Annotated in this window: 58 protein-coding genes (1 of these 58 cut by a window edge); 34 read left to right on the forward strand and 24 right to left on the reverse strand. The window is 73.4% G+C overall.

Going from position 1 to position 55,936, the window contains the following annotated elements:
• The first annotated feature begins 45 nt into the window (after window positions 1-45).
• Genes BUE29_RS16905 through BUE29_RS16920 form a run of 4 tightly spaced genes read left to right on the forward strand, consistent with a single transcriptional unit; the run spans window position 46 to window position 3,494 of the window.
• Window positions 46-1,503: a menaquinone biosynthesis decarboxylase gene (locus BUE29_RS16905; protein ID WP_073391627.1), complete on the forward strand. Its 1,458-nt coding sequence runs from the start codon at window positions 46-48 to the stop codon at window positions 1,501-1,503.
• A 47-nt stretch (window positions 1,504-1,550) separates the two neighbouring features.
• A complete protein-coding gene (gene mqnP, locus BUE29_RS16910; RefSeq protein ID WP_084181409.1) occupies window positions 1,551-2,390 on the forward strand; it encodes a menaquinone biosynthesis prenyltransferase MqnP in 840 nt (279 codons plus the stop codon).
• Window positions 2,387-3,028 carry a UbiX family flavin prenyltransferase gene (locus BUE29_RS16915; RefSeq protein ID WP_073391628.1) on the forward strand — a complete coding sequence of 214 codons (642 nt, stop codon included), beginning with the start codon at window positions 2,387-2,389 and terminating at the stop codon, window positions 3,026-3,028. Before mqnP ends, BUE29_RS16915 begins: the two co-directional genes overlap by 4 nt.
• 10 nt (window positions 3,029-3,038) lie before the next feature.
• Entirely contained in the window at window positions 3,039-3,494 is a 456-nt protein-coding gene (locus BUE29_RS16920) for an Lrp/AsnC family transcriptional regulator (RefSeq protein ID WP_073391629.1), read from the forward strand.
• 10 nt (window positions 3,495-3,504) lie between these two features.
• Here the strand turns inward: BUE29_RS16920 and BUE29_RS16925 are convergent, their stop codons facing one another.
• The gene (locus BUE29_RS16925) at window positions 3,505-4,083 is read right to left on the reverse strand and encodes a TetR/AcrR family transcriptional regulator (RefSeq protein WP_073391630.1); all 579 of its coding nucleotides are present in this window, start codon (window positions 4,081-4,083) and stop codon (window positions 3,505-3,507) included.
• Between the two features lie 86 nt (window positions 4,084-4,169).
• Here BUE29_RS16925 and BUE29_RS16930 point away from each other — a divergent pair, with 86 nt between their 5' ends.
• Together BUE29_RS16930 and BUE29_RS16935 are read left to right on the forward strand one after the other, a co-directional pair.
• Window positions 4,170-4,463 carry a hypothetical protein gene (locus BUE29_RS16930; protein WP_073391631.1) on the forward strand — a complete coding sequence of 98 codons (294 nt, stop codon included), beginning with the start codon at window positions 4,170-4,172 and terminating at the stop codon, window positions 4,461-4,463.
• A gap of 97 nt (window positions 4,464-4,560) precedes the next feature.
• A complete protein-coding gene (locus tag BUE29_RS16935) occupies window positions 4,561-7,002 on the forward strand; it encodes an HAD-IC family P-type ATPase (RefSeq protein ID WP_143168223.1) in 2,442 nt (813 codons plus the stop codon).
• A gap of 186 nt (window positions 7,003-7,188) precedes the next feature.
• Here the strand turns inward: BUE29_RS16935 and BUE29_RS16940 are convergent, their stop codons facing one another.
• Window positions 7,189-8,178, reverse strand: a complete 990-nt coding sequence (locus BUE29_RS16940) for a hypothetical protein (RefSeq protein ID WP_073391632.1) — start codon at window positions 8,176-8,178, stop codon at window positions 7,189-7,191.
• A gap of 266 nt (window positions 8,179-8,444) precedes the next feature.
• Here BUE29_RS16940 and mqnE point away from each other — a divergent pair, with 266 nt between their 5' ends.
• On the forward strand, window positions 8,445-9,584 hold the full coding sequence (gene mqnE / locus BUE29_RS16945) for an aminofutalosine synthase MqnE (RefSeq protein ID WP_407657344.1): 1,140 nt from the start codon (window positions 8,445-8,447) through the stop codon (window positions 9,582-9,584).
• The gene (locus BUE29_RS16950) at window positions 9,581-9,919 is read left to right on the forward strand and encodes a DUF4229 domain-containing protein (RefSeq protein WP_073391634.1); all 339 of its coding nucleotides are present in this window, start codon (window positions 9,581-9,583) and stop codon (window positions 9,917-9,919) included. Before mqnE ends, BUE29_RS16950 begins: the two co-directional genes overlap by 4 nt.
• Before the next feature lie 10 nt (window positions 9,920-9,929).
• Here BUE29_RS16950 and BUE29_RS16955 read toward each other — a convergent pair whose 3' ends face one another.
• The 3 genes from BUE29_RS16955 to BUE29_RS16965 form a co-directional block, all read right to left on the reverse strand.
• On the reverse strand, window positions 9,930-11,207 hold the full coding sequence (locus tag BUE29_RS16955; RefSeq protein WP_073391635.1) for a reverse transcriptase family protein: 1,278 nt from the start codon (window positions 11,205-11,207) through the stop codon (window positions 9,930-9,932).
• Window positions 11,208-11,402: 195 nt separating this feature from the next.
• On the reverse strand, window positions 11,403-12,146 hold the full coding sequence (locus BUE29_RS16960) for an inositol monophosphatase family protein (protein WP_084181329.1): 744 nt from the start codon (window positions 12,144-12,146) through the stop codon (window positions 11,403-11,405).
• Window positions 12,147-12,157: 11 nt separating this feature from the next.
• Window positions 12,158-12,607 carry an SRPBCC family protein gene (locus BUE29_RS16965; RefSeq protein WP_073391636.1) on the reverse strand — a complete coding sequence of 150 codons (450 nt, stop codon included), beginning with the start codon at window positions 12,605-12,607 and terminating at the stop codon, window positions 12,158-12,160.
• Between the two features lie 55 nt (window positions 12,608-12,662).
• On the opposite strand from BUE29_RS16965, the gene BUE29_RS16970 reads away from it, so the two are divergent.
• The gene (locus BUE29_RS16970; protein ID WP_073391637.1) at window positions 12,663-13,493 is read left to right on the forward strand and encodes a menaquinone biosynthetic enzyme MqnA/MqnD family protein; all 831 of its coding nucleotides are present in this window, start codon (window positions 12,663-12,665) and stop codon (window positions 13,491-13,493) included.
• Between the two features lie 6 nt (window positions 13,494-13,499).
• On the opposite strand, the gene BUE29_RS16975 is transcribed toward BUE29_RS16970, so the two are convergent.
• From BUE29_RS16975 to BUE29_RS16985, 3 genes are all read right to left on the reverse strand, one after another.
• A complete protein-coding gene (locus BUE29_RS16975; RefSeq protein ID WP_073391638.1) occupies window positions 13,500-13,934 on the reverse strand; it encodes a type II toxin-antitoxin system VapC family toxin in 435 nt (144 codons plus the stop codon).
• Window positions 13,931-14,185 carry a hypothetical protein gene (locus BUE29_RS16980; RefSeq protein ID WP_073391639.1) on the reverse strand — a complete coding sequence of 85 codons (255 nt, stop codon included), beginning with the start codon at window positions 14,183-14,185 and terminating at the stop codon, window positions 13,931-13,933. Before BUE29_RS16980 ends, BUE29_RS16975 begins: the two co-directional genes overlap by 4 nt.
• A 62-nt stretch (window positions 14,186-14,247) precedes the next feature.
• On the reverse strand, window positions 14,248-14,883 hold the full coding sequence (locus BUE29_RS16985; protein WP_073391640.1) for a hypothetical protein: 636 nt from the start codon (window positions 14,881-14,883) through the stop codon (window positions 14,248-14,250).
• A gap of 41 nt (window positions 14,884-14,924) precedes the next feature.
• On the opposite strand from BUE29_RS16985, the gene mqnC reads away from it, so the two are divergent.
• Together mqnC and BUE29_RS16995 are read left to right on the forward strand one after the other, a co-directional pair.
• Window positions 14,925-16,097, forward strand: a complete 1,173-nt coding sequence (gene mqnC / locus BUE29_RS16990; RefSeq protein WP_073391641.1) for a cyclic dehypoxanthinyl futalosine synthase — start codon at window positions 14,925-14,927, stop codon at window positions 16,095-16,097.
• Window positions 16,098-16,185: 88 nt separating this feature from the next.
• A complete protein-coding gene (locus BUE29_RS16995; protein WP_073391642.1) occupies window positions 16,186-17,157 on the forward strand; it encodes a DMT family transporter in 972 nt (323 codons plus the stop codon).
• 4 nt (window positions 17,158-17,161) lie between these two features.
• Here the strand turns inward: BUE29_RS16995 and BUE29_RS17000 are convergent, their stop codons facing one another.
• The gene (locus BUE29_RS17000; RefSeq protein WP_073391930.1) at window positions 17,162-18,592 is read right to left on the reverse strand and encodes an alkaline phosphatase family protein; all 1,431 of its coding nucleotides are present in this window, start codon (window positions 18,590-18,592) and stop codon (window positions 17,162-17,164) included.
• A 153-nt stretch (window positions 18,593-18,745) separates the two neighbouring features.
• Here BUE29_RS17000 and BUE29_RS17005 point away from each other — a divergent pair, with 153 nt between their 5' ends.
• From BUE29_RS17005 to BUE29_RS17020, 4 genes are all read left to right on the forward strand, one after another.
• Window positions 18,746-19,462: a demethylmenaquinone methyltransferase gene (locus BUE29_RS17005; protein WP_073391643.1), complete on the forward strand. Its 717-nt coding sequence runs from the start codon at window positions 18,746-18,748 to the stop codon at window positions 19,460-19,462.
• 126 nt (window positions 19,463-19,588) lie between these two features.
• On the forward strand, window positions 19,589-19,849 hold the full coding sequence (locus BUE29_RS17010) for a hypothetical protein (RefSeq protein WP_073391644.1): 261 nt from the start codon (window positions 19,589-19,591) through the stop codon (window positions 19,847-19,849).
• Complete coding sequence (locus BUE29_RS17015; RefSeq protein ID WP_073391645.1) at window positions 19,846-21,099, forward strand: cupin domain-containing protein; 1,254 nt, start codon at window positions 19,846-19,848, stop codon at window positions 21,097-21,099. The genes BUE29_RS17010 and BUE29_RS17015 overlap by 4 nt, the downstream gene beginning before the upstream one ends.
• 13 nt (window positions 21,100-21,112) lie before the next feature.
• Window positions 21,113-22,069: a sucrase ferredoxin gene (locus BUE29_RS17020; protein WP_073391646.1), complete on the forward strand. Its 957-nt coding sequence runs from the start codon at window positions 21,113-21,115 to the stop codon at window positions 22,067-22,069.
• 11 nt (window positions 22,070-22,080) lie between these two features.
• Here the strand turns inward: BUE29_RS17020 and BUE29_RS17025 are convergent, their stop codons facing one another.
• Entirely contained in the window at window positions 22,081-22,641 is a 561-nt protein-coding gene (locus BUE29_RS17025) for an inorganic diphosphatase (RefSeq protein WP_073391647.1), read from the reverse strand.
• A gap of 111 nt (window positions 22,642-22,752) precedes the next feature.
• Here BUE29_RS17025 and dacB point away from each other — a divergent pair, with 111 nt between their 5' ends.
• From dacB to BUE29_RS17080, 11 genes are all read left to right on the forward strand, one after another.
• Window positions 22,753-24,132 (forward strand): D-alanyl-D-alanine carboxypeptidase/D-alanyl-D-alanine endopeptidase, encoded by a 1,380-nt coding sequence (dacB, locus tag BUE29_RS17030; RefSeq protein ID WP_159440890.1) that lies wholly within the window; start codon window positions 22,753-22,755, stop codon window positions 24,130-24,132.
• An 87-nt stretch (window positions 24,133-24,219) separates the two neighbouring features.
• Window positions 24,220-25,281: a zinc-dependent metalloprotease gene (locus tag BUE29_RS17035; RefSeq protein ID WP_073391649.1), complete on the forward strand. Its 1,062-nt coding sequence runs from the start codon at window positions 24,220-24,222 to the stop codon at window positions 25,279-25,281.
• A gap of 184 nt (window positions 25,282-25,465) precedes the next feature.
• On the forward strand, window positions 25,466-26,425 hold the full coding sequence (gene tilS, locus BUE29_RS17040) for a tRNA lysidine(34) synthetase TilS (protein ID WP_073391650.1): 960 nt from the start codon (window positions 25,466-25,468) through the stop codon (window positions 26,423-26,425).
• Between the two features lie 9 nt (window positions 26,426-26,434).
• Window positions 26,435-26,983 carry a hypoxanthine phosphoribosyltransferase gene (gene hpt / locus BUE29_RS17045; protein ID WP_073391651.1) on the forward strand — a complete coding sequence of 183 codons (549 nt, stop codon included), beginning with the start codon at window positions 26,435-26,437 and terminating at the stop codon, window positions 26,981-26,983.
• A 119-nt stretch (window positions 26,984-27,102) separates the two neighbouring features.
• The gene (gene ftsH / locus BUE29_RS17050; RefSeq protein WP_084181331.1) at window positions 27,103-29,196 is read left to right on the forward strand and encodes an ATP-dependent zinc metalloprotease FtsH; all 2,094 of its coding nucleotides are present in this window, start codon (window positions 27,103-27,105) and stop codon (window positions 29,194-29,196) included.
• Window positions 29,193-29,780 carry a GTP cyclohydrolase I FolE gene (folE, locus tag BUE29_RS17055; protein ID WP_073391652.1) on the forward strand — a complete coding sequence of 196 codons (588 nt, stop codon included), beginning with the start codon at window positions 29,193-29,195 and terminating at the stop codon, window positions 29,778-29,780. Before ftsH ends, folE begins: the two co-directional genes overlap by 4 nt.
• 57 nt (window positions 29,781-29,837) lie before the next feature.
• Entirely contained in the window at window positions 29,838-30,638 is an 801-nt protein-coding gene (folP, locus tag BUE29_RS17060; protein ID WP_073391931.1) for a dihydropteroate synthase, read from the forward strand.
• Entirely contained in the window at window positions 30,638-31,006 is a 369-nt protein-coding gene (gene folB, locus BUE29_RS17065) for a dihydroneopterin aldolase (RefSeq protein WP_073391653.1), read from the forward strand. Before folP ends, folB begins: the two co-directional genes overlap by 1 nt.
• The gene (folK, locus tag BUE29_RS17070; RefSeq protein WP_073391654.1) at window positions 31,003-31,506 is read left to right on the forward strand and encodes a 2-amino-4-hydroxy-6-hydroxymethyldihydropteridine diphosphokinase; all 504 of its coding nucleotides are present in this window, start codon (window positions 31,003-31,005) and stop codon (window positions 31,504-31,506) included. The genes folB and folK overlap by 4 nt, the downstream gene beginning before the upstream one ends.
• Window positions 31,503-31,961, forward strand: a complete 459-nt coding sequence (locus BUE29_RS17075) for a DUF3180 family protein (protein ID WP_073391655.1) — start codon at window positions 31,503-31,505, stop codon at window positions 31,959-31,961. The genes folK and BUE29_RS17075 overlap by 4 nt, the downstream gene beginning before the upstream one ends.
• Before the next feature lie 54 nt (window positions 31,962-32,015).
• The gene (locus tag BUE29_RS17080) at window positions 32,016-33,836 is read left to right on the forward strand and encodes a DUF6779 domain-containing protein (RefSeq protein ID WP_143168225.1); all 1,821 of its coding nucleotides are present in this window, start codon (window positions 32,016-32,018) and stop codon (window positions 33,834-33,836) included.
• Between the two features lie 18 nt (window positions 33,837-33,854).
• Here the strand turns inward: BUE29_RS17080 and BUE29_RS17085 are convergent, their stop codons facing one another.
• The 10 genes from BUE29_RS17085 to BUE29_RS22580 all read right to left on the reverse strand — a co-directional run bounded on the left by BUE29_RS17085 (window position 33,855) and on the right by BUE29_RS22580 (window position 44,728).
• Entirely contained in the window at window positions 33,855-34,457 is a 603-nt protein-coding gene (locus tag BUE29_RS17085) for a TetR/AcrR family transcriptional regulator (RefSeq protein ID WP_234971505.1), read from the reverse strand.
• A complete protein-coding gene (locus BUE29_RS17090) occupies window positions 34,454-35,218 on the reverse strand; it encodes an enoyl-CoA hydratase family protein (RefSeq protein WP_073391658.1) in 765 nt (254 codons plus the stop codon). The genes BUE29_RS17085 and BUE29_RS17090 overlap by 4 nt, the downstream gene beginning before the upstream one ends.
• Window positions 35,219-35,298: 80 nt before the next feature.
• Window positions 35,299-36,459, reverse strand: a complete 1,161-nt coding sequence (locus tag BUE29_RS17095; RefSeq protein WP_073391659.1) for an acyl-CoA dehydrogenase family protein — start codon at window positions 36,457-36,459, stop codon at window positions 35,299-35,301.
• 14 nt (window positions 36,460-36,473) lie between these two features.
• On the reverse strand, window positions 36,474-38,441 hold the full coding sequence (locus tag BUE29_RS17100; RefSeq protein WP_143168226.1) for an acetyl/propionyl/methylcrotonyl-CoA carboxylase subunit alpha: 1,968 nt from the start codon (window positions 38,439-38,441) through the stop codon (window positions 36,474-36,476).
• On the reverse strand, window positions 38,438-40,036 hold the full coding sequence (locus BUE29_RS23235) for an acyl-CoA carboxylase subunit beta (RefSeq protein ID WP_073391660.1): 1,599 nt from the start codon (window positions 40,034-40,036) through the stop codon (window positions 38,438-38,440). Before BUE29_RS23235 ends, BUE29_RS17100 begins: the two co-directional genes overlap by 4 nt.
• The gene (locus BUE29_RS17110) at window positions 40,033-41,181 is read right to left on the reverse strand and encodes an acyl-CoA dehydrogenase family protein (protein WP_073391661.1); all 1,149 of its coding nucleotides are present in this window, start codon (window positions 41,179-41,181) and stop codon (window positions 40,033-40,035) included. Before BUE29_RS17110 ends, BUE29_RS23235 begins: the two co-directional genes overlap by 4 nt.
• On the reverse strand, window positions 41,174-42,799 hold the full coding sequence (locus BUE29_RS17115) for an acyclic terpene utilization AtuA family protein (protein WP_407657346.1): 1,626 nt from the start codon (window positions 42,797-42,799) through the stop codon (window positions 41,174-41,176). Before BUE29_RS17115 ends, BUE29_RS17110 begins: the two co-directional genes overlap by 8 nt.
• A 65-nt stretch (window positions 42,800-42,864) precedes the next feature.
• Window positions 42,865-43,650: a TIGR03084 family metal-binding protein gene (locus tag BUE29_RS17120; protein WP_073391663.1), complete on the reverse strand. Its 786-nt coding sequence runs from the start codon at window positions 43,648-43,650 to the stop codon at window positions 42,865-42,867.
• A gap of 144 nt (window positions 43,651-43,794) precedes the next feature.
• Window positions 43,795-44,124 carry a mechanosensitive ion channel domain-containing protein gene (locus tag BUE29_RS22575; protein ID WP_159440891.1) on the reverse strand — a complete coding sequence of 110 codons (330 nt, stop codon included), beginning with the start codon at window positions 44,122-44,124 and terminating at the stop codon, window positions 43,795-43,797.
• Between the two features lie 277 nt (window positions 44,125-44,401).
• Window positions 44,402-44,728 (reverse strand): hypothetical protein, encoded by a 327-nt coding sequence (locus BUE29_RS22580; RefSeq protein WP_073391665.1) that lies wholly within the window; start codon window positions 44,726-44,728, stop codon window positions 44,402-44,404.
• Between the two features lie 58 nt (window positions 44,729-44,786).
• Here BUE29_RS22580 and BUE29_RS17135 point away from each other — a divergent pair, with 58 nt between their 5' ends.
• From BUE29_RS17135 to BUE29_RS17155, 6 genes are read left to right on the forward strand one after another with little or no spacing between them, the layout of a single operon-like run.
• Window positions 44,787-45,659, forward strand: a complete 873-nt coding sequence (locus tag BUE29_RS17135; RefSeq protein WP_073391666.1) for a Rossmann-like and DUF2520 domain-containing protein — start codon at window positions 44,787-44,789, stop codon at window positions 45,657-45,659.
• Complete coding sequence (gene panC, locus BUE29_RS17140) at window positions 45,656-46,492, forward strand: pantoate--beta-alanine ligase (RefSeq protein WP_073391667.1); 837 nt, start codon at window positions 45,656-45,658, stop codon at window positions 46,490-46,492. Before BUE29_RS17135 ends, panC begins: the two co-directional genes overlap by 4 nt.
• Window positions 46,489-48,141 carry an L-aspartate oxidase gene (locus BUE29_RS21605; RefSeq protein WP_200800285.1) on the forward strand — a complete coding sequence of 551 codons (1,653 nt, stop codon included), beginning with the start codon at window positions 46,489-46,491 and terminating at the stop codon, window positions 48,139-48,141. The genes panC and BUE29_RS21605 overlap by 4 nt, the downstream gene beginning before the upstream one ends.
• Window positions 48,138-48,989 (forward strand): carboxylating nicotinate-nucleotide diphosphorylase, encoded by an 852-nt coding sequence (gene nadC / locus BUE29_RS21610; protein ID WP_234971506.1) that lies wholly within the window; start codon window positions 48,138-48,140, stop codon window positions 48,987-48,989. Before BUE29_RS21605 ends, nadC begins: the two co-directional genes overlap by 4 nt.
• Before the next feature lie 2 nt (window positions 48,990-48,991).
• On the forward strand, window positions 48,992-49,756 hold the full coding sequence (locus BUE29_RS17150) for a type III pantothenate kinase (protein ID WP_073391668.1): 765 nt from the start codon (window positions 48,992-48,994) through the stop codon (window positions 49,754-49,756).
• Window position 49,757: 1 nt separating this feature from the next.
• A complete protein-coding gene (locus BUE29_RS17155; RefSeq protein WP_073391669.1) occupies window positions 49,758-50,678 on the forward strand; it encodes an LLM class F420-dependent oxidoreductase in 921 nt (306 codons plus the stop codon).
• A gap of 16 nt (window positions 50,679-50,694) precedes the next feature.
• Here the strand turns inward: BUE29_RS17155 and BUE29_RS17160 are convergent, their stop codons facing one another.
• From BUE29_RS17160 to BUE29_RS17175, 4 genes are read right to left on the reverse strand one after another with little or no spacing between them, the layout of a single operon-like run.
• The gene (locus BUE29_RS17160) at window positions 50,695-51,300 is read right to left on the reverse strand and encodes a response regulator transcription factor (RefSeq protein WP_073391670.1); all 606 of its coding nucleotides are present in this window, start codon (window positions 51,298-51,300) and stop codon (window positions 50,695-50,697) included.
• The gene (locus BUE29_RS17165; protein ID WP_073391671.1) at window positions 51,297-52,439 is read right to left on the reverse strand and encodes a sensor histidine kinase; all 1,143 of its coding nucleotides are present in this window, start codon (window positions 52,437-52,439) and stop codon (window positions 51,297-51,299) included. Before BUE29_RS17165 ends, BUE29_RS17160 begins: the two co-directional genes overlap by 4 nt.
• Window positions 52,440-52,464: 25 nt before the next feature.
• On the reverse strand, window positions 52,465-53,199 hold the full coding sequence (locus BUE29_RS17170) for an ABC transporter permease (RefSeq protein ID WP_073391672.1): 735 nt from the start codon (window positions 53,197-53,199) through the stop codon (window positions 52,465-52,467).
• The gene (locus BUE29_RS17175; RefSeq protein WP_073391673.1) at window positions 53,196-54,140 is read right to left on the reverse strand and encodes an ABC transporter ATP-binding protein; all 945 of its coding nucleotides are present in this window, start codon (window positions 54,138-54,140) and stop codon (window positions 53,196-53,198) included. The genes BUE29_RS17170 and BUE29_RS17175 overlap by 4 nt, the downstream gene beginning before the upstream one ends.
• Before the next feature lie 147 nt (window positions 54,141-54,287).
• Between BUE29_RS17175 and lysS the strand changes: the two genes are divergently transcribed.
• Window positions 54,288-55,796 carry a lysine--tRNA ligase gene (gene lysS / locus BUE29_RS17180; RefSeq protein WP_073391674.1) on the forward strand — a complete coding sequence of 503 codons (1,509 nt, stop codon included), beginning with the start codon at window positions 54,288-54,290 and terminating at the stop codon, window positions 55,794-55,796.
• Between the two features lie 98 nt (window positions 55,797-55,894).
• Window positions 55,895-55,936, forward strand: partial view of a histone-like nucleoid-structuring protein Lsr2 gene (locus BUE29_RS17185; RefSeq protein ID WP_073391933.1) — the 5' end (the start) only. 297 nt of this gene lie beyond the right edge of the window; the window shows 42 of its 339 coding nt (coding positions 1-42); it begins with the start codon at window positions 55,895-55,897; its stop codon lies beyond the right edge, outside the window.

The following is a 55,936-nucleotide window of genomic DNA, read 5'->3' on the forward strand; positions in this document are numbered from 1 at the left end:
GCGGCCGGAAGCGAGCGGCAGCGGGGAGACCCGGATACTGGACCGGTGGACCTGCAGGACTTCGTCGCCGCGCTCGAGCGCGATCGCGACCTCGCGCGGGTGCGCGTGCCCGTCGACCCGCATCTCGAGGTCTCCGGCATCGTGGCGCGCACGCTCGCCGAGCAGGGGCCGGCGCTGCTGTTCGAGAACCCGACCCGCGGACGGATGCCGCTGCTGCTCAACGCCTTCGGCACCCAGCGCCGGATGGCGAGGGCGCTCGGCGTCGACAGCCTCGACGAGATCGGCGAGCGCATCGCCGACCTGCTCAAACCCGAGCTGCCGCGCGGGGTCGGGGGTTTCAAGGACGCGCTCGGCAAGGCGGCCCAGCTGCGGACCCTGCCGCCCCGCACCACGAAGGCGGCGCCGTGCCAGGAGATCGTGCTGCGCGGCGCCGACATCGACCTCGAGGCACTGCTGCCCGGCGTGCTCGCCTGGCCCGAGGACGGCGGCGTGTTCCTCAACCTCGGGCTGACGCACACGAAGCACCCGGAGACCGGCGCCCGCAACCTCGGCATGTACCGGCTGCAGCTGCAGGACCCACGCACGGTCAGCCTGCACTGGCAGATCCACAAGGACTCCACCAACCACGCCTCGGTGGCCGAGCGGCGCGGCGAGCGGCTGCCCGTCGCGATCGCGTTCGGCTGCCCGCCGGCGGTCACCTACGCGGCCTCCGCGCCGCTGCCCGCCGACATCGACGAGTACCTGTTCGCCGGGTTCCTCGGACGTGAGCGCGTGGAGCTCGTCGACTGCGTGTCCGTCCCGCTGCAGGTGCCGGCCGCGTCACAGGTCGTCCTCGAGGGCTGGGTCGAGCCGGGCGACCGGCTGCCCGAGGGGCCGTTCGGCGACCACACCGGCTTCTACACGCCCGTCGAGCCGTTCCCGTTCGTGCGCGTCGAGACGCTCACGATGCGCACCGACCCGATCTACCAGTCGATCATCGTGGGCCGCCCGCCGCAGGAGGACGGCCCCATCGGCAAGGCGACCGAGCGGATCTTCCTGCCGTTGATCCGGATGACCGTTCCGGAGATCGTCGACTACGACCTGCCCGAGGCCGGCGTCTTCCACAACTGCGTCATCGTCTCGATCGACAAGCGCTTTCCCAAGCACGCCCAGAAGGTCATGAACGCGATCTGGGGCGCCGGCCTGATGTCGCTGTCGAAGCTGATCGTGGTGGTGGACGCCGACTGCGACGTCCACGACTACGCCGAGGTCGCCTGGCGCGCGTTCGGCAACGTCGACTACGCGCACGACGTGCTGCACAGCGTCGGCCCGGTCGACCACCTCGACCACGCGTCCTACGAGCAGTTCTTCGGCGGCAAGCTCGGGGTGGACGCGACCCGCAAGCTGCCCACCGAGGGGTACCGCCGCGACGGCGGCTGGCCGACCGAGTGTGTCCTCGACGACGACACGCTCGCACTCGTCGACCGTCGCTGGCGCGAGTACGGCATCGGACGCCGGCGGTGACCGCCGTCGCGGACCGTGGCCGGGTGCGCAAGTTCCTGTCGCTCGTGATGATCGAGCACTCGGTGTTCGCGCTGCCGTTCGCCTACATCGCCGCGCTCACCGCGATGTGGCGCGAGAACCGCTCCGTGCACTGGGTGCAGCTGCTGCTGGTCACCGTCGCCATGGTGTCGGCGAGGACGGTCGCCATGAGCGCCAACCGCATCCTCGACCGCGAGTTCGACGCGCTGAACCCGCGCACGGCCCGGCGCGAGCTGGTCACCGGCGAGCTGAGCGTCCGAACGGCGTGGGTGGGGACGCTCGTCGCGCTCGTCGTTTTCCTCGGCAGCGCGCTCGCGCTCTCGCCGCTGTGTCTCGCGCTCGCGCCGGTCGCGGTGTTCCTGCTCGTCCTCTACTCGTACGGCAAGCGGTTCACCGACTATCCGCAGGTTTTGCTCGCTCTTGCGCAATTCGTGGCGCCGGTCGGTGGCTGGATCGCCGTCACCGGGTCGGCGTCGTGGGCCGCCGTCGCGCTCGGGATCGCCGTCGGCACCTGGATCGGTGGCTTCGACCTCATCTACTCCTGCCAGGACATCGCCGTCGACCGTCGCATCGGCGTCCGTTCGGTCCCCGCCCGCTTCGGCGTCGGCACCGCGCTCGCGGCGTCCTCGGTCGTGCACGTCGTGACCGTCGCAGCGTTCGCCTGGTTCGGTGCGGCGGCCGGCCTCGGTGCGCTGTGGTGGATCGGCGTCGCACTGACCGCGCTGGTGCTCTGCTACGAGCACGCGATCGTGCGGGCCGACGACCTGTCGCGGGTCAACCGCGCCTTCTTCACCGCCAACGGCGTCATCGGCATCGGGCTGTTCGGCTTCGCCCTCGCCGACCTGATCGTCAACGGGCTCGGCGCATGACCGGCGGCGAGCGGGTGCCGTGGGTCGTCGGGGTGTCCGGCGCGTCCGGGACGCCGTACGCCCGCTCGGTGGTCAACGGCCTGCTCGACGCCGGCGAGGCGGTCGACGTCGTGGTGTCGCGTGCCGCGCGGTTGACGATCCTGGACGAGACGGGGATCTCCTTCCGCGACGCGCACTGGCACGACGACCTCGCCACCTGGCTCGGCCGCGACCCGCACGACGTCCGGCACTGGACGCCGGGCGATCTCGGGGCGGGGCCCGCCAGCGGCTCGTACCCGACGAAGGGCATGGTCGTCGTCCCGGCGTCGACCGCAGCGGTCGCCGGGATCGCGATCGGGCTGAGCAAGGACCTGCTCCAACGCGCCGCCGACGTCACCCTCAAGGAGCGCCGGCCGTTCGTGATCGTCCCGCGCGAGACGCCGTACACCCGCGCGACGCTGCTGCACCTGCTGGAGCTGCACGACGCGGGCGCGGTGGTGCTGCCGGCCAGCCCGGGGTTCTACGCCGCGCCGCAGTCGATCGCGCAGCTCGTCGACTTCCTTGCCGGCAAAGTGCTCGACACGATCGGCGTGCCGCACGATCTCGTCGCCCGGTGGACGGGCACGCTCGGCGCCGCGCGAGACGCCGACCCCCGGTAGCGTCCGTGCGGTGGACGCCACCGACCGCAAGCTGCTCGACGCCCTGCGCGCGAACGCCCGCGCGACCTACGCGCAGCTTGCCCAGCTCGTCGGCCTGAGCGCGCCGGCCGTCCACGAGCGCGTGGCGAAGCTCGAGTCCGGCGGCGTCATCACCGGCTACCACGCGGCGGTCGCGCCCGAGTCGCTCGGCTACGCGATGAACGCCCTGGTCGGCGTGTTCATCACCGACAGCGGCGACACCGACGAGATCGCCACGTCGTTGGCCGCGCTTCCGGTCGTGGAGGACTGCTGGTTCGTCGCCGGCGAGGAGACGTTCGTCGTCAAGGTGCGGGTGCCCGACGTGGCCGGTCTCGAAGCCGCGATCCGCGAGCTGAACGGCATCAAGGGCATCGGCCGCACCCGCACCACCGTCGTGCTGTCGACCAAGTTCGAGGACCGCGTCCCCGCCGCCGACCCCGACGCCTGACCCGACCGGTTCAGCGGAACCCGCCCAGCACCGCGTCGACCACCTCGGCGGCGAAGGAGTCGGGCAGCACCGCGCCGTTGAGCACGACCCGCTGCGCGACGACGCCCGAGAGCAGGTCGAGCAGCAGTTCGCCGTCGCAGCCGGCGGGCAGCTCGCCGCGCTCGACGCCGCGGTGGACCATCACGATCGTCGCCCGGCGCCGCGTCCGGAACTGCGCGTCGTACGCGGCGGCGAGATCGGCGTCGCTGCGCTGGGCCGCGGCGAGCGCGGCGAGGTAGTCGACCCGCGCGGGGTCGCGCCAGGCGCGGACGACGTCGAGCATGAGCGCCACGAGGTCGTCGCGGACCGAACCGGTGTCGGGCACCGGCACGTCGGCGTAGATGTCGCCCATCATGAGCAGCAGCACGCCGTGCAGCGAGCCGTAGCGCCGGTAGACCGTCGTGCGGGCGACCCCGGCGCGCGCGGCCAGCCGCTCGACGGACATGCCGTGCCAGCCCCGCTCGGCGAGCTCCGCGGCGGCCGCGTCGCGCACGGTGGCGTCGAGCGTCGGGTCCGCGGGTCGGCCGCGGGGGGCGGGGGCGTCCGGCACGGCCCGAGGCTAGCGGGCGCCGGTTTGGCGGGCGCCCCGCCGCGGGTAATTAGGCAACACTCTGTAGCTCAACTCGGGAGGCCCGGATGTACACCGCAGTCTGGAACGTCGACGTGGACGGCCGCGCGCACGAGGTCACGCTGAAGTGGACGTACTGGGGCGGCGAGCGCGACGTCTACCTCGACGGCGAGCTCGTGGCCGAGAGCACGCTGCTGCTGCGCTGGAAGTCCGACCAGGAGATCGACATCGACGGCCACACCGCGCGGGTGGTCACCCGCCCGCACAGCCTGGCCCACCCCGACCGGTTCACGCTCGTGCTCGACCTGGACGGCGTCGAGCACGAACCCGACGAGAACCGCACCAGCCACGGCATCCGCTGACCCACGCCCGGCCGGGCGGACGCGATCGCTGAGGCGGCTGCCCTGTCTTGTCCGGCGCAGGTGGTCGCCGTGATCGTCGAGCCGCTACCGTCCTGGCGTGAGTACGACCGACGAACCGCTGCGCACCGCGGCCCCCGCCGCGCCGCCGACTCCGGAGACCGGGCTCGACGCCGCGCAGGTCGCCGACCGCGTCGCCGCGGGCCGGGTCAACCGCGCCGACGTCGACACCGGCCGCAGTGTCGGGCAGATCCTGCGCGCGAACGTCGTCACGCCGTTCAACGGGCTGCTGGCCACGCTGTTCGTCATCATCCTGTGCACGGGCCGCATCCAGAACGCGCTCTTCGGCTTCGTCATCGTCGCCAACACCGCGATCGGCGTCTTCCAGGAGGTGCGGGCGAAGCGCACGCTCGACCGGCTGGCCGTGCTGAACGCGCCGCGGGCGCGCGTCGTGCGCGACGGTGCCGTCGCCGAGATCGCGGTGGAGGACGTCGTCGCCGACGAGCTGCTCGAGCTGCGCACTGGCGACCAGGTGTGCGCCGACGGCGTCGTGACCGTCTCGGCCGGCCTCGAGGTCGACGAGTCGCTGCTGACCGGCGAGTCCGACCCCATCGACAAGTCCCCCGGTGACGAGGTCCGCTCCGGCTCGATCGTCGTCGCGGGCACGGGGCGGTTCCTGGCGACCGCGGTGGGTGCCGAGGCGTACGCCACCGCGCTCGCGGCCGAGGCGAAGCGCTTCACGCTCACGCACTCGGAGCTCGTCCACGGCACCAACCGGCTGCTGCGCTGGATATCGCTGCTGATGCTCGTCGTCGGCCCGCTGCTGCTCTGGAGCCAGTTCCACAGCGACGACAACCACGGCTGGCGCGACGCCGTCACCGGTGCGGTCGCGGCGCTGGTCGGCATGGTCCCCGAAGGGCTGGTGCTGCTGACGAGCCTCGCGTTCATGATCGGCGCCGTCACGCTGAGCCGTCGCGACACGCTCGTCCAGGAGCTGCCGGCGGTCGAGGGGCTCGCGCGGGTGGACGTCGTCTGCCTCGACAAGACCGGCACGCTCACGCACGGCGACGTCGTGTTCGACGAGGTGCAGCTGCTCGTCGGCGCCGACGCCGACGACGTCGACGAGGCGTTGGCGCTGGCGGCGAACGTCCCGGACCCGAACGCGACGGCGCTCGCGCTGCAGGAGCGCTTTCCCGCGGCGACGTGGACGGCCACCGGCGGCGTCCCGTTCTCCTCGGCGCGCAAGTGGTCGGCGCTCGGGACCGCCGAGCGAGGGACCTGGGTGCTCGGCGCCCCGGAGATGGTGCTGCCCGACCCGGTCGACGACCACGAGCGCACGGCGCGGGACCGCGCCGACCGGATCGCCGCGCAGGGCCGACGGGTGCTGCTGCTCGCGGCGGCGCCGGGTCGGCTCGTGGGCCACGAGAAGGATGCGTCGCTGCCGGCGCAGCTGCGTCCCCACGCTCTCGTCGTCCTGGCCGAGCGGGTCCGCGACGACGCACCGGACACGATGCGCTACTTCCTCGAGCAGGGCGTCGCGCTCAAGGTGATCTCGGGTGACAACCCCCGCACCGTCGGGGCGGTGGCCGCGTCGGTGGGGGTGCCGGGCGTGAGCGGCGCCGACGACGCGGTCGACGCGCGCACGCTGCCCGAGGACCTCGACGAGCTGGCCGAGGTCCTCGAGACCAAGTCGGTGTTCGGGCGGGTGACTCCGCACCAGAAGCGGGCGGTGGTGGCGGCGCTGCAGCGCAAGGGGCACGTCGTCGCGATGACCGGCGACGGCGTCAACGACGCGATGGCGCTCAAGGACGCCGACATCGGCGTGGCCATGGGCAACGGGTCCGCGGCGACCCGCTCGGTCGCGCAGCTCGTCCTGCTCGACGGCCGGTTCTCGCACCTGCCCGACGTCGTCGCCGAGGGGCGGCGGGTCATCGCCAACATCGAGCGGGCGTCGAGCCTGTTCCTCGTCAAGAACGTCTACTCGCTGGTGCTCGCGCTCATCACCGTGGTGACCGTCGGGGCCTACCTCTTCGAGCCCATCCAGCTGTCGCTCATCTCCAACCTCACCATCGGCGTCCCCGCGTTCTTCCTGGCCCTCGGGCCGAACCGGCGGCGGTACGTGCCCGGCTTCCTGCGCCGCGTGCTGCGCTTCTCGGTCCCCTGCGGGATCGTGGTCGGTGCCGCCGCCTACACCGGGTACGCGGTGATCCGCGCGATCGACTCGTCGGCCGGCGTCGCCGGTGGTCGGACGGTCGCCACGCTCGTCACGCTGATGTGCGCGCTCTGGATCCTCGTCGTCCTCGCCCGGCCGCTCGCCGGCTGGAAGGTGCTGCTCGTCGGCGCGATGGTCGCGGTGATCGCCGTCATCGTGGTGGTCCCCGCGTTCGCGACCGACGTCTTCCTGCTGCACCCGACGCCGAAACGGGTGCTGGTCGCGCTGGTCGTCGGCGCCGCCGGTGCTGCCCTCGTCGAGGTCACCGCCCGGGGTGTCGCCTTCGCGACCCGCCACCGCGGCGGCATGGACGGCGACGGCGTCGCCTGATCGCCCACCCCCCGCTCCGTCCCCCCGCCCGCGTCCAGTGATCCACATCCACCTTCCGTCGCTGGCTCCGGTGATCGACATCCACTTGCCGTCGCTGGCTCCGGTGATCGACATCCACTTGCCGTCGCTGGTTCCGGTGATCGACATCCACTTGCCGTCGCCCCGGCGACGACAACTGGATGTCGATCAACCGACGACGAACGGAGGGTGCCCGGCAGCACCCACCGGTACGGCGCCGGCACCCGGAACGTAGGGGACGCCGAGTTCGTCGGCCCGGTGGCGCAACCACGAGGCGACGTCGGCGGCCCATGCGGGGCCGCGACTGCGGACGGTCGTCGGCGCCCAATGCGCCACGGCGACGCCGTACCCGGTCAGCCGGTTGTGCCGGTCCATCGTCTGGATCCAGTCCTGCTCGCTGAAGTGGAACTCCCGGCTCTGTACCTCCCCGATGGCGCGGAGCCGCCGCCACAGCACGTCGGCCGTGGCGACGAGGCGTCCGGTCGGGTCGACGATGTCGACGTTGAGTTCGAAGGACGGCACGTGGGCCGAGGCCAGGGCATCGGCCGCCTCGGCCTCCGCGACGGAGTGTGCGTTGGTCAGCAGGTCAGCCAGGGCGCGGCGCAGGAAGAAGCTGCCGCCCCGTGGCCCGGTCTCGTACTCGTGGACGATGTCCTCGGGCCGGCACAGCCTGCGCTGGATGGCCGAGGTGACGAGGGCGCGCACCGGTGTCAGCGAGCGGTACAGCAGCGCGGTGTCGGTCACGGCCCGGGCCGCGTGGACGACCGGCACGAAGGGCAGGGTCGGGTGCTCGGCGGGCAGGACGGTGCACCGGTAGGGCCGCCGCGTCGGGCGCACCACCATGCCCCCGGCCCAGCGGTGATGCCCCGCCCCGGTCAGGATCAGGACCCGCGCGGAGGGTGGCTGCGCGGCACCGATGCCGCGGATGCGCGCGGCGTCCCACCCGCTGACGGCGCCGTCGCCACCGGCGACCGCGAGCCCCGCCTGAGCCCAGTCGTCGCGCAGGGGCGGGTCCGGGCGGGTGAACACCACGCCGCGGGTCAGCCGCTGCCAGCCGCGGGTCGCGATCGCGTGTCGGATCGCGGATTCGGACAACCCCAGATCGGACGCGTCCGCGAGCGTGAGCACCCTGGGCAGCGCTGCGAGATCGACCGGCATCTGCGGAGCGTCCCGGATCGTGGACGTCCTCGGCCGGCTCTTCCGGCGGCTGTGGACGACCGTCGTGCTTGTCCCCAGCCCTGATCAGGTGATCCACATCCACTTGGCTGCGCTAGGACGGCGGTAAATAGATGTGGATCACCAACCGGGGGCAGCGATAAGTGGATGTGGATCACCAACCCAGGACGGCGAAAAGTGGATGTGGATCACCAACCGGGGCACGCGGCGTGGTCGGCGGCGGGCGGACGTACGCTGGACGTATGGCGTTGAGCGAGACCCGCAAGGCGGAGCTGACTGAGAAGATCACCGCGCGCGAGCGGTTGACCCGGCAGGACGGCGAGGACCTCTACGCCAGCGACGACCTCGCGTGGCTCGGAGCGATGGCGCACGGCGTCCGCACCGAGAAGAACGGCGAGGTCGTCTACTTCAACGTCAACCGCCACCTCAACCTGACCAACGTCTGCACCGCGTCCTGCGCGTACTGCAGCTTCCAGCGCAAGCCCGGCCAGAAGGACGCGTACACGATGCGCGTCGAGGAGGCCGTCGAGACCGCGCTGGGCATGAAGGACGACGGGCTCACCGAGCTGCACATCGTCAACGGGCTGCACCCGACGCTGCCGTGGAAGTACTACCCGCGCGTGCTGCGCGAGCTGAAGGCCGCGCTCCCGGGGGTCGCGCTCAAGGCGTTCACCGCCACCGAGGTCCACTTCTTCGAGACGATCTCGGGCCTGACCGCCGACGCGATCCTCGACGAGCTCATCGACGCCGGGCTCGAGTCGCTCACCGGCGGCGGCGCCGAGATCTTCGACTGGGACGTCCGCAAGCAGGTCGTCGACCACGACACCCACTGGGAGGACTGGTCGCGCATCCACCGGCTGGCCCACCAGAAGGGCCTGAAGACGCCGGCGACCATGCTCTACGGCCACATCGAGGAGCCCCGCCACCGCGTCGACCACGTGCTGCGGCTGCGCGAACTGCAGGACGAGACGGGTGGCTTCCAGGTCTTCATCCCGCTGCGCTTCCACAACGACAACAACCGGCTCTCGCACCTGCAGATGGCGCAGCCCGCCGACGTGCTCAAGACCTTCGCCGTCAGCCGGCTGATGCTGGACAACTTCCCGCACGTCAAGGTCTTCTGGGTGATGCACGGGCTGTCGACGAGCCAGCTCGCGCTCAACTACGGCGCCGACGACATGGACGGCTCGGTCGTGGAGTACAAGATCACGCACGACGCCGACAACTACGGGACGCCGGACAAGCTCACCCGTGACGACCTGCTCGACCTCATCCGCGACGCCGGGTTCACGCCCAAGGAGCGCAACACCCGCTACGAGGTGATCCGCGACTACGACGGCCCGGTGCCGCTCGCCGAGCGGCGCGCCGAGCCGCAGGCCGTCTGGGCATGAGCGACGCCGCCGTGGGCGACGCGAGACAGCAGGGCCCGCAACAGGGAGCCCAGCCGCAGTTCGGCCGCTGGATGGGCTCGATGTGGCTCTACACCGCGCTGCGGTTCGGGCTGTTCTTCGTGCTGTGGGGCATCCTGCTGCTGGTCGGTCTGGAGGCCCTCTTCGCCGCGCTGGTCGCGCTGGTGCTCTCGGTGCCGCTGTCGTTCGTCCTGCTCGCCAAGCCGCGGCGTGCGTTCACCGCGCAGCTGGAGGCGCGGGTGGACGCGCAGCGGCGCCGCCGGGCCGACCTCGACCAGCAGCTCGACCCCGAGGGGCACGAGACCGACCGCGACTGACCCGCGCCGGTCACGACCAGTCGACCGCGTCGTAGGCGGCGCGCAACCGTCGGCCGTGCACCGGGTCCAGGCTCTGCACCCAGGCGATCCGCCCGAGGACGTGGGCGGGGAAGTCGTCCCGGTCCCGGGCCTGCGCGCGCCAGCCCGTCGTCGCGCAGTTGTGCAGCAGCGCTCGTAGCGCGTCCCGCTCCCGACGCGGCACCGCCGGATGGTGGTTGAGCACGACCCCGAGCACCTGCTGCCGGCCGCTGCGGCCCAGCACCGCCGTCTTGCCGTCGTGCACCCGAAAGCCCTCGTCGCGGACGATCTCGCCCACCCGGTCGAGGAAGCGGGCCGCGCCGAGCCCGCGGCCGCCGCTGAAGACGAGGTCGTCGGCGTAGCGGGTGTAGGACGCGTCGAAGCGGGCGGCCAGCCCGGTCAGCCGGCGGTCGAGCGAGAACGCGATCAGGTTGGCCAGCGCCGGTGAGGTCGGCGCCCCCTGCGGCAGGTGCGGCGTGCGCAGCCGCGGATCCAGGGCCCGGAACGGGAGGGGCGCGACCGTCGTCACGAGCCCGGTGACGGTGTGCGCCACGCCCTCGGGCACCCCCGCCGTGCGCAGCAGCCGCCAGACGCGCCCGGCGCGCACGGACGCGAAGAAGCTCACCAGGTCGACGCGGACGACCACGGGCTGCGCCGCGTGCGGTGCGCTCGCCGTGAGCACCGAGCGTCGGCGCACGCCACCGTGGGCCGCCGGGTGCACCGGCACCGCATCGAACACGTGGCGCAGCAGCCGGCGCTGGATCTCCTTCAACCGCGGCTTGGGCGCCGCCAGCACGCGGACGCCGCCGGGCTTGGCGACGGTCCGCCAGCGGTAGTGCCGCAGTGGTTCGGGACTCGACCGTTCCAGCCCCCGGACGTCGGCGAACCAGGCCAGCTCGCCCTGGTCGACGTCGAGCAGTCCGGCGAGCGCCGCGTGGTCGGGCAGCAGCTCGACCGGCCACGGGCGGACCATGACGTCGGTCGGCACCGGCGACCACGACACGACGCGCGGGGGCGGGCGGCGCCGGGCCAGCTTCGCGAACTCGGCGGTCGCCAGCAGGAACGCTGCCAGTTCCCGCGGCCGGTCGGCAGGGGGTTGCGGGTAGGCGGTCAGGACCGCGTCGACGGTGCGGCCCAGCCACACCGGGGTGCGGGCGGCGCCGAGGGCGTCCCGCCCGCGCGTGCGCATCGCCGGGCGCGTCCAGGGGCCGGCGAGCAGGGCGGTCGCGAGCCCGTCGGCGAGCGGGCCCGCGGGCCCCGCACCGGTCACGGCGCGTGGGGGAGGGACGGCGGTAGCCCTTCGCTGTCGTGCGTGCCTGCCGCTGCACGCAGTGCAGGCCCTGGCTCGCGACGCAGTGCCTCGCGTGCGGTTGCGCCCCCGGGGTTGCCCCGGAGAGATCGGTGCACCCGATCGTCCTGCCGCCGTCCCTCCCGCACGGCTCGCACTCTAGTGAGCGCCGAGCCGTCAGCCGGTCAGCAGTGCGGTGACCTCGTCCACGGCGCGGCCCGGGCCGGCGACGTGCCAGCGGTGGCCGTGCGCCTCGATCACCTCGGCGACGCCGCCCGCGGCGCGGACGAGGACGGCACCGGGCAGCCAGTCCCACGGCAGGGAGTCGACCTGCACCGACACGCCGAGTCGCCCGGCGGCGACCGCGGCGAGCTCGATGGAGCCCGAGCCGAGCATCCGCACGGTGGCCGCCCCCTGCACGACGCGCAGCCACGGCTCCCGCAGCACGGGGTCGGGCAGCGTCGTCGGGTGCAGGTACGTGGTCAGCGAGATGTCGGCCAGCGCCCGGTCGCCGAGCGGGGCCACCCGCTCGCCGTTGCGCGTCGTGGGTCGGCCCGCGCCGCCGACCCACGTCTCGCCGGTGGCGGGCTGGTGCACGGCACCCACCGCGTCGTCGCGCGCGACGGCGGCGCACCACGCCGGCAGGCCGGAGACGAAGTTGTAGGTGCCGTCGACGGGATCGACGTACCAGGTCCGCGCCGCCGCGCCGGCGTCGGCCGTCCCCTCCTCGCCGACGATGGCGTCGTCGGGACGTTCCCGCCGCAGCCGTTCGACGACGAAGGCCTCCGCGGCGTGGTCGGCCGCGGAGACGACGTCGGAGATCGACGTCTTGCGCTCGACCGTCAGCCCCTCGCCCAGCATCCGCGCCGCGAGGGCACCGGCATCGCGCACGAGGGCGGCGGCCAGCTCGAAGTCGTCCACGGACCAGGACGTTATCGGGCGAGCTTCTCCAACGTCCGGCGGATGCCCGTGCTGTTCTGCCTCGTCATCCCCGCGACCTCCAGGAACTTGGCCTGCGGGGCCGGGATGTGGCTGTAGTCGAACACCTCGGTGACCCGGGTGCCGGTCGCGGTGGGTTCGAACTCCCAGCGCCACCGGTGGCCGAGCGGATGGCGCCACTCGACGACGCGGCCGTCGGCGAAGTCGGTCACCCTGCTGGTGATGCGGTAGGGCACCCCGTACATCTTCATCTTGACCGAGAACCGGTCACCGAGGGCGACCCGTTCGGGTCCCTTCACGGTGTCGCGGACGGTGCCCGAGCCGTCCAACTCGCCGTGGCGGTGCGGGTCGGCGACGAGCGCGAACAGCTCGTCGGTGGGGCGGGGGACCTCCGTGGTGTAGGCGATCCTGCGGGGGCCTCGGTCGACGGCGGAGACGCTCATGCCGGAGGCTTTCCCGGCTGCGGTGGGCCGGTAATCGCGTCGTACCGTGGGATGCGTGAGCGAACCGCGTCCCGCGCGCCCCCGAGTGGGGCACATCCAGTTCCTCAACTGCCTGCCCATCTACTGGGGGCTCGTCCGCGCCGGCACGCTGCTCGACGTCGAGCTGACCAAGGACACCCCCGACAACCTCAACGACATGCTCGTGCGCGGCGACCTCGACATCGGCGCGATCTCGCTGGTCGAGTACCTGCGCCACGCCGACGACCTCGTCGTGCTGCCCGACATCGCGGTGGGGTCGGACGGCCCGGTGCTGTCGGTCAACCTGGTGTCGCAGGTGCCGCTGGCCGAGCTGGACGGTCGTCGGGTCGCGCTCGGCTCGACCTCGCGCACGTCGGTGCTGCTCGCACGCCGGTGGCTCGAGGAGGTGCACGGCGTCCGTCCGGAGTACTTCACCTGCCCGCCGGAGCTCTCGACCATGCTGCTGGAGGCCGACGCCGCGGTGCTCATCGGCGACGCCGCGCTGCGGGCCACCTACGAGGCGCCGCGGCGGGGACTGGCCGTGCACGACCTCGGTCAGGCGTGGCGCGACTGGTCGGGACTGCCGATGGTGTTCGCGGTCTGGGCGGCGCGGCGCGAGTACGCCGAAGAGCACCCCGGGCTGGTGAAGGACGTCCACCAGGCCTTCGTGAGCAGCCGCGACGACGCGCTCGCGCACGTCGAGGAGATCGCGACCGCGGCATCGCGGTGGGAGGTCTTCGACCCGGCGACCCTCGCGACGTACTTCCGCACCCTGGACTTCTCGCTCGGCGCGCGCCAGGTCGACGGCCTGCGCGAGTTCGCGCGCCGCGTCGGCATCCCCGTCGAGCCGCGCTTCGCCGACGTCTGAGCCCGGTCAGTCGGCGAGCAGGCTCCGCGTTCGCAGCTGCGGGAAGCGGGTGAAGTCGCGGTCGTGCGTCAGCATCTCGCGCACGCCGTGTGCGATGCAGATCGCCGCTATCCGCGCGTCGTGCACCCGGGGCCCGACGATCCTTCCCGTGCGGAGCAGGTCGGACCAGACCGTCCGGTAGTTCGCCGGTTCGGTCAGCAGCCGCACGGTCGGCGAGGCGCACCACGATTCGACCTGGGTGAGCGCCTCGTCGATGGTGCTCGGCGGCCGGAACACGGCCGGATGTGTGGCCACCGAGTAGAACTCGTTGAGGCACGGGTACGGGATCGCCCAGGGCGATCCAGACTCCGCCAGTCCCCTGAGGGCCGCCGCGGCACGGGCATGGAAGTGCGAATCGCGGCGATGGGCGTACACGAGAACGTTCGTGTCGACCGCGATCACACGAGGCCGCGTTCCTCGTAGCCGTAGGACGCGTCGAGGATCTCCTGGAACGACGCGTTCTCGAACTCGGGAGTCAACCCGCCACCACCCACGCTCGCGTCGCGCAGCACGAATGGTGGCTGCGTCTCGTGCTCGTCGAGCAGTCGGCGCAGCGCCTGCTCGACCAGGGACTTCGTAGTGGTCCGGCGCTCCCGGGCGAGGGCTTGCACGTCGCGCAGCAGCGGCTCCGGGATGTCGAACGTGGTCTTCATACTGCTGACAGTACTCCCGGATACTGCTGGCAGTATCAGGTCACGACCACGGCAGTATCAGGTCACGACCACGCGCGGGTGCGGTACGCGGTGGCCAAGCGTTCCTGCAGCCGCGCCGTGGTGTGGAACTGGCCGTTCGTGGCGCCGCTCACCCCGCCGCCGTACGTGCTGACCCAGACGATGCCGGTCGCAAAAGTGAAGCCCGCGAGGTAGACGGTGTCCTTGTGACGGCCGATCGGTTCCGTGATGGGCTGCGGCTCCGAGCTGCTGCCCGCCGTCCTCGACAGCTCGGTCGCCGCCGCGGCGAGCCCCTCCGTGAGGGTGACGTGGCCGCCCAGATCCGCGTCCGTCGTCTTGTTGACGACGGCGTCGTAGCGGCAGACGGTGACGTGGGACGGTCGGGCGTCGGGGACGAGCGACTTCTTGCCGTCCACGCCGGCGGCGTCGGTGGGCACCCAGCCGAACACCTTGTACGGCAGGTGGTACGTGCTCGGGCAGCTCAGCGCACCGGCGGAGTCGACGTGGCGCCCGGCACGCTCGTCGTTCCCGCCCACCGTCGCGATGAGCAGCGCGACGAGGCCCGCGATGACCGCCGCGCCGACCAGCGGCCACCACGTCAGCGAGCGGTCCGCACGGGTCGACGTCGCGTCGGCGCCGGGGCCGGCGGTGGGGTCGCGCGGATCGGTGGGATCGGTCATGTGTCCGCATCCTGCCCGATGGCCCGCCGTAGCCTGTTCCCATGACGTCCGCGACCTCGCTGCAGAGCATCCTCGACCGGGCGGCCGACGGCGGCCGGATCACCCCCGAGGAAGCGTTGACGCTCTACACCGACGCGCCGCTGCACGCGCTGGGCCAGGCCGCCGACACGGTGCGACGCCGGCGCTACCCGGACGACGTCGCGACCTACATCATCGACCGCAACATCAACTACACCAACGTCTGCGTGACGGCCTGCAAGTTCTGCGCGTTCTACCGCTCCCCCAAGCACAGCGAGGGCTGGACGCACCCGCAGGAGGAGATCCTGCGTCGCTGTGGCGAGGCCGTCGAGCTCGGCGCCACCCAGATCATGCTGCAGGGCGGCCATTCACCCGAGCTCGGCATGGAGTGGTACGAGCAGACCTTCGCCGCCATCAAGGAGCACTACCCGCAGCTGACGCTGCACAGCCTCGGCGCCTCGGAGGTCGTGCACATCGGCCGGGTCTCGAACCTCGACCACGCCGCCGTGATCAGCCGGCTCAAGGCCGCCGGGCTCGACTCGTTCGCCGGCGCCGGTGCCGAGATCCTCGTCGACCGGCCGCGTACCGCCATCGCGCCGCTCAAGGAGAAGGGCGACGTCTGGCTGTCGGTGATGGAGACCGCCCACGGGCTGGGGCTCGAGTCCACCGCCACCTTCATGATGGGCACCGGCGAGACGAACGCCGAGCGCATCGAGCACCTGCGCATGATCCGCGACGTGCAGGACCGCACCGGCGGGTTCCGCTCCTTCATCCCGTGGACCTACCAGCCGGAGAACAACCACCTCAAGGGCCGCACCCAGGCCACCAGCCTCGAGTACCTGCGGATGGTCGCGGTGGCGCGGCTGTTCTTCGACAACGTCAACCACCTGCAGGGTTCGTGGCTGACGACGGGCAAGGACATCGGGCAGCTGACCCTGCACTTCGGCGCCGACGACCTGGGCTCGGTCATGCTCGAGGAGAACGTCGTCTCGAGCGCCGGCGCCAAGCACCGCTCGAACCGGCAGGAGCTCATCGACCTCATCCGCGGCGCCGGTCGTGTCCCGGCGCAGCGCGACACGCTCTACCGCCACCTCGTCGTCCACACCGACCCGGCCGACGACCCGGTCGACGACCGCGTCCACTCGCACTTCAGCTCCACCGCCCTCAAGCTCCTCCCGGTCGCCACCGCCAGCTGAGCGCGTCCCGGACGTCCCTCGCCGGCAGGGGCCACGGGCCCTGAGCACGGGGACGTGTTCCCCGCGTGAAGCCGTTACCCTGACCCGCGTGTCCCTCGCCGTCGCCGTCCCCTTCGGCCTCGCGTCGGCGGTCGTCTACGGGACGTCCATCGTCGTCCAGCACCGGGTCGCGCAGGAGCAGGCCGACGACTGCGGCGAGAGCGCGGCGGGGCTGCTGCGGCTCGTCAAGCACCCGATCTTCCTGCTCGCCATCGCCGGGGACTTCCTCGGTTTCCTGCTGCAGCTCGTCGCGCTGTCGACCGGTCCGGTCGTCGTCATCCAGCCCCTCGTCGTGCTCATGCTCCCGGTGTCGCTGCTCGTCAGCTTCCTCATGGGCGGGCACCGGCCACGCTTCGGCGACTACGTCGGCGTTCTCGGCGTGCTCGGCGGCCTCGCCGTGTTCCTCGCCCTCATCGGCCACCCCGACGAGCCGGTGGTGCCGAAGTCGCGCTACCTCGCGATGACCGTCGTGTGCGTCCTGGTCGTCGCGATCGCGCTGGGGCTCGCCGTCATCGGACGCAACCGCACGATCCGCGGCGCGATGTACGGCGCGACCGCGGGCGCGTGCTTCGGCACGCTGGCCATGCTGGTCGACGCGGCGTCCGAGCGGCTCGCCGACCGCGGGGTCGGCGGCCTGTTCGACAGCCCCCGCGGGTTGATCCCCATCGTCGGGATGCTGCTGGTCGGCACCACCGGCATGATCCTCACCCAGATGTCGTTCCAGGTGGGCGCGCTCGGCGCGACGCTGCCGGCCAACCTCGCGGCCGACCCGCTCACCGCCGTGCTGCTCGGCGCGCTGGTGCTGCGCGAGCACATCCCCTTCGACGCGGTGCACGTCGTCCTCTACGTGCTGTGTCTCGGCGCGGTCGTGGCCGGCGCGGTGCGCCTGGCGAACCCCCACGAGGACGACGGCGGGCCGCCGGCCGAGGCCGACACCGACACCGACACCGACACCGACGTCGAGGCGGACGCACCGACCGGGCCGCGGCCGACCTCGCCGCAGCCGCAGGCCGGCGGCTGACCGGTCACACGTGGGGGCGGTGCCCCCGCTCCTGGTGCGGACGGCGCTGACGCGCGCCCGGGAGCTCCGGGGCGGGACTCGTCGCCACCTCGTCCTGTGCCTTCGCCAGCTGCGCCGCGGTGTCGGGCAGCCGCGGTGGGCGTCGCGTCGCGTCGCGCAGTCGGAGTGCCGAGGTCAGGTCACCGAAGGTGCGACGTCGCCACGCGCTGATGTTCGGCTCGCGCACGCCGGTGACCTGCTCGAGCAGCTGCAGGACCGAGGTGTGGTCGAAGGGCTCGCTCGCGACCCAACCGCCGGCCGTCCAGGGCGAGACGAGGATGCACGGCACGCGGAACCCGCCGCCGACCGGTAGCCCGTCGACGAACTCGTCGGGCGTGCCGGGGCGCGGCGTCGGCGGCACGACGTGGTCGAACAGGCCGTCGTTCTCGTCGTAGTCGAGGACGAACAGCGTCTTGGCCCAGACGTCGCGGTTCGCCGCGATGGCGGCGATCTGGCGGGCGACGAAGTCGGCGCCGGCCGCCGGCAGCTCGGCCGGGTGCTCGGACTGACCGTGGCCGGGCACGAGCCAGGAGACCGTCGGCAGCCGGTCGTGCGCGGCGTCGTAGGCGAACTGGCCGGGGTCGACGGCCTTGACGCCACGGTCGTACAGCGGCGTGCCCGGGGCAGCCTGCTGGAACGCTCGGAAGTTCGGCAGCATGTTGTACGCCTTCATGCCGGCCTCGTCGCCGTAGACCTGCCAGCTGACCCCGGCACGTTGCAGGCGTTCGGCGTACGTCGTCCAGGTGTACGGCCCGTGGGGCAGCGTGTTCGCCAGGATCGGCCCGCCCGCGTCGCCGTTCGGGTCGTTCGTGCCGCTCATCCAGAACAGCCGGTTCGGCCACGTCGGGCCCATCACCGAGCAGTGGTAGTGGTCGCAGATCGTGAACGCGTCGGCGAGGGCGAACTGGAACGGGATGTCGTCGCGCTCGTAGTAGCCCATCACGTACGGGCCGTTCGCCTTGTCGGCCGCGCGGTGCGCGGGCAGCCAGTTGTCCATTCGACCGCCGTTCCACGCCGCGTGCTGCACCGCCCAGGCGTGGCTCGTGGACGGGATGGCCTGCGCGCTCGTGTGCTCGGTGTCGAGGTGGAAGGGCAGCAGGTAGCCGTCGGGGTTGACCGCGTCGGGCTGGTGGAACACGTCCCGGCCGGTCGCGAGCCGGATCGCGTCCCGGTCGTCGAAGCCGGCGACGCCGGACAACGTGCCGTAGTAGTGGTCGAAGGATCGGTTCTCCTGCATGAGCAGGACGACGTGCTCGATGTCGCGCAGCCGTGGCCGCCGGGTCGGCGTCGTGGCGAGCGCCTGCTGCACGCTCCGGGGCAGCACGCCCATCGCGGCGCCGGCGCCGGCGGTCGCGGCGGCGGTACCGAGGAATCGGCGGCGGGTCAGGTCGGGCATCACGAACTCCTGCTGGTCGGCACGGGGTCGGCCGCGGCGTCGACGCCGCCGGTCGGTGACGGCCCGACCATTCCGGGCAAGAGCGACGGACCGTCGCCAATGCTGTGAATAGCACCTGAATCCTCCGCGCAACGCGGATGACAGACTGGCCCGATGAGCCGCGCCAGCCTCGACAAGCAACCCGTCGAGGTCGCCCGGATGTTCGACGGCGTGGCCCGGCGCTACGACCTGACCAACACCGTGCTGTCCTTCGGCCTCGACCGGCGATGGCGACGCCGAACCCGGCAGTGCCTCGAGCTCACCGACGGGCAGCGCGTGCTCGACCTTGCCGCCGGGACCGGCGTCTCCACCGTGGAGCTCGCCCGCGGTGGCGCGCGAGCGATCGCCTGCGACTTCTCGCTGGGCATGCTGCGCGCGGGTCGCGCCCGCGGCGATCGCCGCGACCGCGTGCCCTTCGTCGCCGGCGACGCCACCCGGCTGCCCTTCGGCGACGACGCGTTCGACGCCGCCGTCATCAGCTTCGGGCTGCGCAACGTCGTCGACGTGCCGGCGGCGCTGCGCGAGCTGGCCCGCGTGGTGCGCCCTGGGGGCCGACTGGTCATCTGCGAGTTCAGCCGGCCCACGTGGCGGCCCTTCCGCGTCGTCTACCTGAACTACCTGATGCGCGCGCTGCCGTGGATCGCCGGCACGGTGTCGTCCAACGGCGAGGCCTACGTCTACCTCGCCGAGTCGATCCGCGCGTGGCCGGCCCAGCAGGAGCTCGCTGCACTCGTCGCCGGCAACGGCTGGCGCGACGTCCGCTGGCGCAACCAGACCGGCGGCATCGTCAGCCTGCACCTGGCCACGAAAGGCCCCGCCCGTCGCGCGTGACGCCCCGGTCGCCCGGGGGCGCGGCGAGCCCGGTTAGGGCGGCGGATGCCAGGGGTAGCGCAGTGGTGAGGCGACGGCGCCGCGGTCGGAGTGGCGCCGGTCCGCCGCAACCCGAGAGGACGGACGATGAGTCTCGACGACGACGACATCCTGACCAGTGACGGCGGCGCGGACGGCGGCGCGGACGGCGGTGCCGACGGTGGTGCCGACTCCGGTGACGGCGGCGCGGACGGCCCGGCGACGGGCGGCCCCGAGGGCCCGGCCGACAGCGGTGACGGCGGCGCGGACGGCCCGGCGACCGGCGGCCCCGAGGGCCCGGCCGACAGCGGTGACGGCGGCGCGGACGGCCCGGCGACCGGCGGCCCCGAGGGCCCGGCGGACAGCTGAGCGTGGCCCACGCCATCGAGGCGACCGGCGGTGCGGGGGGCGCTGCGCTCACGCGCTGCGTCTCCTGCACCGCCGATGTCTTCGCCCGCGAGTACTGGGGCCGCGCCCCGCTGCTCAGTCGTGCCGCCGAACTGCGCGGTAGCTTCACCGACCTGCTCGACACCGCCGCGGTCGACGAGCTGGTGTCCGAGCGCGGTCTGCGCACCCCCTTCCTGCGCATGGCCAAGGAAGGCGCCGTCCTCAACGCCGGGACGTTCACTCGCGGCGGCGGGGCCGGTGCGACCGTCACCGACCTGGCTGCCGACGACAAGGTGCTCGCCCAGCTCGGCGACGGCGCGACCCTCGTCCTGCAGGCGCTGCACCGCAGCTGGCCGCCGCTGGTCGAGTTCGGCTCGCGGCTGGCTGACGAGCTCGGTCACCCCGTCCAGGTCAACGCCTACGTCACCCCGCCGCAGAACCAGGGTTTCGCGGCCCACTACGACGTCCACGACGTCTTCGTGCTCCAGGTGTCCGGCCGCAAGAAGTGGACGATCCACGCGCCGGTCGTCGACTCGCCGCTGGACAACCAGCCCTGGGACAAGCGCAAGGACGCCGTCGCCGCGCGCACGGCCGACGAGCCGGTGATCGACACGGTGATCGAGCCGGGCGACGCGCTCTACCTCCCGCGCGGCACGATCCACTCGGCGGCTGCGCTCGGCGAGACCTCGATCCACCTCACCGTGGGCGTGCACCCGCTGACCCGCTACCACCTCGTCAAGCACCTGCTCGCCGCCGTCCAGGAGGATCCGGCGCTGCGGACGTCGCTGCCCGTCGGCGTCGACCTCGCCGACCCCGACGTCCTCGCCGACGAGCTGAGCGCGACGCTCGCGGCCCTGCATCGCGCGCTCGACGCGCAACCCGTGGCCGCGGCCGCCGAGCACGTCGGCACGAACCTGATGCAACGCACCCGCCCCGAGGCCCTCGCTCCGTTGGCGCAGCTGACGGCCGCGGCGTCGCTCACCGCCGCCACGCCGGTACGGCGGCGGGCGGGGCTGCGGATCCGGGTCCGGCGCGACGCCGACGGCGCGACCGCCCTCGTCCTGCTCGACCGCACGGTCACGGTCCCGGCGGCCGCCGCCGACGCGGTGAAGACCGTCCTGACCGGTGCGGCGTTCACCCCGGCCGAGCTGCCCGGACTCGACGACGACGGCCGGCTCGCGCTCGTCCGCCGGTTGCTGCGCGACGGCGTTCTCGTTCCGGCGGGCAGCTGACACACTGACCGTCGTGAACCCGCGGGACCATCACCCGCCGCGGCCTCGCGAGACCCCGGACCGGTGCGCGCTGCGCTCGCAGCTGCGCGACGACCCGATGATCGGCACGGCGTTCCCGGCGGCGCGGCTGCTGCTCGTCGAGCAGCCCGGGCCGTGGGGGCGGCAGGGCCTCGCCGACTCCCACTTCGACCGATCCGTCGCGGCGCAGCTGCAGGCACGGCTCGGGCGGTCGGGGGTCCGCGTGCAGGCCATCCGTCGCCCCGGCCGCACGCCGGTGGGCACGGTGCGCCGCTGGGCCGTCGTCGACACCCGCGACGAACACGAGTCGCTGTGGTGGGGCAGCTACGTCCACGACGCGGAGCTGCTCGAGCTCGACCCCGACGACCCGGCCGGCGCCGGCGGTGTCGCCGACGACGATCCGGTCTACCTCGTCTGCGCCCACAGCCGCCACGACGCGTGCTGCGCCCTGCGGGGCCGGCCGGTGGCGGCGGCGTTCGAGGCGCTGCGTCCCGGCCGGGTGTGGGAGAGCAGCCACCTGGGCGGCGACCGCTTCGCCGCGAACGTGCTCGTCCTGCCGCTCGGCCTGCAGTACGGCCGGGTGCTGCCGTTCGCGGCGGCCGAGTTCGTCGCGGCGGCCGAGGCCGGCGAGGTCATCGGTGCCCTGCTGCGGGGACGCATCGGACTGCCGCCGGCGGGGCAAACGGCGCTCGCCCACGCCCACGAGGAACTCGCGCTGCGCCGCCGCCGCGACCTGCAGGTGATCCACGTGCCGGCACCGGTCGACGGCGTCGCGGTCGTGCGGCTGCGCAGTCCGCGCGGCGACGTGGACGTCACCGTCCGCGTCGAGGTCGTCGAGGCGACCGGGCTGACGTGCAGCAACCCACGGCCGAGCAGCTTCGCCGGCTACCGGCCCGTCGCCATCGACCCCGTCCCGGGCCGGCCGGCCGAGCTGGTCGAGCGGGACTCGTAACCGGCCGGGGCCTACTGCTCGCGGCGGTTCTCGACCGGGGTCTGGTCGTCGGAGTCGGACACCTCGGCCTCGTGGGCGTCCTCGTGCGGCGACTCGGCCAGCCGCGTGCGGGAACGGTCGATCTCGGCCTCGGCCTCGCGACGGTTCACCCAGTTGGCGCCCTCGACGCTCTTGCCCGGCTCCAGCTCCTTGTAGACCTCGAAGAAGTGCTGGATCTCGAGACGGTCGAACTCCGGGAGGTGGTGGATGTCGCGCAGGTGCTCCAGGCGCGGGTCCGCGGTGGGGACGGCGAGCACCTTGTCGTCGCCGCCCTTCTCGTCGGTCATGCGGAACATGCCGATCGCCCGGCAGCGGACGAGGACGCCCGGGAACAGCGGGTCCCCGTGCACGAGCACCAGCGCGTCCAGCGGATCGCCGTCCTCGCCGAGCGTGTCCTCGATGAAGCCGTAGTCGGCCGGGTACTGGGTCGAGGTGAACAGCGTCCGGTCGAGGCGCATGCGGCCGGTCTCGTGGTCGACCTCGTACTTGTTGCGGCTGCCACGGGGGATCTCGATGAGGACGTCGAACTCCACTGCTGTACTCCTTCGGCACGGGCGGGTCGGGGCCGGTCGGGCTGACGGCGGGACGACGTCGGGCCGCCACGCTGGCCGCTGACGCCGGGTCACCGCCTAGTGTGGCGCATCGTGGCCCGGCACCGTCTGCGCACGTCAGCTCTCGTGCTGCTCGTCATCGTGCTCGCCGCCGCGGCGGCCGCGGCCGGCTTCCTCGTCACCGACCACCTGCGCAGGCCGCAGCCGACCGCGCAACAGCGGTCGGTGCCGACACCGTCGGCCTACGCCGGTGCGGACGCGGCGCCACGGGCGGCGGCCGCGACGACCACGCCGGTGCCGTCCCGCGCCGCGATCGCGACGGCGCTCCGACCGGCACTGCGCGCCGCCGGTCTCGGCCCGCGGGTGCTCGCGCAGGTCGTCGACGCCCGCACCGGCAGCACGCTGCTCGACCGGTCCGGCGGCACCGGTGCCGCGCCCGCGTCCACGCTCAAGCTGACGACGGCGGCCGCCGTGCTGGCCGTGCACGCGGCGACCGACCGCATCCGCACCGTGGCGCGCAGCGACGGGCGGGGCACGCTCGTGCTCGTCGGCGCCGGTGACCCGACGTTGAGCGCGGCCGGGGCGGGCGAGCGACCCCGTTACGCGGGCGCGGCGCGCCTCGCCGACCTCGCCGCCCAGGTGCGCCGCGCCAAGGTGTCGGTGCGCCGGATCGTGGTCGACGACAGCGCGTACCGGGGGGCGACCGTCTCGCCCGACTGGGCCGCCGAGGACGTCCCCAGCGAGTACGGCGCGGCCATCACCCCGCTGCTGGCCGACGGCGGACGCGCCGACCCCGACGACGACGTCCGCAGCGCCACCCCCGACGTCGCCGCCGGCAAGGCCTTCGCCCGGCTGCTCGGCCGATCCTCGCTGCCGGTGACCAGGACGGCGACCACGACCGCCACCGGCCGCGTCGTGGCCGCGGTGCGTTCCGCGCCGATCGCCACGCTGGTCGAGCAGATGCTGCTGCAGTCGGACAACGTGATCGCCGAGAGCCTGGCGCGCCAGGTCGCCCGCTCGCAGCACGCGACGGCCTCGTTCCCCGGGGCGGCGGCGGCCGTGCGCGCGGTGCTGCGGGACCGGCTCGGCGTCGACATCGGCGGCGGCCTGCGCGACGGCAGCGGGCTCGCCCCGGCCGACCGGATCAGCCCCGCCGCGCTCACCGCACTGCTGCATGCAGTCGTCCGCTCGTCGAACCAGGGTGTGCGCGGCATCACCGGCGCCCTGCCGGTCGCGGCCTGGTCGGGCTCGCTCGCCCCCCGCTACCTCTCCGGGGCGAGCCGGGCCGGGGCCGGCCTCGTCCGCGCCAAGACCGGCACGCTCACCGGCGTCTCCACCCTCGCCGGACTCGTCCACACGCCCCGGGGTGGACTCGTCGCGTTCGCCGTGTTCGCCGACCGCAACGACGACACCGCCGCGGCGCAGGCGGCCCTCGACGCCCTCGTCGCCCGGCTCGCCACCTGCCGCTGCTGACCCGACCGCTTTTTGGCGGCTGAGCGCAGCATGCTGCGCTCAGCCGCCAAAAGCGCGCGGTTCGCGAGGCGTGGGTAGCGTGTACCCATGCCCCAGGACGGCTCCGGCTCGCTCATCGACTGGAACCTCGCCGTCCGCGCCGGCAAGCGGTTCAGCCCCGCGTCCCCCGACGTCTCGCGCCGCGAGGCCGACGACGCGGTCGACGAGCTGTACCGCGCCACGGCGCAGGCGGCCGACGTCGTCGCCGAGCTGACCCACCTGCACGAGCCGCCGGTCACCGCCGTCACGCGGGTCATCGACCGGCCGGCGTGGATCGAGACCAACGCCGCCGGGATGCGCAACGTGATGGCGCCGGTCGTCGAGCGCCTGACCGAGGACAACCCGGTGGGCAAGGTGGCCGAACGCGTGGGCGGCCGGCTGACCGGCATCCAGGTCGGCGTCGTGCTGGGATTCCTGTCCGGCAAGGTTCTCGGGCAGTTCGAGTTCTTCGAACGCGCCGGCGGCCAGCTGCTGCTCGTGGCGCCGAACCTGGTCGCGGTCGAGCGGCAGCTCAAGGTCGATCCCCACGACTTCCGCCTCTGGGTCTGCCTGCACGAGGTCACCCACCGCGTCCAGTTCACCGCCGTGCCGTGGTTGCGCCGGCACATGCTCGACGAGATCGACGCGCTCAGCGCGAGCATCGACACCGACCCGGCCGAGATGCGTCGCCGGCTCTCCGGCGCGGTCGGCGAGCTCGTCAAGGTGGTCCGCGGCCAGGGCAACGGTGCCGGCGTGCTCGCCGTCCTCGCGACGCCCGAGCAGCGCGCCGTCCTCGAGCGGGTCACCGCGTTCATGTCGCTCGTCGAGGGTCATGCGGAGTACGTGATGAACGCGGTCTCCCCGACCGTCATCCCGAGCCAGCAGGTCATCGAGAACCGCTTCGCGACGCGGCGTCGGCGCGGCGGGAACCCCCTCGACCGGCTGCTGCGCCGCGTGCTGGGCATGGAGGCCAAGACCCGCCAGTACATCGACGGCTCGGCCTTCGTGCGCACCGTCGTCGACCGCATCGGCGTCGACGACTTCAACGCGATCTGGACGTCGCGCGAGACCCTGCCAACCCGGGCCGAGATCACCGACCCCGAGTTGTGGATCGCCCGCGTCCACGCGTGACCGGCGGCCCCAACTCAGTGATCGACATCCGTTTCTCGTTGCCGGGGCGACGGTATGCGGATGTCGATCACCGGGCCCGGCCCGCGGCGATCGGTGATCGACATCCGTTTCTCGTTGTCGGGGCGACGGTAGGTGGATGTGGATCACCGGGACGGGGCGGGCGTTGCGCCCTTCGGGCCGGTAGCTGATGGGGCCGACGTCGGCGGTGGCAGCGGTGCGGGCCGCGGTGCGCGCCGCGCTGGGTGACGACCGGACGCCGGTGCTGGTCGCGTGCTCCGGTGGCGCCGACTCGATCGCGCTCGCCGCCGCGACCGCGTTCGTCGCGCCGCGGCTCGGGCTCTGCGCCGGCATGATCACCGTCGACCACGGCCTGCAGCCCGGGTCGGCCGAGCGGGCGCGACGGGTGGCGGCGTGGGGCTTCGAGCTCGGCCTGGACCCGGTCCAGGCGGCGACGGTCACGGTGGCGGCGTCCGGCGGTCCGGAGGCCGCCGCCCGCGACGCGCGGTACGCCGCCCTCGACGCCGCGGCCGAGACCCTGGACGCCCGACTGCTGCTCGGCCACACCCTCGACGACCAGGCCGAGACCGTGCTGCTCGGCCTCGGCCGCGGCTCCGGTCCGCGCTCGCTGGCCGGGATGCGGCCCGCGGCGGGACGCCGGCTGCGGCCCCTGCTCGCGGTGCGCCGCGCGACGACCCGGCAGGCCTGCGCCGACCTCGACCTGCCGGTGTGGGACGACCCCCACAACACCGATCCCGCGTTCCGCCGCGCCCGGCTGCGGCACGAGGCGCTGCCGGTGCTCGAGGACGTCCTCGGTGGCGGCGTGGCCGAGGCGCTCGCCCGCACCGCGACGCTGCTGCGCGCCGACCTCGACGCGCTGGACGCCGGGGCCGCCGGGTACCCGGTGGACGCGACGCTCGACGTCGGCCCGCTTGCCGATCTGCCCGCCGCCCTGCGCAGCCGCGTGCTCCGGCGCTGGGCCACGGCGGCGGGGGCGGGGCCGCTGAGCGCCGAACGGACGGCCGCCCTCGACACGCTGGTCACCGACTGGCGCGGCCAGGGACCGATCGAGCTGCCGGGCGGCGTCCGCGTCCGACGGGCGTCTGGAACACTCGGCGTCGTGAGCGACGATTCGCGCGAGGCGTGACCCCGATCCATGAGTGAACTCGACGCAGACATCGAGCAGACCCTCATCTCCACCGAGCAGATCCGCGAGAAGATCGGCGAGCTCGCCGCGCAGATCGACGCCGACTACGCCGATCGCGAGCCCATGCTCGTCGGCGTGCTCAAGGGCGCGGCCATGTTCATGTCCGACCTCGCCCGGGCGCTGGAGCGGCCGTCCACCATGGAGTTCATGGCCGTGAGCTCCTACGGCAGCGGCACGCAGAGCAGCGGGGTCGTCCGCATCCTCAAGGATCTCGACCGCGACATCGCCGACCAGGACGTCCTCATCGTCGAGGACATCATCGACTCCGGCCTGACGCTGTCGTGGCTGCTGAAGAACCTGCGCAGCCGCCATCCCCGCTCGATCCGCATCGTGACCCTGCTGCGCAAGCCCGACGCGCTCAAGGTGGACATCTCCGTCGACTACGTGGGCTTCGACATCCCCAACGAGTTCGTCGTGGGGTACGGCCTCGACTACGCCGAGCGCTACCGCGACCTGCCCTACATCGGCCGCCTCAGGCCCGCGGTCTACGGGGGCTGACGTGTACCGTCGGGGGCTCAGGAGGGCCGGAATCACGGCGGTGGGCTGACCGCCCAGGCCCTCGTCAGCCGTCCAGTCGTCGGAAGGAACGCGAACGGCCCGCCGTTCGTGGTAACGATATGAATCGCAGGCGCATTCTCCGGTCGTGGTGGCTCTGGGCCATCGTGATCATCTTCGGCTTCGTCGTGCTGCCGAACATCCTCTCCGGCGGCGACGACTACCACGGCGTCAACACCTCCGACGCGCTGAAGCAGGTCTCGGCCGGCAACGTCGTTAAGGTCGTCATCGATGACAAGGCGCAGATGATCAAGCTCGACCTCAAGAGCGGCGACCGGTTCCAGGGCAAGTACACCAAGATCAGCGCCCAGTACCCGTCCGGCGCGGCCGACGAGGTCTACAACACGCTGAGTGCCGCGTCCGCAAAGAGCGACGGCCTGAGCTTTCGCACCTACGTCGCCAAGGACAACACCTGGCTGTCGCTGCTGTTCAGCCTGCTGCCGTTCCTGCTCATCTTCGGCGTGCTGTTCTTCGTCATGAGCCAGGTGCAGGGCGGCGGCAACCGGGTCATGAGCTTCGGCAAGAGCAAGGCCAAGCTCGTCAGCAAGGACACGCCGAAGACCACGTTCGCCGACGTGGCCGGGGCCGACGAGGCCATCCAGGAGCTCGACGAGATCAAGGAGTTCCTGGCCAACCCAGCCAAGTTCCAGGCGATCGGCGCCAAAATCCCGAAGGGCGTCCTGCTCTACGGCCCGCCCGGCACCGGCAAGACGCTGCTCGCCCGCGCGGTCGCCGGCGAGGCGGGCGTGCCGTTCTACTCCATCTCGGGCTCCGACTTCGTCGAGATGTTCGTCGGCGTCGGCGCGAGCCGCGTCCGCGACCTGTTCGAGCAGGCCAAGTCGAACGCGCCGGCCATCATCTTCGTGGACGAGATCGACGCCGTCGGTCGCCATCGCGGCGCCGGCATGGGCGGTGGCCACGACGAGCGCGAGCAGACGCTGAACCAGATGCTCGTCGAGATGGACGGCTTCGACGTCAAGGGCGGCGTGATCATGATCGCCGCGACGAACCGTCCCGACATCCTCGACCCCGCGCTGCTGCGCCCGGGCCGCTTCGACCGCCAGATCGCCGTCGGCGCCCCCGACGTTATCGGTCGCGAGGCGGTGCTGAAGGTGCACGCCAAGGGCAAGCCGTTCGCCGCCGACGTCGACCTCGGCGTCATCGCGCGCCGCACGCCGGGCTTCACCGGGGCCGACCTCGCCAACGTCATCAACGAGGCCGCGCTGCTCACCGCACGCAACAACGGCCGGCTCATCACGCTCGCCGCGCTCGAGGAGTCGATCGATCGCGTCATCGCCGGCCCCGAGCGCAAGACGCGGGCCATGAGCGACAAGGAGAAGCGGGTCACCGCCTACCACGAGGCGGGCCACGCGCTGACCGCGTGGGCGATGCCGAACCTCGACCCGGTGCACAAGGTGACGATCCTGCCGCGCGGCCGGTCGCTGGGGCACACCCTGGTGCTCCCGCTCGAGGACCGTTACACCCAGACGCGCGCGGAGATCCTCGACCAGCTCGTCTACGCCCTCGGCGGTCGCGCGGCCGAGGAGCTCGTCTTCCACGAGCCGACGACCGGGGCCTCCAACGACATCGAGAAGGCCACGAAGCTGGCGCGCGCGATGGTCACCGAGTACGGCATGAGCACCAAGCTGGGCGCGGTGAAGTACGGCACCGGCGACGCCGAGCCGTTCATGGGACGCGACTACGGCAGCCAGCGCGACTACTCCGAGGACATCGCGGCCGACATCGACGCCGAGGTCCGCGACCTGATCGAGGGCGCGCACGACGAGGCGTGGGAGATCTTGCAGCAGTACCGCGACGCGCTGGACGCGATGGTGCTCGAGCTCGTCGAGAAGGAGACGCTGTCCAAGGACGACCTGGAGCGGATCCTCGAGCCGGTGCGCAAGCGGCCGCCGCACAACACGTTCACCGCCTTCGGCAAGCGCACGCCGAGCGACCGGCCCCCGGTCGACATCCCGCCGTCGCTGCGCAAGCACGCGGTGAACGGCTCGGCCAACGGCAACGGCGCCAACGGCGCGAACGGCGCCCAGCCCGGCGTCACGCCCGAACCGGTGACGCCGCAGCCGCCGGCCTCGGGCGGCGGGTACTTCGGGCCGCCGCCCACCGGCGGTGAGTACGGGGGTCCCCCGCGGCCGTGAGCGACAGCGAGTTGCTCGGCATCGACGTCGAGCGGGCCGAGGCCGCGGTGCGCGAGCTGCTCATCGCGATCGGGGAGGATCCCGACCGGGAGGGTCTGCGCAAGACGCCGGCACGGGTGGCACGCGCGTGCGCCGAGGTGTTCGGCGGGCTGAACGCCGAGCCGTCCGACGTGCTGGAGACCACGTTCGACGAGGACCACGACGAGCTCGTGCTGGTCAAGGACATCCCGATCTTCTCGACCTGTGAGCACCACCTGCTGCCGTGGCACGGCACCGCGGCGATCGGCTACATCCCGGGTGCGGACGGTCGGATCACCGGGCTGTCGAAGCTGGCCCGGCTCGTCGACCTCTACGCGCGCCGGCCGCAGGTGCAGGAGCGGCTGACCAGCCAGGTGGCGGACGCGCTGGCCTCCCGACTGCAGCCCCAGGGCGTCATCGTGGTGATCCAGGCCGAGCACCTGTGCATGTCGATGCGCGGCATCCGCAAACCGGGGTCGCAGACGATGACCTCGGCCGTCCGCGGCATCTTCAAGGGCGATCCACGCACGCGCTCCGAGGCGTTGAGCCTGATCCTGGGGCACTGAGCCGTGGGCGGCGGACTCCCGCGCTCGCTGCCGCGCCGGCACGACCGCATCGTGGTGATGGGCGTGCTGAACACGACCCCGGACTCGTTCTCCGACGGCGGGCGGCACGCCGGCGTCGACGCGGCCGTCGCGCACGGGCTGCGGCTGCGCGACGAGGGCGCCGACCTGGTCGACGTCGGCGGGGAGTCCACCCGGCCCGGCGCCCGGCGCATCGACACCGCCGAGGAGCTGCGGCGGGTCCTGCCGGTCGTGCGCGAGCTCGCCGCGGCGGGCGTCCCCCTCTCGATCGACACGTACCGGGCGGCGGTGGCCGACGCCGCGCTCGACGCGGGGGCGGTCATGGTCAACGACGTCTCCGGTGGCCTCGCCGACCCGGCGATGGTCGACGTCGTCCGCGCCGCGGGGTGCCCGTGGAGCCTGATGCACTGGCGGGCGCATGCCGAGAACATGCGCGAGCACGCGGTGTACGACGACGTCGTCGCCGACGTGCGCGCCGAACTGCTCGCCCGGGTCGAGTCCGCGGTCGCCGCGGGGATCCCCGCGTCCCGGCTGGTGATCGACCCGGGGCTGGGGTTCGCCAAGACCGGCGCGCACAACTGGGCGCTGCTCGCGGCGCTGCCCGCCCTGCTCGAGATCGGGTTGCCGGTGCTGGTGGCGGCGTCGCGCAAGTCGTTCCTCGGCACGCTGCTGGCCGATGCCGAGGGCACGCCCCGCGCGGTCGGCGAGCGCGAGGACGCCACCACCGCGATCACCGCGCACTGCGCCGCGGCGGGCGTGTGGGGGGTCCGCGTGCACGAGGTGCGCCGCAGCGTCGACGCGGCCCGCGCCGTCGCCGCGATCCGGGGAGCGGCGCGCTGATGACCGACCGCATCGCGCTCCGGGGGCTCACCGTCCGCGGGCACCACGGCGTCTTCGACGTCGAGCGGCGCGAGGGCCAGGACTTCGTCGTCGACGTCGAGCTGGAGCTCTCGACCCGCGCCGCGGCGGCCTCGGACGACCTCGCCGACACCGTCCACTACGGCGAGCTGGCGGAGGCTCTCGCGACGGTCGTGGGTGGCGAGGCGGTCGACCTGCTCGAGACGCTGGCCGAGCGGCTCGCCGAGGTCTGCCTGTCCGACGCGCGCGTCGCGGCCGCGACCGTCACCGTCCACAAGCCGCAGGCACCGATCCCGCTCACCTTCGCCGACGTCGCCGTCACCATCCGCCGCGAGCAGGCGTCGCGATGAGCCGCGCGGTGCTCTCGCTCGGCTCCAACCTCGGCGACCGGCGGGCGGCGCTGCGCCTCGCGCTGGACGTGCTGGCGCCGTGGGTGCAGGCCGTCTCGCCGGTGTACGAGACGGCGCCCTGGGGCCCGGTCCCGCAGCAGGACTACCTGAACGCGGTGGTCGTGGTCGCCGACCCGGCCGCGTCGCCGCGGGACTGGCTGGCCCGCGCCCACGCCGCGGAGTCCGCCGCCGGCCGCGTCCGCGACGTCCGGTGGGGCCCGCGGACGCTCGACGTCGACGTCGTGACCGTCGAGACGGCCGGCGCGGTGGTCGAGAGCGACGACCCCGAGCTCACCCTGCCGCACCCGCGGGCGGCGCAGCGGGCCTTCGTCCTCGTCCCGTGGACGGCCCTGGAGCCCGACGCCGAGCTCGCCGGCCGCCCGCTCGCCGCGTGGCTCGCGGCGCTGCCCGCCGACGAGGTCGACGGCGTCCGACTCGTCGCGGCGCAGGGGCGGGCATGACCCGGCCGAGCATGCGCCGCACCGCGTGGGGCGAGCTCGCCATCACGTTCGCGGCGGTCGCCGGCGTGGTCTACCTGTTGCTGCGCTTCGGCTACGACTCGCTGCCCACGCTCGAGTTCGTGGTCCCGGTCCCGCTCGCCGTGCTGGCCGTCGCCGAGGCGGTGACCGCACGCCGGGTCGCCGCCGCCGTCCGCCACGAGCCGGACGCGCGACCCATGGCGGCACTCGTCGTCGCCCGGTGCGTGGCGCTGGGCAAGGCATCCGCACTGGTCGGTGCCGGTGTCGCCGGGGCCGCCGTCGGGCTGTTGCTGCGGCTGCTGCCCGACATCGGGTCGGTGGACGCGGTGACCCACGACGCACTGGTCGGCGGTCTGCTGCTGCTCGCCGCGCTCCTCGCCGTCGCCTCCGGCCTGTGGCTGGAGCGGGCCGGGATCGACCCCGGCTCGCGCACCTGAGATCGGTGTTTCACCACCCCCGTGGGGGCTGGCGCCGGTGTCTAAACTGGCCCGGTGCCATCGCCTGACAAGCCGCCGCTCACCCGGGCGGTCGTGTTGCGTGCGATCGGCTTCGCGGTGGCGATCGCGCTCGGTGCCGTCGCCGTCTGGCTGATCGTCACCGAGACGACCCAGAAGGGCATCAAGCTCGGCGTCCTCGCCGGCCTCTGGGGCCTGCTGCTCGGGGCCTACTCGATGTTCGGGGCCCGCCGCGGCTTCGGCGGCGAGGCCGCGGCCTTCGACGAGCCGGGGCACGAGGTCGCGGTGCGCGCCGCGAGCGCGGTCGAGCGCTCCGAGGCCGCCGAGGCCCGCCGGGACTGGGAGGCCCGTCTCGAGCGCATGATCCAGCGCGAGATCGCGAACGCCGTGGGGCGGGAGACGGCCGCGCTGCGCAGCGAGATCGCCCACCTGCGGCAGGACCTCGTCGACAAGGTGGGCGGCCAGCTGCGGCTCGAACGCATCGAGACGACGCGGCTGATCGGGTCGGACCTCGAGGCGTTGCAGGACGAGGTCCGCCAGCTCAAGGACGCCAGCGACGGCCAGGCCGCGCGCGACCTGCTGGCCCGCGCCGAGCAGCGCATCGCGGTGCGCCAGGTCGTCGAGCCGGCCCGGATCCGGCCGATCAGCCGGCCGGCCGCCGAGGTCGAGGCCGACGTCCGGCCCGCGCAGCGCGAGCCGGAATCGCAGTCGGCCGACGCGGCCGCAGCACGTCCCGACCAGCGTCCGGCACAGCCGTTCGTGCCGCAGCGGCTCGTCCCGGCACCCGCCGCCGCGGGCGGTCCCCCCGTGGGGGCGGCCGACCAGCGTGCGCAGCAGGCGCCGCGCGGCGACCAGCGTCCCCCCGCCGCGTCGGCGCCGCCGGCGATCCGGCGCCCGGTCACGCCGCCGGCCGCCGCGGCCGCGCAGCAGCGACCCGACACACCGCAGCGCCCCGACACGCAGCAGCGTCCCGACACGGCACAACGGCGAGCGGAGACGCAGCAGCGGCCGGACGTGCAGGAGTGGTCGGCGCCGCGGACGTCCCGCCCGGACGCGCCGCACCATGCCGCCACCGACCGTGCCGCCACCGACCGTGCCGCCACCGACCGTGCCGCCACCGACCCCGCCGCGCGGGTGCACCAGCCGCCGCCGGCGGCGCCGCCGGTCCCGCCGCAGCGGGCCCAGTCGCCGGACGACCGCCCCGAGGGCGCGTCCCGGCGCGCGACCGACGAGGAGCCGGCCCGGCCCGCGCAGGCGACGTCACGCTCCCAGCCGGCCCAGCCGGCCCAGCCCGAACGTGTGGCCGAGCGTGTGGCCGAGCGTGTGGCCGAGCCGGAGCGTGCGGCCGAGCCGGCGCGCCCGGCCGAGCCGGCGCGCCCGGCCGCGAGCGAGGACCCGTTCGCATCCCTGCCGAGGCTCACCCGCTTCACCGACTTCGAGCTCGACCCGATCGAGACCACGCCCGCGGCGAACGGCACCAGCACGGCCGCCACGCCGCCCCCGGTCGAGCGGCCCGCCGGTGGTGGCCACGCCGCGCGTGCCGCGCACGCCGCACCGAACGGTCACGCGCCGGAGCCGGCCGCGGGCGCCTACACCGGCCGACGCCGCCGCTTCGCCGACGAGGCCGACGACACCGCCACCGGTGCCCCCGACGCGACCGAGGTCAGCACGGCCGCCGACGACCGCACGACCACCGACGGCGACGTGCGCGACGAATCGCAGGGCCGGCACGCCGGGAGCGCGGCCGGGAGCGCGGCAGGCACCGAGGGTGGGGGGCGCCGGCGCCGCGACGAGGGCCACGACGAGGGCAGCGAGCTGCTGGCCCGACTGCTCGCGCGCGAGGCCGCCGAGCGCTGAGCGCCGAGCGCCGAGTCGTCAGCGGGGCAGGGTCCGCTCCAGCGTGTGCGCCCACTGCCGGGCGATCCGGCCGCGCCGCGCACCGTCGTCGGTGAGCAGGTTGGCCAGGCCGAGACCGCGCGCGAGGTCGAGGGTCGCCTGCACGGTCTCGCGCACGCCGTCCACCCGCTCGTCTACGCCCAGGACGTCGACGACCATGCGGTGGACCTCCCGCCCGATCCGCGCCTCCAGCGGCACGACCTGCTCACGCAGCTGCGGTTCCGCGGCGGCGGCGACCCACAGCATGAGCGCGGCGCGGAAGAACGTGCCGCTGAACAGGCCGAAGACCACCTCGACGATGGCCTCGGTCGACAGCTGCCGGCCCTGCTCGGCGAACTGCCGCCGCATCTGCTCGCCCCGCTCGCGGGTCACGTGCTCGAGCGCGGCGGTGAACAGCGCCTCGCGGGTGGGGAAGTGGTGCTGCGCGGCGCCCCGCGAGACCCCGGCCCGCTCGGCCACGACCGCAACGGTGCTCGCCGACCAGCCGAGCTCGGCCAGGCAGGTGATCGCGGCCGCCAGCAACCGCGCCCGCGTGGCGCGAGAACGGTCCTGCTGCGGCTCCCGGGCGTCCACGTGGGTCACGGCGACGCCGCCCACCGCGGCGGCCGCTTCGCCAGGAACGCCAGCATGCCCTCGCGGGCCTCGTCCGAGCCGAAGAGCCGGGCCGACAGCGCCTGCATCTCCGCCGCTCCCGCGTCGAACGCGGCCCGGGCCCGCGCGGTCGTCAACGGCTTGGTCTCGGCGAGCCCCTGCGGCGAGCAGGCCCGCAGCGCGTCGCAGATCGTCTCGACCTCCGCGCCGGTGTCCTCGGCCACGGCACTGGCCAGCCCGCTCGCGACGGCTGCCTCGGCGCCGAACGTCTCGCCGGTGAGGTAGTACCGCGACGCCGCCCGCTCGCCGAGGCGGCCCAGCGTCGTCAGCGAGATGATCGCCGGCGTCAGCCCGAGCCGCACCTCGGTGAACGCGAACGTCGTCGTCGGCCCGACGACCGCGATGTCGCAGGCGCCGACGATCCCGACGCCGCCCGCCCGCACCGCGCCGTCCACCCGTGCCACCACCGGTTTGGGCAGCTCCACGACGGTGCGCAGCAGTCCCAGCATGCGCCGTGTCCCGGCCTCCGGGCCGCCCTCGCCCGCCTGCTCCTTCAGGTCGGCGCCCGCGCAGAACACCGAGCCGGTGTGCGTGAGCACCACCGCCCGCACCTGCGGGTCGGCCGCCGCCGCGGCCAGGTGCGCGGTGAGCTCGCCCACCAGCTGCGACGACAGCGCGTTCCGGTTCGCCGGCGAGTCGAGCGTCGCCACCGCGATCGCCCGCTCCACCTCGTAGTGCACCAGCTCGGTCATGTCATCCAGCTGCTTTCGGTCGGTCCGCCGACGGCGGCGTGAGCGGCGGAACGCCTCGCGTCCCGGGGGTGCGGGTTCCGCTAGTAGGACTTCGGCAGACCCAGCGAGAACTGCGCGACGAAGTTCAGGATCATCTCCCGCGACACGGGTGCGATCCGCGCGACCCGCGCGCCGATGAGCAGGTTCCCCAGCCCGTACTCGTGCGCGAGCCCGTTCCCGCCGTGGGTCTGGACGGCCTGGTCGACGCACGCGATCGACGCCTCGGCCGCGGCGTACTTGGCCATGTTGGCCGCCTCGCCGGCGCCCATGTCGTCGCCGGCGTCGTAGACCGCTGCGGCCTTCTGCATCATCAGTCTGCTCAGCTCGAGCTCGACCTTGGCCTTCGCGAGCGGGTGCGACAGGCCCTGGTGCGTGCCGATGGGCTTGCCGCCCCAGACCGTGCGCTGATTCGCGTACGCCACCGCCTTGTCGAGCGCGTACCGCCCCATCCCCACCGATCCGGCGGCGGCCATGATCCGTTCGGGGTTCAGCCCGGCGAACAGCTGCGCGAGCGCGGCGTCCCCCTCGCCGACGAGCGCGTCCGCGGGCAGCCGGACGTCGTCGAGGTAGAGCACGAACTGCTGGTCGGGCATGACGACGTCCATGTCGATGGCCGTGTACTCGAAGCCGGGGGTGTCGGTGGGGAAGGCGAAGAGCGCGGGCCTGAGCTTGCCGGTGTCGGTGTCCTCGGTCCGCGCGACGATCAGGATCGCCTGCGCGTGGTCGACACCCGAGACGTAGTACTTGCGGCCGTTGAGCACCCAGTCGCTGCCGTCGCGGCGCGCGGTCGTGGTGATCCGGTGCGAGTTCGAGCCGGCGTCGGGCTCGGTGATGCCGAACGCCATGATCGTCTCGCCGGACGCGATGCCGGGTAGCCAGCGCTGCCTCTGCTCGTCGGTGCCGAAGCGGCTGATGATCGTGCCGTTGATGGCCGGTGAGACCACCATCATCAGCAGTCCGCAGCCGGCGGCGTTGAGCTCCTCGCCGGCGATGGCGAGCTCGTACATGCCCGCCCCGCCGCCACCGTAGGCCTCGGGCAGATTGAGGCCGAGGAAGCCGCTGCGGCCGGCCTCGGCCCAGAGCTCGGTCAGCGGTTCCCGCGCGCGGGCGCGTGGCGCGGTGTACTCGTGCCCGTAGCGGCGGCCCAGCTCGGCCACGGCCTTGCGCAGCGCCAGCTGCTCCTCGGTCTCGGTGAAGTCCACGGCAGCGCCTCTCCTCAGTCCGGTTCGGTCACGACGGCGAGCACCGCGCCGACGTCGATCTGCTGGCCCACGGTGACCGGCAGCTCGGTCACCACACCGGCCGCGGGCGCGGCGATGCGGTGCTGCATCTTCATGGCCTCGAGCCACAGGATCGGGTCACCCGCGCCGACCGCGTCGCCCACCGCGACGGCGATGCGCACGACGGAACCCGGCATCGGCGCGAGCAGCGAACCGGCAGCCGCCTGCGTACTGGGATCACGGAAGCGCGGGACACGCGTGAACCGCACCGGCCCGAGCGGCGAGTCGACGTGCACGCCGTCCTCGCCCACCACGACCTGGAAGCGACGACGCACGCCGGCGACGTCCAGCACGACGAGGTCGGGATGTGCGCGAACCAGCTCGATGTCGTCCCGACCGTCCACCCGCAATCCGTCCCTGGTGTGGCGGAACCGGACGTCGTGACCCTCGAAGGCCACCGAGCGTGGCTGGCTCACCACGTTGCGCCAGCTCGACGGCAGCTGCGGCAGCACGGTCGTGGCCGACCGGTCGCCGGCGTCCACCGCCAGCGCCGCGGCGAGAGCGGACAGCGCGACCTCGTCCTCGCCGGCCAGCGGCGCCGCCAGCGTCGCGAGGTCGTGCCGGTCGAGGAACGCGGTGTCGGTGTCGCCGGCGAGGAAGGCGTCGTGGCGCAGGACGTGGACCAGCAGATCGCGGTTGGTGACGAGGCCGTGGATGCGGGACCGCGCGAGCGCCGTCGCGAGGGCGGTCGCCGCCTGCCTGCGCTGCGGCGCCCACGAGATCACCTTGGCGAGCATGGGGTCGTAGTGCACGCTCACCGACGAACCGGCCACCACCCCGCTGTCGACCCGCAAGCCCGCCGGTGCACCGGTGAGGTCGAACTCCGCCGTCACGCCGGGGACGTCGAAGCGACTCACCGTGCCCGACTGCGGTTGCCAGCCGGCGGCGGGGTCCTCGGCGTAGAGCCGCACCTCGATGGCGTGCCCGCGGGTCGGTGGCGGTGCCGCGGGCAGACGTTCGCCGTCGGCGACGGCGAGTTGCAGGGCGACCAGGTCGAGGCCGGTCGTGCACTCCGTGACCGGATGCTCCACCTGTAACCGGGTGTTGGTCTCGAGGAAGAAGAAGCGGCCGTCGTCGTCGGCCAGGAACTCCACCGTGCCGGCACCGACGTAGTCGATCGCCGACGCGGCCGCCCGGGCCGCCGTGAACAGCGCCTCGCGCATGCCCTCGACCCGTTCGACGAGCGGGGACGGCGCCTCCTCGACGACCTTCTGGTGCCGCCGTTGGATCGAGCACTCGCGCTCGCCGACCGCCCAGACGGTGCCGTGGGTGTCGGCCATCACCTGCACCTCGATGTGGCGTCCGGTCGCGAGGTACGGCTCGCAGAACACGGTGGGGTCGCCGAACGCGCTCGCGGCCTCCGCCTGCGCCGCCTCGACCTCGGCGGCGAGCACGGCGAGCTCGGTGACCACCCGCATGCCCCGGCCGCCGCCTCCCGCGGATGCCTTGACGAGGACCGGCAGGTCGGCCGCGGTCACCGTGGCCGGGTCCAGCTCGGTCAGGACCGGCACCCCGGCCGCCGCCACCAGCTTCTTCGCCTCGATCTTGGAGCCCATCCGCTCCACGGCCGCGGCCGGCGGCCCGATCCAGGTCAACCCCGCGTCGATCACCGCGCGCGCGAACACCGCGTTCTCGGAGAGGAAGCCGTAACCGGGGTGCACGGCGTCCGCGCCGGCGCGTCGGGCCGCGGCGATGACGAGATCCGCGCGCAGGTACGTGTCGTGCGGTGTCGAGCCGGGCAGCCGGACGGCCGCATCCGCCTCCGCCACGAAGGGGGCGTCCGCGTCGGCGTCGCTGAACACGGCCACCGTGCCGAGCCCGAGGTCCCGGCACGTCCGGAACACCCGCCGCGCGATCTCGCCGCGGTTGGCCACCAAGACCGTGGTCAGCCTCCGCCCGCTCACAGCCGGAACACCCCGTATCCCGTCGCGCCCGCGATCGGGCCGGAGTGGATCGCCGACAGCGCGATGCCCAGCACGGTGCGGGTGTCGCGGGGGTCGATGATGCCGTCGTCGTAGCCCATGCCCGACAGGAACATCGCGGCCGACTCCTGCTCGATCTGCGCCTCGACGTACTCGCGCATCTGGGTGTCGGCCGCCTCGTCGTAGTCCTGCCCGCGCGCGGCGGCGGCCTGCCGGGCGACGATGGACAGCACCCCGGCCAGCTGCGCCGGACCCATGACCGCAGACCGCGCGTTCGGCCAGGTGAACAGGAAGCGCGGGCCGTACGCGCGTCCGCACATGCCGTAGTTGCCGGCGCCGTATGAGGCCCCCATCGTGACGGTCAGGTGCGGCACCGTCGAGTTCGACACCGCGTTGATCATCTGCGCGCCGTGCTTGATGATGCCGTGACGTTCGTACTCGGCGCCGACCATGTAGCCGGTGGTGTTCTGCAGGAACAGCAGCGGCGTGTCCGCGCGATTGGCGAGCTGGATGAACTGCGCCGCCTTCTGTGCCTCCTCGCTGAACAGCACGCCACGAGCGTTGGCGAGCACACCGATCGGGTAACCGTGCAGCGACGCCCATCCGGTGACCAGCGACGTCCCGTACAGCGGCTTGAACTCGTCGAAGTCGCTGCCGTCGACGATGCGGGCGACGACCTCGCGAGGATCGAACGGGGTCTTCGGATCGGTGGGGACGAGGCCCAGCAACTCGTCGGGGTCGTGGCGTGGTTCGGCCGGTGCGGGGCGTGGTGCAGCCCCCTGCTTGCGCCAGTTGAGCCGGCCGACGATCTGCCGGCCGATGCGGATCGCGTCGTGCTCGTCCTCGGCGTAGTGGTCGGCGAGGCCGGAGTGCCGGGCGTGCAGGTCGGCGCCGCCGAGCGCCTCGTCGTCGGCGTCCTCGCCGGTCGCCATCTTCACCAGCGGTGGCCCGGCGAGGAACACCTTGGAACGCTCCTTGATCATGACGACGTGGTCGCTCATGCCGGGGATGTACGCCCCGCCGGCGGTCGAGTTGCCGAAGACGAGCGCGATGGTGGGGATGCCCGCTGCCGAGAGCCGCGTGAGGTCGCGGAACATCCGGCCGCCGGGGATGAAGATGTCCTTCTGCGTGGGCAGGTCGGCGCCGCCGGACTCGGTGAGGCCGATGACCGGGAGCCGGTTCTCGAGCGCGATCTCGTTGGCACGCAGCGTCTTCTTCAGCGTGTAGGGGTTGGACGCGCCGCCGCGGACGGTGGGGTCGGAGCCGTTGATCAGGCATTCGACGCCGTTGACGACGCCGATGCCGCACACGACCGACGCGCCGACGGTGTAGTCCGACCCCCAGGCCGCGAGCGTGCCGAGTTCGAGGAAGTGCGATCCGGGGTCGAGGAGCAGCTCGATGCGCTCGCGGACGAGCAGCTTGCCGCGGTCGTGGTGGCGGTCGACGTACTTGGGGCCGCCCCCGGCGACCGCCCTGGCCTGTTCGGCGTCGAGCGCCGCGAGCTGGTCGAGCAGCGCGGCCCGATTGGCGGCGTACTCCGGCGTGGCCGGGTCGAGCGCGGTCCGCAGCACCGTCATGCCGTGTACCCCAACGTCTTCGCGGCCAGGCCGGCCAGGATCTCCGTGGTGCCGCCGCCGATGCCGAGGATGCGCATGTCGCGGTACTGCCGTTCCACCTCGGCCTCGCGCATGTAACCCATCCCGCCATGCAGCTGGACGGCCTGGTGGGCAACCCACTCGCCGGTCTCGACCGCAGTGTTCTTGGCGAAGCACGCGTCGCGCACGAGGTCGCCGGTCGACGTCGAGCGGGCCGCGACCGAGCGCGTGTAGACCCGCGCGACCTCGATGCGACGAGCCATCTCGGCCAGCGTGTGCTGGACCTGCTGTCGGCTGATGAGCGGGCGGCCGAAGGTGTCGCGGTTGCGGCACCACTCGACGGTGAGGTCCAGGCACCGTTGTGCGCAGGCGTACGCCTGCACGGCCAGCCCGATCCGCTCCGCGACGAACTGGTCGGCGAGCTGCGCGAAGCCGCCGTGCTCCCGGCCGACGAGGTTGGTGACGGGCACGCGGACGTCGGCATAGGACAACTCGGCGGTGTCGGAGCAGAGCCAACCCATTTTCGCGAGTCTGCGCGAAACCGTGAAGCCGGGCGTGCCCTTGTCGACGACGAGGAGCGAGATGCCGTGGGCGCCGGCATCGCCGGTGCGCACGGCGGTGACGACGAAGTCCCCGCGGACCGCCGACGTGATGTAGGTCTTCGCGCCGTCGACGACGTACTCGTCGCCGTCCCGTTTCGCGGTGGTGCGGATGTTGGCGACGTCGGACCCGCCGTCGGGTTCGGTGATCGCCAGTGAGCCGACGAGGTCGCCGGCCAGGGCCGGGCGCACGTAGCGCTCGATCAGGTGCCGGTCGCCGCTGCGGACGAGGTGGGGGAGCGAGATGCCGGTCGTGAAGAGCGCGGCGAAGGCGCCGCTCGAGCCACCGGCGTAGTGGAACTCCTCGGCCACGACGAGCGCGTCGACGGCGTCGCCGCCGCCTCCGCCGACCGCCTCGGGATAGGCCACGCCGAGCAGGCCCAGCTCACCGGCACGTCGCGACAGCGAGCGGGGCAGCTCGCCCTCGTCCTCCCACCGCGCGAGGTTCGGCACCACGTCGGCACGGACGAAGTCGCGGACGGTCGCGCGCAGCGCCGTCTGTTCCGCCGTCGCGAACGGGTCAGTCATCGAGCAGCTCCTCGGGGACGTCGACGAGCCGCGAGCGCAGCCACTCGCCGATCGCCTTGGCCTGGGGGTCGTGCCGCGCGTTGTAGGCGACGCCCTCGCCGAGCACGCCCTCGACGACGAAGTTCACCGCGCGCAGGTTGGGCAGCGCGTGGCGGGTGACCTCCAGCCGCGCGACCTCGGGCAACAGGCGGCGCAGCTCGGCCGCCGTCAGGTAGGACGCGAGCCAGCGGTAGGCGTCGTCCGACCTCGTCCACAGGCCGATGTTCGCCGCGCTGCCCTTGTCGCCGCTGCGCGCCCCGGCGACGAGGCCGAGCGGAACGCGCCGGGTCGGGCCGACCGCGTACCCGGTCGGCGGCGCAGCGACGAGGTCGTCGAGCTCGCGCGTCTCGTCGGGCGCGGGGATGTCGACGCGGGTGCCGTCGGGCAGGACGGCGACGTGCGGGACCGCGCTCGCCGGCACGGCGGCGGCGGTGAACACGCCGTACGGGGCGGCGTCGCCGGGCGGAGCGGTGACGTGGAAACCGGGGACGGAGGCGAGGGCGAGCTCGATCGCTCGTCCGGAGAACGCGCGTCCGACGGCCTTCGGGTCCGGACCGCGGACGACGCAGTGCAGCAGCGCGGCCGCCTCCTCCTGCACGTCGGCGTCGGGCCGGTCGGTGCGGGCGAGCCGCCATTCGGTGGCCAGTTCGGCGGTCGCGCCGGTGAGCTGCTGCCGGACCCAGGCGGCCTTGGCCTCGATGTCGAGTCCGGTGAGGACGAAGGTGACCTCGTTGCGGAAGCCGCCCAGGGTGTTTCGGCCGACCTTGAGCGTGGGGGGCGGCGCCTCGCCGCGCACGCCGCCGAGCCGTACGCGGTCCGTGCCGTCGTCCGCGAGCCGGACGGTGTCGAAGCGCGTGGTGACGTCGGGGCCGGCGTAGCGCGCCCCGGCGATCTCGTAGAGCAGCTGCGCGGTCACCGTCCCGGTCGTGACCGCGCCGCCGGTGCCGGCGGGCTTCGTGATCACCGCCGAGCCGTCGGCGGCGATCTCGGCGATCGGGAAGCCGAGTGGCCGGTCCAGGTCGGGCAGTTCGCGGAAGAACGCGTAGTTGCCACCGGTCGCCTGCGGACCGCACTCGATGACGTGGCCGGCCACGACGGCGCCGGCGAGCTCGTCGTAGGACGTTCGGCTCCACCCGTGGTGCCAGGCCGCCGGCCCGACGACGAGCGAGGCGTCGGTGACGCGTCCGGTGACCACGATGTCGGCACCGGCGCGCAGGCACTCGGCGATGCCCCACGCGCCGAGGTAGGCGTTGGCGGCCAGTGGCTCGCCGAGGTCGAGCTCGGCGGCCCGCTCACGCAGGTCGTCGCCCTCGACGTGCGCGACGGCGACGTCGAGACCCAGGCTGTCGGCCAGGATCCGGACGGCGTTGGCGAGACCGGCCGGGTTGAGGCCGCCGGCGTTGGTGACGATGCGGACGCCGCGCTCCAGCGCCGGGGCGAGCGCGGACTCCAGATGACGCAGAAACGTCTTCGCGTAGCCGAGCGTGGGGTCCTTCAGGCGGTCCCGGCCGAGGATCAGCATGGTCAGCTCGGCCAGGTAGTCGCCCGTGACGACGTCGACGCCGTCGGCGGTGACCATGTCGTACAGCGCGGTGGCGCGGTCGCCGTAGAAGCCGGACGCGTTCGCGACGTGCAGCGGCCGGCTCACGACGCCGGCTCCCGACCGGGACCGGGTGCGCCGGCGAAGGCCTGGGCGATGTCGAGCCAGGCGTCGGCGTCCGCACCGAGCGCCGTCACGCGCAGCTCGCTGCGGTGCCGTCGTTGCGTGACCAGCAGGCAGAAGTCGAGTGCGGCGCCTGCGACGTGCTGCGTGGCGTCGTGCGGTCCCCAGGCCCACATCTCGCCGGACGGCCCGGTGAGCTCGACGCGGAACGGCTCCGCCGGCGGGGTCAATCCGCGGATCGCGTAGGCGAAGTCGCGGGTGCGCACTCCGAGATGCGCGATGTTGCGCAAACGCGTCGTCGGTGGCCGCTGCACGCCGAGCGTGTCGGCGACGTCCTGACCGTGGGCCCAGGTCTCCATGAGGCGGGCCGTCGCCAGCGAGGTCGCGCTCATCGGCGGCCCGAACCACGGCAGCTTCACGTCCGGTGGCACGGTGAGGAGTGCGTCGTGCAGCTGCGCGCGCCGCACCCGCCAGCGGCGCACGAGCAGGGCGGGGTCCTGGTCCACCAGCTCGGCCGCGGCGTCGTCGACGTACGAGTCGGGCGCCGCCGCCGCGCGCTCGAGGATCGCGGCGAACTCGTCGGCGTCGGTCGCGGCGGTGAGGGCGACGGCGTCGGTCCAGCTCAGGTGGGCGATCTGGTGCGCGATCGTCCAGCCGACGGCGGGGGTGGGGCGCCGCCAGCCGTCGGGTGGGAGCGCGGCGACGAGGGCGTCGAGCTCGTCGCTCTCGTCCCGTAGGTCGGCCAGCACGCCGGACACGTCCGCCACGCCCCGACCCTCTCATCGTGCGCCAGAAGAAGCAAGCCTGCTTGCTTGTTTCGTCGGCTGTGGCCGGTCGAGGCAGACGGGATCTGCCGGCGCCTGGCGATGGAGGACGCGGGGAGTGCAGGAAGATCGCGGGACGGGTGCGCCTCAGCGTGACGAGGGGCGGTCCGGCGGGGTGCGCAGCAGCCGGGTGTTCGGGACGGTCTCGACACCGGTCGTCGTCGCGAGCGTCGTGTTGAGCAGCCCGATGCGCACGACCTCGGCGTCGAGGACCGCGGCGACGTCGGGGGTGTGGAGGCGGACGCGTTCGCCCCGCTGGTAGGGCCGCACGATCAACAGGCCCAGCCCCGCGAGCAGGTTCGCCGTGACGCGACGGGCGGCGACGGCACCGACGAGCAGGATCACGAGCGCGGCGACGAGGACGACCGGGGGAGGCGAACCGAGCGCGAGCAGGACAGCGACCGTCGTCACGATCACCGCGCCGACGGTCGCGACCGCGCCGCCCCCGTGGACCGGAGTGGCGCAGGCACGACCGCGACGAGCGTCCCGCACCCGTCGGGCGTCACTCCGCAGACTCGTCATGTGCCCCACATCCCTTGTGTAGCAAGGGTTTCCCGCGCGAGCGGCCACCGGTCGCCGACACGTGGGCGACGTCGCAGTGAGGCCCGTCACGCACTTCTGTCGTGGTGGGCAGTGGCCGGCCGCGCTCGACGACGGGCGTCGACGTCGCGTGCGCGGACGCGACGCCGCACCGTCAGCCCTCGAAGGGCCAGGCGTCGTCGGTGCGGGCGCGTGCCTGTTCGGCCTGCTGGGCCAACCGGGCCGCCGTGTCGGTGACGACGCGGGCGATGTCCACCCCCGTCTGATCGGCGAGCAGGTAGACGCCGTAGGCGAGCTCGCCCAGCCGGCGCGGCCAGTCCTCGCCCGGACGGTACGGCCGCCGGCCCCGGTCGGTGTCGCTGGTGACGGTCGCGCCCAGCGAGCCGAGCATCGTCTGCAGCTCGAGCAGCAGCGTGGGGACGTTGGCGTGCAGGTCGGCGGAGTCGGCGCTCCGGGCGACCGCCTGTTGCAGGTCATCCACGGGACAAGAACTTACCGGCCGCGCGTACCGTGCTCGCCCGACACTAGGCTCGACGGACGTGGAGGCTGCCCGACCGCGATTGCGCGTGGGCGTCGTGGGTGTCGGCCGGGTCGGCGGCGCGCTCGGCGCGGCCCTGGCTCGCGCCGGGCACGAGATCGTGGCGGTCAGCGGGGTCTCGGACCGGTCCCGACGACGGGCCGAGCTGCTGCTGCCCGGTGTGCCCGTCCTGCCGCCGGACGAGACGGTGGCCGCGGCCGACCTCGTGCTGCTGGCGGTGCCCGACGACGCGCTGCGCGGCCTCGTCGCGGGCCTCGCCGACACCGACGGCTGGCGCACCGGCCAGCTCGTCGCCCACACGTCCGGCGCCCAGGGGGTCGGGGTGCTCGACCCGGCCGCCGCCCGGGGGGTGCTCGCCCTCGCGCTGCACCCCGTCATGACCTTCACCGGCCGCCCCGAGGACCTCGACCGGCTGACCGGCGCCCCGTTCGGCGTCACCTCGCCGGAGGAGCTGCGCCCGGTCGCCGAGTCGCTCGTGCTGGAGATGGGGGGCGAGCCGGTGTGGGTGCCCGAGCCCGCCCGGGCGCTCTACCACGCCGCGCTGTCGGTCGCGTCCAACCACCTCGTTACGCTCGTCAACGACGCGACCTCGCTGCTCGACGGCGTCGGCGTGGCCGAGCCCGCGCGCCTCGTCGCGCCGCTGCTGAGCGCTTCGCTCGACAACGTGCTGCGCCTCGGGGACGCCGCCCTGACCGGACCGGTCGTGCGCGGCGACGTCGAGACGGTCCGCCGTCACGTCACGACCCTCGCGGCCGACGGGCCGCAGGTCCTGCCCGCGTACCTGGCCATGGCCCGTCGGACGGCGGAACGCGCCCATGCGTCCGGACGGCTCTCCGACGACGCGTTCGCCGCGGTCGTCGAGGTGCTGGCGTGAGGGTCGTCCGCACTCGCGCCGAGTTCGCGGCCGCCCGCGCGCAGCTGCCCGCGCCGGTGGGGCTCGTGCCGACGATGGGTGCGCTGCACGCCGGTCACCGCGCGCTGCTGCAGGCCGCGCGCGACGAGTGCGCGGCCGTCGTCACGACGAACTTCGTGAACCCGATGCAGTTCGGCCCGGGCGAGGACCTCGCGAAGTATCCGCGCACGCTCGATGCCGACCTCGCGGTGTGCGAGGACGTCGGGGTCGATCTCGTCTGGGCGCCCGGTGTCGAGGACGTCTACCCGCGCGGCGGTGCGACGCGGGTCCGCATCGAACCGGGACCCGTCGGGGACCTGCTCGAGGGCGCCGTCCGGCCGGGGCACTTCGCCGGCGTGCTCACGGTCGTCGGCAAGTTCCTCAACCTGGTGCGCCCCGACCGGGCCTACTTCGGGGAGAAGGACTACCAGCAGCTGACCCTGATCCGCCAGCTGTCCGACGATCTCGACCTCGGTGTGGTGATCGTCGGCGTCCCCACCGTGCGCGAGCCCGACGGCCTCGCGCTGTCGAGCCGCAACGTCTACCTCTCGCCCGACGAGCGTCGTCACGCGCTCGCCTTGTCACGCGCGCTGTCCGCGGGCCGGGACGCCGCGCCGCAGGGCGCGCTCGCCGTCATCGCCGCGGCGACGGCCGAGCTCGGCCGGGAGGACGGGACGGGTGCCCTCGCCGTCGACTACCTGGAACTGCGCGGCACCGACCTCGGCGAGATCCCCGAGCACGGTCCGGCCCGGCTGCTCGTGGCGGCCCGCGTGGGCTCGACCCGGCTCATCGACAACGTGGCGGTGACCCTGTGACGCGACTGCCCATCCGCCTCGCCGCCCCCGAGCCGGGCTGGAGCGTCGACACCGACGTCGTCGTCGTGGGATCGGGGATCGCCGGGCTGACCACGGCGCTGCACCTGAGCCGGCAGTCGTCGTTGCGGGTCCTCGTCGTGACGAAGGACGTGCTGGCCGCGGGCTCGACCCGATGGGCACAGGGCGGCATCGCGGCGGCGCTGGACGCCGGCGACTCCGCCGACGAGCACTTCACCGACACCGTCGTGGCCGGTGCCGGTGTGTGCGACGAGGCGGCCGTGCGGGTGCTGGTGCGCGAGGGCGCGGCCGCGGTGCGCGAGCTCGCGCAGATGGGCACGCGCTTCGACCGCGGCGCCGACGGCAGGCTGTCGCTCACCCGCGAGGGCGGCCACCACCGCGACCGCATCGCGCACGCCGGCGGCGACGCCACGGGCGCCGAGATCGAGCGCGCGCTCGTCACGCGGGTGCTCGACGCGACCGGCGTGCAGGTCATCGAGCACGCGCTGCTGCTCGACCTGACGACGGACGTCGACGGCGCCGTGACGGGGTTGACGCTGCACGTCATGGGCGAGGGGCAGCGCGACGGAGTGGGTGCGGTGCACGCCCGCGCGGTCGTCCTCGCCACCGGCGGGTTCGGCCAGGTCTACGCGTCGACCACCAATCCGAGCGTGTCGACCGGTGACGGCGTGGCCGCGGCCCTGCGGGCCGGCGCCGTCGTCCGCGACCTCGAGTTCGTGCAGTTCCACCCGACCGTCGCCTACCTCGGACCGCGCTCGTCCGGACAGCAGCCGCTCGTGAGCGAGGCGGTGCGCGGTGAGGGCGCGTTCCTCGTGGACGGCGCCGGCGAGCGGTTCATGACCGGACAGCACCCGCTGGCCGACCTCGCGCCGCGCGACGTCGTCGCCAAGGCGATCCTGCGCCGGATGCGCGAGACGGGCGCCGACCACCTGTGGCTGGACGCGCGGCACTTCGGCGTCGAGAAGTGGCGGGTCCGGTTCCCGACTATCCACTCCACGCTGGTCTCCCTGGGCATCGACCCGGTCCACGACCTGATCCCGGTCGTCCCTGCGTGCCACTACGCCAGCGGCGGGGTGCGCACCGACCTCACCGGCGAGGCGTCGTTGCGCAACCTCTTCGTGTGCGGCGAGTCGGCGTGCACCGGCGTCCACGGGGCCAACCGGTTGGCGTCCAACTCGCTGCTCGAAGGGCTCGTCTTCGGCCACCGGATCGCCGACACGCTCGTCGCGAGGCTCGGCGAGCCGGCCGATCCGCGGCCCCGTCCGCCGCACGCGCCGGCCGTCGGTGGCCTGCTCGACGGCGGAGCGCGGGTGCCGTTGCAGCAGCTGATGTCGGCGCAGGTCGGCGTGCTCCGCGACGAGGTGGGATTGCGCGCCGCGACCGCGGGCCTCGACGACCTCGTCGCGCGCGACGGCGGCGCGCCCGGCACCGAGGCGTGGGAGACGACCAACCTGCTGACCGTGTCCGCCGCGCTCGTGCAGGCTGCGCTCGAACGACGCGAGACCCGTGGCGCACACTGGCGCGACGACCATCCCGACCGGGACGACGAGCGGTGGCGTGGCCACCTCGACACCGAGCTGGGGCGCGACGGCGTCTTGCTCACCCGGTTCGCAGCGGGGGAGCAGCCGTGACCGAGTACGACCTGCCGGACCGTGTCGTCGCCGACGTCGTGACGCTGGCGCTGGCCGAGGATCTCGGCGCCGCCGGCGATGTCACCACGCTCGCCACGGTCGACGCGGCGAGCGTGGCCCGGGCCGCGCTGGCGGCGCGCCAGGACGGCGTGGTCGCCGGGCTGCCCGTCGCCGAGCGGGTGTTCGCCGCGGTCGGGCAGGGACGGGTCGTCTTCGAGTACGGCAGCGCCGACGGGGCACGGGTCTCGGCGGGCGAGGTGCTGGCCACCGTGTCCGGGCCGGTCCGGGATCTGCTGACGGCCGAGCGGACCGCGCTGAACCTGCTCGGTCACCTGTCCGGGGTGGCGACGCTCACCCGCCGCTGGGTCGACGCGATCGCGGGTACCGGCGCGCACGTCCGCGACACCCGCAAGACGATGCCCGGCCTGCGTGCGCTGGAGAAGTACGCGGTGCGCTGCGGCGGCGGCGTGAACCACCGCATGTCGCTCTCGGACGCGGCGCTCGTCAAGGACAACCACGTGGCGGCGGCCGGCGGCGTCGTCGCCGCCTTCCGGCTGGTGCGGGCGGCGCACCCGGACCTCGCACTCGAGATCGAGGTCGACACGGTGGAGCAGGCCCGCGACGTCATCGCGGCCGGGGCAGACCTCGTCCTGCTCGACAACATGTCGCCGGCCCTCATGCGTGAGGTCGTGGCTTTCACGCGAGGACGCGCAAAGTTGGAGGCGTCCGGCCGGCTCTCGCTCGACAACGCGCGCGAGGTCGCCGAGACGGGCGTCGACTATCTTGCCGTCGGTGCGCTGACCCACTCGGCGCCCGTTCTCGACATCGGCCTGGACCTCGGGGAGTAGCGATGCTGCTGGCCATCGACGTCGGCAACACCAACACGGTGATGGGGGTGTTCGACGGCGACGAGATGCGCGACTCGTGGCGCATCAAGTCCGACGCGCGCACGACCGCCGACGAGCTGGCGCTCGCCTTCCGTGGGCTGGTCGCCGACCTGCCGGTCACCGGGATCGCGGCCTGCTCCACCGTCCCCGCCGTCATGCGCGAGCTGCGGACGATGCTGGCGCGCTACTACGCGGGCGTGCCCACGGTGCTCGTGGAGCCCGGCGTCCGCACCGGGGTCAGCATCCTCACCGACAACCCCAAGGAGGTCGGCACCGACCGCATCTGCAACACCGCGGCCGCGTACCACCTCACCGGCAGCCCCTGCGTGGTCGTCGACTTCGGCACCTCGACCAACTTCGACGTCATCAGCCCGCGGGGTGACTTCCTCGGCGGCGCGCTCGCGCCCGGCATCGAGATCTCGCTGGACGCGCTCGCCGCACGGGCCGCGCAGCTGCGCAAGGTCGAGCTCGTCGCGCCCCGCAGCCCCATCGGGAAGAACACGGTGGAGTCCCTGCAGTCGGGCATCCTCTACGGCTTCGCGGGTCAGGTGGACGGCATGGTGCGGCGGCTGTCGAGTGCGCTCGTGCCCGACGACCCCGCCGCGGTGCACGTCATCGCGACCGGGGGGCTCGCGTCCCTCGTCATCGACCACAGCGAGACGGTGACCCGGTACGAGCCGGCGCTCACCCTGATCGGACTCCGCCTCATCTGGGAAAGGAACGCCTGACGTGCAGCTGCGCATCTTCACCGAGCCGCAACAGGGAGCGAGCTACGACGACCTCCTGCGGGTCGCCCGCGCGACCGAGGACCTCGGCTTCGACGCGTTCTTCCGCTCCGACCACTACCTGTCGATGGGCGACGGCGACGGGTTGCCCGGTCCGTCCGACGCGTGGATCACGCTGGCCGGGCTGGCCCGCGACACGTCCCGCGTGCGCCTCGGCACGCTGGTCTCGCCGGCGACGTTCCGGCTGCCCGGGCCGTTGGCGATCAGCGTCGCGAACGTCGACGCCATGAGCGGCGGCCGCGTCGAGCTGGGGCTCGGCGTCGGGTGGTTCGACGCCGAGCACACCGCGTACGGCATCCCGTACCCGGACACCGCCGAACGCTTCGACCGGTTCGCCGAGCAGGTCGAGATCCTCGACGGGCTGTTCCGGACGCCGGCGGGCGAGCGGTACTCCTTCGCCGGCGCGCACTACCGGCTCGCGGACTCGCCCGCGCTGCCGAAGCCGACGCAGTCGCCCCGGCCGCCGTTCGTCCTCGGCGGTGCCGGGAAGAAGCGCGGCGCCGCGCTCGCCGCCCGGTACGCCGACGAGTACAACGTCGCGTTCTCGTCCCTGGAACGCACCCGCGAGATCTTCGGCCGTGTTCGCGCCGCCGCTGCCGAGACCGGCCGCGAGCTCGTCTACTCCGCCGCCCAGGTGCTGTGCCTCGGGCGCGACGACGCCGAGGTCGCCCGGCGGGCCGCCGCGATCGGTCGCGACGTCGACGAGGTGCGGGCGAGCAGTGCGGCCGCCGGCACCGTCGCCGAGGTCGTCGACAAGCTCGGCGCCTTCGCGGCCGAGGGCGCGACCCGCGGCTACCTGCAGACGCTCGACCTGAGCGACCTGGACCACCTCGAACTGGCCGCCGAGCTCGCCCGCCAGCTCTGACCCCGAGCACTCCGCGCTACAGCCAACCCCGCTCGTCGGCGACCCGGACGGCCTCGGTCCGGTTGCGGACGCCGGTCTTCGCGATGGCGGCGGACAGGTAGTTGCGCACCGTGCCCTCGGAGAGGAAGAGCTTGGCGGCGACGTCGGCCACGGTCGCGCCGTCGCGCGCGGCGACCAGGACGTCGCGCTCGCGCCCGGTGAGCGGTGAGGGGCCGCCGGCGAGGGTGGCGGCGGCGAGGGCGGGGTCGACGACCCGCTCGCCGCGGGCGATGCGGCGCACGGCGTCGGCCAGCTGCTCGGCCGGGGCGTCCTTGACGACGAAGCCGGACGCACCGGCCTCCATGCCCCGGCGCAGATAGCCGGGCCGTCCGAACGCGGTCAGGATGAGCAGCCGGCACGACGGCAGCTCGTGCGAGAGCGCGGCGGCGGCGGCCAGGCCGTCCATCCCGGGCATCTCGATGTCGAGCAGCGCGACGTCCGGGCGCGCGGCCAGGGCCGCGGCGACGACCTCGTCGCCGCGGGCGACCTGCGCGACGACCTCGAAGTCGTCCTCGAGCTCGAGCAACGCCGCGAGAGCGGTGCGGACGAGGTTCTGGTCGTCGGCGAGCAGCAGCCGGATCACGGCGCCCGACTCAGATCGCGCGCGGGCACCGTGGCCGGGGCGGGCACGTCGACCCGCAGCACGAAGCCGTCGGCGCGTCCCGCGACGTGGAGCCGGCCGCGCAGCGCCTCGACCCGTTCCCGCACGCCGCGCAGCCCGTTGCCCGCCGGTGCGACGCCGCCGCGGCCGTCGTCGGCGATCTCCAGGCTGCGGGCACCGAGCGTGATGCGTACGTGGGTGGCCCGCGAGTGACGGATGACGTTGGTGAGACCCTCGCGCACCACCCAGCCGAACAGCTCCTCGACGTCCTGGTCGACCTCGGCGACGCTCGCCGGCAGCTCGGCGATGATGCCGGCGGCCCGCAGCACCTCCCGCCCGGTGGCGAGCTCGCCGGCCAGCGTCAGCTCGCGATGCGCCGAGACGGCGGCCCGGACGTCGCCCAGGGTGCGGCGGCTGAGCTGCTCGACCTCGGCGATCTCGGCGCGCGCACGATCGTCCTCGCCGCGTTCGGCCAGCCGCCGGGCGAGGCCGGCCTTGACGGTGATGGTGGTGAGCGAGTGCCCGAGCAGGTCGTGCAGGTCGCGGGCGATGCGCGAGCGCTCGTTCTCCGCGGCGAGCCGGGCGACCTCCGCCCGGGCGGCGGCGAGGGCCTCGTTGGCGTCGATGATCTTGAAGAAGCCGAGCAGCGCGAACGCCACCAGCACCAGGGTGATGCCGAGGTCCCAGTCCGCGGCGGCGTGCCAGCTGGTCACCAGCGGCGGCAGGGCGATCGCGGCCGTCGCGTACCCGAGCGTCGCCACCACGATGACGACCGGGCGTCGCGTCGCCACCGTCAGCACCGACAGGTACACCAGGAACGCGAGGGCGTCCTGGTGCGCGAACACGCACTCGACCGCGGTCAGCGCGAATCCCAGGCCGTAGAGCACCCAGAAGGACCTCGGGCGGCGGTCCATGCCGCGCTGCAGGGCCAGGAGGTAACCGACGGCGAAGCACCCGACGATCGTGTAACCGGCCGCGGCCGCGGCCCCCGTCGAGTGCTTCTGCACGCCGGCGACCGTCTGCCCGAGGTAGACGAGCCAGAAGGCCGGGAAGATGTAGCGGCGCCACCCACGGTCCCAGCGGACGGTGGGGCCCTCAGGCTCGCAGCTCGTGGTGTTCATCGCGCGCCCAGGCTACGTCGCGGCCTCACGCCCGGGCGGTGTCGCGCCGGTAGGCCCACATCGCGCCGGCCCCGAGCACGACGGCCCAGCCGACGACGACGAGCCATGCCTCGACCGTCCACGACTCGCCGCCGATCCCGGTCTTGCCCGCCTGCACCAGCCAGAACGACGGGATGACGCGCACGAGCTCGTGCAGGAACCCGTGGTCGCCGCCGAGCGGGAAGTACGCGCCGCCGAGGATGGCGAAGAACGAGACGCCCAACCCGATGACCGGGCCCATGGCATCGCCCTTGACCAGGTGCCCGATCCCGATGCCGAACGCGGCGAAGGGGACGAGCGCCACCAGCGTCAGGCCGACCGCCTCGAGCCAGTCGGCGGGGTGCAGTGAGACACCGATGGCGAGCGCGGCCGCCGTCAGCAGGACGATGACGAGGACGGCGATCAGGTAGGACGTCAGCACCTTCACGCGCAGGTAGGTGCCGGCGGCGAGCGGGGTCAGTCGGAGCTGACGGTTCCACCCGACCTGCCGTTCGAACGCGATCCGCGCGCCGCCGGTGAACACCGCCGCCATCGTGCCGAGCGCGATCATCCCGGCCAGGTAGTAGCGGGCGAGGGTGACGTCGTTGCCGTAGGGCTTCACGTCGCGGTTCGAGCCGCCGACGGCGAGGAACACGACGAGCGGCACGACGAGCGAGAACACGAAGCTCTGCCGGTTGCGGAACAGTCGCAGCAGCTCGTAACGCAGGTAGACGGCGTTCATGCGGTGATCTCCTCGGTGGCGGGGTCGGTCGGGTCGCCGGTGAGGGCGAGGAAGGCGGCCTCGAGACCGGCGCTGCTGATCTCGATGTCCTTCGCCTGCGGGTATTGGCCGAGCAGGGCACGCACGGCGGCGTCGGAGTCGGCGCAGGTGAGCACGACCGCGTCACCCCGGCTGTCGGTCGCGGTGACGCCCGGCAGCGCGGCGAGCGCGCCGAGGTCCGCCCCGGGCAGGGTGGCGCGCAGCGTGCGACCGCCGACCATCGCCTTGATCTCGTTGGCCGGCCCGTCCGCCACGACGCGCCCCTGGGCCATGAGGACGACCCGGTCGGCGTAGCGGTCCGCCTCCTCGAGGTAGTGCGTGGCGAACAGCACGGTCTTGCCGCCGCGGGCGAACGCGCGCACCGCCTCCCAGAACGTGTGCCGCCCCTCGACGTCCATCGCCACCGTCGGCTCGTCGAGCACCAGCAGGTCGGGGTTGCTGACCAGGGCCATCGCCGCGCGGACGCGCTGGGTCTGACCACCGGACAGCTTGGTGGTGCGCCGGTCGGCGACGTCGAGGGTCCCGGTGATCTGCAGGACCTCGTCGACCGGCAGCGGGTCGGTGTAGAAGGAGCCGGTCATGGTCAGCAGTTCCCGCACGCTGAGAAAGGCGATCAGCCCGCCCGTCTGCAGCATCGCGCCGACGGCGCCCTCGGCGATGGCCTGCGCCGGCGGCCGGCCGAACAGGCCGACCTCGCCGGCGTCGGGCCGGGTCAGGCCGAGCAGCATGTCGATGGTGGTCGACTTGCCCGCGCCGTTCGGGCCGAGCAGAGCCACCGTCTCGCCCGGCGCGACGGCCAGGTCGAGACCGCGGACGGCCCGGACGACACCGGCCGGGGTCCGGAACGACTTGTGCAAACCGCGCAGCGCAACGCCGGCGCTCGGCGCGTCCGATCTCGTCATGCCCGCAACTATTCGCCGGTCGCCGTCGGCGCGGCAGTGTGCGCGCCGCCGTGCTGGCCGTGACATTCGTCAGGTGCGGCGCCCGCTGCGGGCCGGGACCGGCATGCGGCGCAAAGCCGGCCGATCGCGTCGATAGGCTCACCCTCCGTGAGCGATGACCCAGCCGCCGGCGAGGACACCGCGGCCGACGACCTGCCCGAGCAGCTGCGCGTCCGTCGCGAGAAGTACGACCGCCTCGTCGCCGATCCGGCCCGCGCGCCGTTCCCTGTCCACGTCGCCCGCACCACCACCCTGGCGCAGGTGCGCGCGGCGCACCCCGACCTCGGGCCCGGCACCGAGACCGGGGTGGTCGAGGGCGTGACCGGCCGGGTCATCCATGTGCGCAACACCGGCAAGCTGTGCTTCGCGATGCTGCGCGAGGACGACGGCGAACTGCAGGTGATGCTCTCGCTCGACCGCGTGGGTGCCGACGCGTTGGCGGCGTGGAAAGCCGACGTCGATCTCGGTGACCTCGTCTTCGTGCGCGGCGAGGTCGTGTCGTCCAAACGCGGGGAACTGTCGATTCTCGCCGACGAGTACCGCATCACGGCAAAAGCGTTGCGACCGTTGCCGGTGGCGCACAAACCGTTGTCCGACGAGATGCGGGTGCGCCAGCGCTACGTCGACCTGATCGTGCGGCCCGAGGCGCGCACGATGGTGCACACGCGCGCGCAGGTACTGCGGTCGCTGCGATCCACGCTGGACTCGCGTCGGTACCTGGAGGTCGAAACACCGATCCTGCAGGCGGTGCACGGCGGTGCGGCCGCGCGTCCGTTCCACACCCATCTGTTCGCCTTCGACCAGGAAATGTCGCTGCGAATAGCCACCGAGCTGTATCTCAAGCGCTGCATCGTCGGTGGTATCGAGCGCGTTTACGAGATCGGGCCGACGTTTCGCAACGAAGGCGTCGATTCCAGCCACTCGCCGGAGTTCACGATGCTCGAGGCCTATCAGGCCTACGGCGACTACGACACCATGGCCGATCTCACCCGTTCGCTGATCCTCGACGCCGCTCGGTCGGTCGATCTCGAGACACCGGTGACCGCCGACGGCACCGAGATCGACCTGGCCGGCGAATGGCGCACGGTGCGGGTGCACGACGCGGTGGCCGGCGCGCTCGGCGAGGCCGTGGACGCCGACACCGACGTCCCCACGCTGCGCGCGCTCGCCGAGCGTGCGGGCGTGACGCTCCACCCGGACTGGGGCGCGGGGGAGATCGTGCTGGAACTCTACGAGAAGCTGGTCGAGCACACCCTGGTGCAGCCGACGTTCGTGCGCGACTACCCGGTCTCGGTCCGCCCGCTGGCCCGCCCGCACCGCGACGACCCGCGGCTGGCCGAGGCGTGGGACCTCATCATCGGCGGCGTCGAGATCGCGCCGGCGTACTCCGAGCTCGTCGACCCGGTCGAGCAGCGTCGCCGCCTGGTCGAGCAGTCGATGGCCGCCGCGAAGGGCGATCCCGAGGCGATGGAGCTGGACGAGGACTTCCTGCGGGCGCTGGAGTACGGCATGCCGCCGACCGGCGGCATGGGCATGGGCGTGGACCGATTGATCATGGTGCTGACCGGGCGCGGTATACGCGAGACCATTCTGTTCCCGCTTCTCAAGCCGCTCTAATTCGACGCACGGTTCGCGGTCGGTGCTGCCGTCGGCAATTCGAGTGCTGCGCTAGGGTGGCGAGGACACCTCGTTCCTCGTAGAGAATGGTTTTGCACATGGCGCAGAAAACGGTCGTCACGCTCATCGACGATCTGGAC

This window comes from Jatrophihabitans endophyticus (genome assembly GCF_900129455.1).
GTDB classification, from domain to species: domain Bacteria; phylum Actinomycetota; class Actinomycetes; order Mycobacteriales; family Jatrophihabitantaceae; genus Jatrophihabitans; species Jatrophihabitans endophyticus.

What these genes read in the sequence shown, in the direction of transcription:
- ftsH (WP_084181331.1), top strand. Translation starts at nt 27,103, where the DNA reads ATGAATCGCAGGCGCATTCTCCGGTCGTGGTGGCTCTGGGCCATCGTG.
- BUE29_RS17075 (WP_073391655.1), top strand. Translation starts at nt 31,503, where the DNA reads ATGACCCGGCCGAGCATGCGCCGCACCGCGTGGGGCGAGCTCGCCATC.
- BUE29_RS16985 (WP_073391640.1), bottom strand. Translation starts at nt 14,883, where the DNA reads ATGACCGATCCCACCGATCCGCGCGACCCCACCGCCGGCCCCGGCGCC.
- mqnP (WP_084181409.1), top strand. Translation starts at nt 1,551, where the DNA reads ATGATCGAGCACTCGGTGTTCGCGCTGCCGTTCGCCTACATCGCCGCG.
- BUE29_RS17005 (WP_073391643.1), top strand. Translation starts at nt 18,746, where the DNA reads ATGAGCCGCGCCAGCCTCGACAAGCAACCCGTCGAGGTCGCCCGGATG.
- BUE29_RS16915 (WP_073391628.1), top strand. Translation starts at nt 2,387, where the DNA reads ATGACCGGCGGCGAGCGGGTGCCGTGGGTCGTCGGGGTGTCCGGCGCG.
- BUE29_RS17150 (WP_073391668.1), top strand. Translation starts at nt 48,992, where the DNA reads ATGCTGCTGGCCATCGACGTCGGCAACACCAACACGGTGATGGGGGTG.
- mqnC (WP_073391641.1), top strand. Translation starts at nt 14,925, where the DNA reads ATGACGTCCGCGACCTCGCTGCAGAGCATCCTCGACCGGGCGGCCGAC.
- BUE29_RS23235 (WP_073391660.1), bottom strand. Translation starts at nt 40,036, where the DNA reads ATGACGGTGCTGCGGACCGCGCTCGACCCGGCCACGCCGGAGTACGCC.
- BUE29_RS17000 (WP_073391930.1), bottom strand. Translation starts at nt 18,592, where the DNA reads ATGCCCGACCTGACCCGCCGCCGATTCCTCGGTACCGCCGCCGCGACC.
- BUE29_RS16980 (WP_073391639.1), bottom strand. Translation starts at nt 14,185, where the DNA reads ATGAAGACCACGTTCGACATCCCGGAGCCGCTGCTGCGCGACGTGCAA.
- BUE29_RS17165 (WP_073391671.1), bottom strand. Translation starts at nt 52,439, where the DNA reads ATGAACACCACGAGCTGCGAGCCTGAGGGCCCCACCGTCCGCTGGGAC.
- folP (WP_073391931.1), top strand. Translation starts at nt 29,838, where the DNA reads ATGGGCGTGCTGAACACGACCCCGGACTCGTTCTCCGACGGCGGGCGG.
- BUE29_RS17110 (WP_073391661.1), bottom strand. Translation starts at nt 41,181, where the DNA reads ATGACTGACCCGTTCGCGACGGCGGAACAGACGGCGCTGCGCGCGACC.
- BUE29_RS16930 (WP_073391631.1), top strand. Translation starts at nt 4,170, where the DNA reads ATGTACACCGCAGTCTGGAACGTCGACGTGGACGGCCGCGCGCACGAG.
- BUE29_RS17170 (WP_073391672.1), bottom strand. Translation starts at nt 53,199, where the DNA reads ATGAACGCCGTCTACCTGCGTTACGAGCTGCTGCGACTGTTCCGCAAC.
- BUE29_RS16940 (WP_073391632.1), bottom strand. Translation starts at nt 8,178, where the DNA reads ATGCCGGTCGATCTCGCAGCGCTGCCCAGGGTGCTCACGCTCGCGGAC.
- BUE29_RS17010 (WP_073391644.1), top strand. Translation starts at nt 19,589, where the DNA reads ATGAGTCTCGACGACGACGACATCCTGACCAGTGACGGCGGCGCGGAC.
- BUE29_RS17175 (WP_073391673.1), bottom strand. Translation starts at nt 54,140, where the DNA reads ATGACGAGATCGGACGCGCCGAGCGCCGGCGTTGCGCTGCGCGGTTTG.
- BUE29_RS17090 (WP_073391658.1), bottom strand. Translation starts at nt 35,218, where the DNA reads ATGACCGAGCTGGTGCACTACGAGGTGGAGCGGGCGATCGCGGTGGCG.
- folK (WP_073391654.1), top strand. Translation starts at nt 31,003, where the DNA reads ATGAGCCGCGCGGTGCTCTCGCTCGGCTCCAACCTCGGCGACCGGCGG.
- BUE29_RS16950 (WP_073391634.1), top strand. Translation starts at nt 9,581, where the DNA reads ATGAGCGACGCCGCCGTGGGCGACGCGAGACAGCAGGGCCCGCAACAG.
- hpt (WP_073391651.1), top strand. Translation starts at nt 26,435, where the DNA reads ATGAGTGAACTCGACGCAGACATCGAGCAGACCCTCATCTCCACCGAG.
- BUE29_RS16965 (WP_073391636.1), bottom strand. Translation starts at nt 12,607, where the DNA reads ATGAGCGTCTCCGCCGTCGACCGAGGCCCCCGCAGGATCGCCTACACC.
- BUE29_RS17035 (WP_073391649.1), top strand. Translation starts at nt 24,220, where the DNA reads ATGCCCCAGGACGGCTCCGGCTCGCTCATCGACTGGAACCTCGCCGTC.
- BUE29_RS17115 (WP_407657346.1), bottom strand. Translation starts at nt 42,799, where the DNA reads ATGGTCACCGCCGACGGCGTCGACGTCGTCACGGGCGACTACCTGGCC.
- folB (WP_073391653.1), top strand. Translation starts at nt 30,638, where the DNA reads ATGACCGACCGCATCGCGCTCCGGGGGCTCACCGTCCGCGGGCACCAC.